This window comes from Pseudochrobactrum kiredjianiae (genome assembly GCF_030362795.1).
GTDB lineage: Bacteria > Pseudomonadota > Alphaproteobacteria > Rhizobiales > Rhizobiaceae > Pseudochrobactrum > Pseudochrobactrum kiredjianiae.
The window spans coordinates 1151961-1209631 of the sequence record NZ_JAUCBM010000001.1; the positions used below are offsets into that span (position 1 = coordinate 1151961).

General features: G+C 50.1%; 50 protein-coding genes and 1 tRNA gene (1 of these 51 only partly in view). 32 read left to right on the forward strand and 19 right to left on the reverse strand.

Annotated features, from left to right (window positions below; all coding sequences use genetic code 11):
- Both ppdK and QUF18_RS05065 read left to right on the forward strand, forming a co-directional pair.
- Positions 1 to 2: a 2-nt sliver of a pyruvate, phosphate dikinase gene (gene ppdK / locus QUF18_RS05060; RefSeq protein WP_289385816.1), read on the forward strand. Its footprint begins 2665 nt before the window's first position; just 2 of its 2667 coding nucleotides fall inside the window; its start codon lies beyond the left edge, outside the window; only part of the stop codon is in view: it crosses the left edge, with 2 bases visible at positions 1 to 2.
- A 97-nt stretch (positions 3 to 99) separates the two neighbouring features.
- Positions 100 to 978 (forward strand): polysaccharide deacetylase family protein, encoded by an 879-nt coding sequence (locus QUF18_RS05065; RefSeq protein ID WP_289385819.1) that lies wholly within the window; start codon positions 100 to 102, stop codon positions 976 to 978.
- A 22-nt stretch (positions 979 to 1000) separates the two neighbouring features.
- Here the strand turns inward: QUF18_RS05065 and QUF18_RS05070 are convergent, their stop codons facing one another.
- Positions 1001 to 1381: a hypothetical protein gene (locus QUF18_RS05070; protein ID WP_289385821.1), complete on the reverse strand. Its 381-nt coding sequence runs from the start codon at positions 1379 to 1381 to the stop codon at positions 1001 to 1003.
- A gap of 350 nt (positions 1382 to 1731) precedes the next feature.
- On the opposite strand from QUF18_RS05070, the gene QUF18_RS05075 reads away from it, so the two are divergent.
- Entirely contained in the window at positions 1732 to 2643 is a 912-nt protein-coding gene (locus QUF18_RS05075; RefSeq protein ID WP_289385823.1) for a DUF1499 domain-containing protein, read from the forward strand.
- A 3-nt stretch (positions 2644 to 2646) separates the two neighbouring features.
- Here QUF18_RS05075 and QUF18_RS05080 read toward each other — a convergent pair whose 3' ends face one another.
- Positions 2647 to 3552 (reverse strand): MBL fold metallo-hydrolase, encoded by a 906-nt coding sequence (locus QUF18_RS05080; protein ID WP_289385825.1) that lies wholly within the window; start codon positions 3550 to 3552, stop codon positions 2647 to 2649.
- 186 nt (positions 3553 to 3738) lie between these two features.
- Here QUF18_RS05080 and puuE point away from each other — a divergent pair, with 186 nt between their 5' ends.
- The 9 genes from puuE (at position 3739) to QUF18_RS05125 (ending at position 12307) form a co-directional block, all read left to right on the forward strand.
- Positions 3739 to 4656 carry an allantoinase PuuE gene (puuE, locus tag QUF18_RS05085; protein WP_289385827.1) on the forward strand — a complete coding sequence of 306 codons (918 nt, stop codon included), beginning with the start codon at positions 3739 to 3741 and terminating at the stop codon, positions 4654 to 4656.
- A 2-nt stretch (positions 4657 to 4658) separates the two neighbouring features.
- A complete protein-coding gene (locus QUF18_RS05090) occupies positions 4659 to 5165 on the forward strand; it encodes an ureidoglycolate lyase (protein ID WP_289385830.1) in 507 nt (168 codons plus the stop codon).
- Between the two features lie 148 nt (positions 5166 to 5313).
- On the forward strand, positions 5314 to 6795 hold the full coding sequence (gene xdhA / locus QUF18_RS05095) for a xanthine dehydrogenase small subunit (RefSeq protein ID WP_289385832.1): 1482 nt from the start codon (positions 5314 to 5316) through the stop codon (positions 6793 to 6795).
- Complete coding sequence (gene xdhB, locus QUF18_RS05100; RefSeq protein WP_289385834.1) at positions 6792 to 9161, forward strand: xanthine dehydrogenase molybdopterin binding subunit; 2370 nt, start codon at positions 6792 to 6794, stop codon at positions 9159 to 9161. The genes xdhA and xdhB overlap by 4 nt, the downstream gene beginning before the upstream one ends.
- A 6-nt stretch (positions 9162 to 9167) precedes the next feature.
- Positions 9168 to 9689 (forward strand): 2-oxo-4-hydroxy-4-carboxy-5-ureidoimidazoline decarboxylase, encoded by a 522-nt coding sequence (gene uraD, locus QUF18_RS05105; RefSeq protein WP_289385836.1) that lies wholly within the window; start codon positions 9168 to 9170, stop codon positions 9687 to 9689.
- Between the two features lie 27 nt (positions 9690 to 9716).
- Entirely contained in the window at positions 9717 to 10073 is a 357-nt protein-coding gene (gene uraH, locus QUF18_RS05110) for a hydroxyisourate hydrolase (protein WP_289385838.1), read from the forward strand.
- A gap of 83 nt (positions 10074 to 10156) precedes the next feature.
- Positions 10157 to 10978 (forward strand): DUF2793 domain-containing protein, encoded by an 822-nt coding sequence (locus tag QUF18_RS05115; RefSeq protein ID WP_289385840.1) that lies wholly within the window; start codon positions 10157 to 10159, stop codon positions 10976 to 10978.
- A 258-nt stretch (positions 10979 to 11236) separates the two neighbouring features.
- Positions 11237 to 11310: transfer RNA gene (locus QUF18_RS05120), tRNA-Gln, on the forward strand.
- Between the two features lie 235 nt (positions 11311 to 11545).
- Positions 11546 to 12307, forward strand: a complete 762-nt coding sequence (locus QUF18_RS05125; RefSeq protein ID WP_289385842.1) for a hypothetical protein — start codon at positions 11546 to 11548, stop codon at positions 12305 to 12307.
- Positions 12308 to 12380: 73 nt separating this feature from the next.
- On the opposite strand, the gene QUF18_RS05130 is transcribed toward QUF18_RS05125, so the two are convergent.
- Positions 12381 to 12929 carry a recombinase family protein gene (locus QUF18_RS05130; RefSeq protein ID WP_289385845.1) on the reverse strand — a complete coding sequence of 183 codons (549 nt, stop codon included), beginning with the start codon at positions 12927 to 12929 and terminating at the stop codon, positions 12381 to 12383.
- 201 nt (positions 12930 to 13130) lie between these two features.
- On the opposite strand from QUF18_RS05130, the gene QUF18_RS05135 reads away from it, so the two are divergent.
- Complete coding sequence (locus QUF18_RS05135; protein WP_289385848.1) at positions 13131 to 14177, forward strand: hypothetical protein; 1047 nt, start codon at positions 13131 to 13133, stop codon at positions 14175 to 14177.
- Positions 14178 to 14313: 136 nt separating this feature from the next.
- Here QUF18_RS05135 and QUF18_RS05140 read toward each other — a convergent pair whose 3' ends face one another.
- From QUF18_RS05140 to QUF18_RS05170, 7 genes are all read right to left on the reverse strand, one after another.
- Positions 14314 to 18165, reverse strand: a complete 3852-nt coding sequence (locus QUF18_RS05140) for a transglycosylase SLT domain-containing protein (protein ID WP_289385851.1) — start codon at positions 18163 to 18165, stop codon at positions 14314 to 14316.
- Positions 18166 to 18411: 246 nt separating this feature from the next.
- Positions 18412 to 19116: a hypothetical protein gene (locus QUF18_RS05145; protein ID WP_289385855.1), complete on the reverse strand. Its 705-nt coding sequence runs from the start codon at positions 19114 to 19116 to the stop codon at positions 18412 to 18414.
- 367 nt (positions 19117 to 19483) lie between these two features.
- On the reverse strand, positions 19484 to 19996 hold the full coding sequence (locus QUF18_RS05150; protein WP_289385857.1) for a Rha family transcriptional regulator: 513 nt from the start codon (positions 19994 to 19996) through the stop codon (positions 19484 to 19486).
- Positions 19996 to 20460 carry a BRO-N domain-containing protein gene (locus QUF18_RS05155; RefSeq protein ID WP_353074487.1) on the reverse strand — a complete coding sequence of 155 codons (465 nt, stop codon included), beginning with the start codon at positions 20458 to 20460 and terminating at the stop codon, positions 19996 to 19998. The genes QUF18_RS05150 and QUF18_RS05155 overlap by 1 nt, the downstream gene beginning before the upstream one ends.
- A gap of 171 nt (positions 20461 to 20631) precedes the next feature.
- Positions 20632 to 20910 (reverse strand): hypothetical protein, encoded by a 279-nt coding sequence (locus QUF18_RS05160; RefSeq protein WP_289385858.1) that lies wholly within the window; start codon positions 20908 to 20910, stop codon positions 20632 to 20634.
- A gap of 189 nt (positions 20911 to 21099) precedes the next feature.
- Positions 21100 to 21522: a BRO-N domain-containing protein gene (locus QUF18_RS05165; protein ID WP_353074488.1), complete on the reverse strand. Its 423-nt coding sequence runs from the start codon at positions 21520 to 21522 to the stop codon at positions 21100 to 21102.
- A gap of 262 nt (positions 21523 to 21784) precedes the next feature.
- Positions 21785 to 23332, reverse strand: coding sequence for a site-specific integrase (locus tag QUF18_RS05170; protein ID WP_289385860.1), 1548 nt, complete (start codon positions 23330 to 23332; stop codon positions 21785 to 21787).
- 441 nt (positions 23333 to 23773) lie between these two features.
- Between QUF18_RS05170 and QUF18_RS05175 the strand changes: the two genes are divergently transcribed.
- From QUF18_RS05175 to QUF18_RS05195, 5 genes are all read left to right on the forward strand, one after another.
- Positions 23774 to 24925 carry a GGDEF domain-containing protein gene (locus QUF18_RS05175; protein WP_289385862.1) on the forward strand — a complete coding sequence of 384 codons (1152 nt, stop codon included), beginning with the start codon at positions 23774 to 23776 and terminating at the stop codon, positions 24923 to 24925.
- 77 nt (positions 24926 to 25002) lie between these two features.
- Entirely contained in the window at positions 25003 to 26043 is a 1041-nt protein-coding gene (locus QUF18_RS05180; RefSeq protein WP_289385865.1) for a DUF2865 domain-containing protein, read from the forward strand.
- A gap of 470 nt (positions 26044 to 26513) precedes the next feature.
- Positions 26514 to 27521, forward strand: coding sequence for an ABC transporter substrate-binding protein (locus tag QUF18_RS05185; protein WP_289385867.1), 1008 nt, complete (start codon positions 26514 to 26516; stop codon positions 27519 to 27521).
- A 408-nt stretch (positions 27522 to 27929) separates the two neighbouring features.
- Entirely contained in the window at positions 27930 to 29015 is a 1086-nt protein-coding gene (locus QUF18_RS05190) for an ABC transporter ATP-binding protein (RefSeq protein WP_289385869.1), read from the forward strand.
- Positions 29012 to 30706 (forward strand): ABC transporter permease subunit, encoded by a 1695-nt coding sequence (locus QUF18_RS05195; RefSeq protein WP_289385872.1) that lies wholly within the window; start codon positions 29012 to 29014, stop codon positions 30704 to 30706. The genes QUF18_RS05190 and QUF18_RS05195 overlap by 4 nt, the downstream gene beginning before the upstream one ends.
- 65 nt (positions 30707 to 30771) lie before the next feature.
- Here QUF18_RS05195 and QUF18_RS05200 read toward each other — a convergent pair whose 3' ends face one another.
- Entirely contained in the window at positions 30772 to 31959 is a 1188-nt protein-coding gene (locus QUF18_RS05200) for a pyridoxal phosphate-dependent aminotransferase (RefSeq protein ID WP_289385874.1), read from the reverse strand.
- 341 nt (positions 31960 to 32300) lie between these two features.
- On the opposite strand from QUF18_RS05200, the gene QUF18_RS05205 reads away from it, so the two are divergent.
- The 8 genes from QUF18_RS05205 to ycaC all read left to right on the forward strand — a co-directional run bounded on the left by QUF18_RS05205 (position 32301) and on the right by ycaC (position 39502).
- Complete coding sequence (locus QUF18_RS05205; protein ID WP_289385876.1) at positions 32301 to 32543, forward strand: hypothetical protein; 243 nt, start codon at positions 32301 to 32303, stop codon at positions 32541 to 32543.
- Positions 32544 to 32590: 47 nt separating this feature from the next.
- Positions 32591 to 33193: a hypothetical protein gene (locus QUF18_RS05210; protein ID WP_289385879.1), complete on the forward strand. Its 603-nt coding sequence runs from the start codon at positions 32591 to 32593 to the stop codon at positions 33191 to 33193.
- 135 nt (positions 33194 to 33328) lie between these two features.
- Complete coding sequence (locus tag QUF18_RS05215; RefSeq protein ID WP_289385880.1) at positions 33329 to 34627, forward strand: extracellular solute-binding protein; 1299 nt, start codon at positions 33329 to 33331, stop codon at positions 34625 to 34627.
- Positions 34628 to 34778: 151 nt separating this feature from the next.
- The gene (locus QUF18_RS05220; protein ID WP_374806458.1) at positions 34779 to 35696 is read left to right on the forward strand and encodes an ABC transporter permease subunit; all 918 of its coding nucleotides are present in this window, start codon (positions 34779 to 34781) and stop codon (positions 35694 to 35696) included.
- Positions 35697 to 35708: 12 nt separating this feature from the next.
- Positions 35709 to 36551, forward strand: coding sequence for a sn-glycerol-3-phosphate ABC transporter permease UgpE (ugpE, locus tag QUF18_RS05225; RefSeq protein WP_289385884.1), 843 nt, complete (start codon positions 35709 to 35711; stop codon positions 36549 to 36551).
- A 19-nt stretch (positions 36552 to 36570) separates the two neighbouring features.
- Positions 36571 to 37674: a sn-glycerol-3-phosphate import ATP-binding protein UgpC gene (locus QUF18_RS05230; protein WP_289385886.1), complete on the forward strand. Its 1104-nt coding sequence runs from the start codon at positions 36571 to 36573 to the stop codon at positions 37672 to 37674.
- 15 nt (positions 37675 to 37689) lie between these two features.
- The gene (locus QUF18_RS05235; protein WP_353074482.1) at positions 37690 to 38715 is read left to right on the forward strand and encodes an endonuclease/exonuclease/phosphatase family protein; all 1026 of its coding nucleotides are present in this window, start codon (positions 37690 to 37692) and stop codon (positions 38713 to 38715) included.
- 160 nt (positions 38716 to 38875) lie between these two features.
- Positions 38876 to 39502, forward strand: coding sequence for an isochorismate family cysteine hydrolase YcaC (ycaC, locus tag QUF18_RS05240; RefSeq protein ID WP_113943171.1), 627 nt, complete (start codon positions 38876 to 38878; stop codon positions 39500 to 39502).
- Positions 39503 to 39553: 51 nt separating this feature from the next.
- Here ycaC and rpoN read toward each other — a convergent pair whose 3' ends face one another.
- Positions 39554 to 40864, reverse strand: a complete 1311-nt coding sequence (rpoN, locus tag QUF18_RS05245; RefSeq protein ID WP_289385891.1) for an RNA polymerase factor sigma-54 — start codon at positions 40862 to 40864, stop codon at positions 39554 to 39556.
- A gap of 237 nt (positions 40865 to 41101) precedes the next feature.
- Between rpoN and QUF18_RS05250 the strand changes: the two genes are divergently transcribed.
- Positions 41102 to 42772 (forward strand): FGGY-family carbohydrate kinase, encoded by a 1671-nt coding sequence (locus QUF18_RS05250; RefSeq protein ID WP_289385892.1) that lies wholly within the window; start codon positions 41102 to 41104, stop codon positions 42770 to 42772.
- 58 nt (positions 42773 to 42830) lie between these two features.
- A complete protein-coding gene (locus QUF18_RS05255) occupies positions 42831 to 45197 on the forward strand; it encodes a heavy metal translocating P-type ATPase (RefSeq protein ID WP_289385894.1) in 2367 nt (788 codons plus the stop codon).
- Between the two features lie 51 nt (positions 45198 to 45248).
- On the opposite strand, the gene betB is transcribed toward QUF18_RS05255, so the two are convergent.
- Genes betB through betI form a run of 3 tightly spaced genes read right to left on the reverse strand, consistent with a single transcriptional unit; the run spans position 45249 to position 49017 of the window.
- Positions 45249 to 46712, reverse strand: coding sequence for a betaine-aldehyde dehydrogenase (betB, locus tag QUF18_RS05260; protein WP_289385897.1), 1464 nt, complete (start codon positions 46710 to 46712; stop codon positions 45249 to 45251).
- A 36-nt stretch (positions 46713 to 46748) separates the two neighbouring features.
- Positions 46749 to 48398 (reverse strand): choline dehydrogenase, encoded by a 1650-nt coding sequence (gene betA / locus QUF18_RS05265; RefSeq protein WP_289385899.1) that lies wholly within the window; start codon positions 48396 to 48398, stop codon positions 46749 to 46751.
- Positions 48399 to 48408: 10 nt separating this feature from the next.
- Positions 48409 to 49017, reverse strand: coding sequence for a transcriptional regulator BetI (gene betI, locus QUF18_RS05270; RefSeq protein ID WP_289385901.1), 609 nt, complete (start codon positions 49015 to 49017; stop codon positions 48409 to 48411).
- Between the two features lie 203 nt (positions 49018 to 49220).
- On the opposite strand from betI, the gene QUF18_RS05275 reads away from it, so the two are divergent.
- Together QUF18_RS05275 and QUF18_RS05280 are read left to right on the forward strand one after the other, a co-directional pair.
- Positions 49221 to 50249, forward strand: coding sequence for an asparaginase (locus QUF18_RS05275; protein WP_289385903.1), 1029 nt, complete (start codon positions 49221 to 49223; stop codon positions 50247 to 50249).
- A 113-nt stretch (positions 50250 to 50362) separates the two neighbouring features.
- The gene (locus QUF18_RS05280; RefSeq protein ID WP_289385905.1) at positions 50363 to 50833 is read left to right on the forward strand and encodes a GreA/GreB family elongation factor; all 471 of its coding nucleotides are present in this window, start codon (positions 50363 to 50365) and stop codon (positions 50831 to 50833) included.
- A gap of 18 nt (positions 50834 to 50851) precedes the next feature.
- On the opposite strand, the gene corA is transcribed toward QUF18_RS05280, so the two are convergent.
- On the reverse strand, positions 50852 to 51865 hold the full coding sequence (gene corA / locus QUF18_RS05285) for a magnesium/cobalt transporter CorA (protein WP_289385906.1): 1014 nt from the start codon (positions 51863 to 51865) through the stop codon (positions 50852 to 50854).
- Between the two features lie 282 nt (positions 51866 to 52147).
- Between corA and QUF18_RS05290 the strand changes: the two genes are divergently transcribed.
- Positions 52148 to 53398, forward strand: coding sequence for a CynX/NimT family MFS transporter (locus QUF18_RS05290; protein WP_289386155.1), 1251 nt, complete (start codon positions 52148 to 52150; stop codon positions 53396 to 53398).
- 51 nt (positions 53399 to 53449) lie between these two features.
- Here the strand turns inward: QUF18_RS05290 and QUF18_RS05295 are convergent, their stop codons facing one another.
- On the reverse strand, positions 53450 to 53812 hold the full coding sequence (locus tag QUF18_RS05295) for a DUF2267 domain-containing protein (RefSeq protein ID WP_289386156.1): 363 nt from the start codon (positions 53810 to 53812) through the stop codon (positions 53450 to 53452).
- Positions 53813 to 54077: 265 nt separating this feature from the next.
- Here QUF18_RS05295 and QUF18_RS05300 point away from each other — a divergent pair, with 265 nt between their 5' ends.
- Positions 54078 to 55586 (forward strand): helicase HerA-like C-terminal domain-containing protein, encoded by a 1509-nt coding sequence (locus tag QUF18_RS05300; protein ID WP_289385907.1) that lies wholly within the window; start codon positions 54078 to 54080, stop codon positions 55584 to 55586.
- Positions 55587 to 55652: 66 nt separating this feature from the next.
- Here the strand turns inward: QUF18_RS05300 and QUF18_RS05305 are convergent, their stop codons facing one another.
- Positions 55653 to 56246 (reverse strand): class I SAM-dependent methyltransferase, encoded by a 594-nt coding sequence (locus QUF18_RS05305; RefSeq protein ID WP_289385909.1) that lies wholly within the window; start codon positions 56244 to 56246, stop codon positions 55653 to 55655.
- 255 nt (positions 56247 to 56501) lie between these two features.
- Positions 56502 to 57212, reverse strand: coding sequence for a L,D-transpeptidase (locus QUF18_RS05310; protein ID WP_289385910.1), 711 nt, complete (start codon positions 57210 to 57212; stop codon positions 56502 to 56504).
- Positions 57213 to 57671 lie beyond the last annotated feature (459 nt).

The following is a 57671-nucleotide window of genomic DNA, read 5'->3' on the forward strand; positions in this document are numbered from 1 at the left end:
AGCCATACTAAAATTCAAGAGAAATGCGCCGGATTCAATATCCGGCGCATTTGTGGTTTCTGCTGTTCAGATTATTCTTCAATTATGAGCCGGTGTACAATGCCTGTTTTGAAATCTTTGCTTCTGGGTCTGAGCCTGACTATTGGTGTAACTGCAGCTTTTGCCGCAGATGAGGCGTTGCTCTCGCCCAAAATTTCACAGCGGCATCTGATTATCGAGCCGCAGCTTAATCTGGCGGGACAATCAAATCCGATACAGGTGGCGCTGACGCTTGATGCCTGCTCCGGCGATATTGATCACCGCATTCTTGATGTGCTGGTGCAGGAGAAAATTCCGGCAACCTTATTTGTGACCGCACGCTGGTTGCGCCGTAATCAGGCGGCGATTGAAGTGCTCAAAGCGCATCCGGATTTGTTTGCGATTGAGAATCACGGGGCAGAACACGTGCCTGCCATTACAGTGCTCAAGACCATGTATGGTATTCCGACAGCCGGAACACCGGCTGCGATTGAGGCTGAAGTGAAAGGCGGCGCGGATAAGATCACTGAAACTTTCGGAACGCAGCCGCAATGGTATCGCGATGCAACAGCCCGTTATTCCACCGATGCGGTGCGTCAGATTGAAGGCATGGGCTATAAGATTGCCGGCTATTCGCTGAATGGTGATCGGGGCGCTTCATTGCCAGCGGCAACGGTTGCAAGGCGGATATCCTATGCCAAAGACGGTGATGTGATCATCTCTCACATTAACCAGCCGAAACGGGCCTCCGGTGCCGGTGTTGCTGAGGGCATTATCGCGCTGAAGAAAAAGGGTGTGCAGTTTCAATTGCTGAAAGACATGCCTGCCCGTGCTGCACCGAATGTTGTGAGCGAAACAATGCCACATCATGAATCTATATTGCAGAAAAGTAATAAAACGCCTTCAAAAATAAGCACAAAAGCAACTCAGCCTGAAACTGTAACAGCTCCAGCTGAGTGATGAATTTGTTTGTGCGGGGGACTCAGAAGTCGTTTTTGAGCTTGCCCATCACGGCTGCATAATTGCGGCCGAGACTCTCAAACAGCACATTATTGCCTGAGAGCGGTTCGTGCGACAGTGTCAGGCCATCATTGAGCAGTGTGACAAAAACCACCTGCTCCTGATTGCCTGAAGGCACAAGAATAGCTCCGATGCGCTGCGCATTGGTTGTATCAAGCGCTGGCATATTAAACAGGACTTCACCGCCGACAATGTCGGCAGCTTTCGCTAATGATAAGTCAAAACCGTCGGTCAGAACATCCTGCGCTCCCAGCGCAAATTCGACCTCAACAGCTTCCAGTGACGCACTCTCCTCAGATGCGGCTATCATATTATCTGACGGGGAAGAGGGCGTCTGCCTCATCTATGGGCTTCTCCGGTGTATAATTGTCGTAACGCTTAAGCCGATGATGCCAGCTTAAGAGCCCAATGCAATTTCATTTTGGTGGTTTGTGATAATATCATGATAAATAAAAATGTTTCCCTTTTATCTATCGTTAATCACAGGTCTTTAGCTATTCGTCTCCTGATAAACCTGACAGCTATGCTGTGTTCGCATAATTCCAGACCGGAAACGGGATGTGATTGCCTTTGAGGGTAATTCGCTATATTTTTCAATTAATACATAATCTATCTTAAAGCCCTTCACACGGAGCAGAATGCGCTCTAGGCTTTGCTAAATAGTTTTCGTAAATCAAAAAGCAAGTGCGGTTTTTGGCTAAAACGCAACCGGTAGAACAGCCCTTCATGCTTGATAATTATTACATCCGGCGCAAAACAAGCCGTCGTCATTCGCGCTCAGCCCGTTATGCACCGGCTTGCGCATTTATCGGTTTTTGCCTGCTGGTTGTCGGTGTTGCATTGCATCGGTTCAGTCTGATTCAACAGCCTGATCTGGTGTTTCTTGTGGCGCTGTCAGTGTTTTTTGCAGTGCTGGCTTTACTGCTCTCAGTCAAATCATTTTACAATCTGTGGCGCAGTGGCGATACCGGTGGCCGTCGCGCTTTACGCGCCAGTTTTCTTGCTATCCTGACATTGGTGCCGCCTGCACTTGTGTTGGTGCAAATCAGTGTAACACCACGTATTCATGATATTTCCACCGATCTCGAAAATTCTGTGCAGTTCAACACGGTGATGTCCAATGAACCGGATTTATTGCAGGGGCATGAACCGAATTTTCGTATCAGAATGCTGTCCTATTTGGGGCTGAATGATCTGATCGCAGAAAACAGCCTGACGAGCGATGCGGTGCCGGATATGTTGCAACAGATTTCGGCCTATCCGGAAGTGAGCGGCAGGCAATATGACAGTGCGCAGGATCATGTTCTGAAGGCTGTGCTGAAGGTGATGAAGGAACAGGGCATCACGGCCACCGGTAGCGCAGGCGTTGCCGGTGAGGACATTGATGTCAGCGTTGAAGGTGTGGCGAAGACTTTGATACTGGGCTTGCGCAGTGATCTGGCCGTGCGGCTGCGAGATGAGGCAGAACAGACAACGGTTGATATGCGCGCAGTGTCACGTTACGGGCGTTATGATTTAGGTTTCAATGCCGCATTGATTGAGAGTTTCTTCAATGCGCTTGATCTGGAAATGCGCAATGCCGTGCCGGATGCACCGGAAGAATAAAGGTTAGGCCGGACGATAGAGACTATCCGGCATCGGATCACCTTCGGTCAGTACTAATCCACGTGATACCAGATCCTCCAGATGGGCAAAGACCGAAAGCCCTGCGGCGCCATGCAGACGCGGATCGGTGTCGCGATAAATCGCAGCAACCATCTGTGCGATGGTTTCATCACCTTGCATCACACGCTCCAGTACTGCCCGTTCACGCATCTTGCGGTGTGTTTTTAACCCGCGCAGAAAACGATGCGGCGTGGCAATAGGCGCGCCATGCCCCGGAAAATACAGCACATCTTTGCGGTTAAGCAGCTTCTCCAGTGATTGCATATAGGCACTCATTGAGCCGTCCGGCGGCGCAACAATCGTAGTTGCCCATGCCATGACATGATCGGCAGAGAACAGGATGCCACGCTCCGGTAACGCAAAACAGGCATGATTGGCCATATGTCCTGGTGTGTGGATCACTTCCACAGACCAGTCAGTATTGCTGAAAATCTCGCCATCTTTGGCGCAAATATCCGGTGTAAAATCTGAGTCTACACTGGCATCCAGTGCGTTACTTTCACCGTCAAACAACGGGCGGGCAGACTGATGCGGGCCCTGTGCAACAATGGTCGCGCCGGTCTCGCGCTTCAGTCTTGCGGCAAGGGGGGAGTGATCGCGATGAGTGTGGCTGACAAAAATATGACTGACTGGCCTGCCGGCAATGGTACGCAGCAAAGTTTCAAAATGCGCTTCATCCTCAGGCCCCGGATCAATAATACCGAGCTGGTCTTTGCCGATAATATAGCTGTTGGTGCCAAAACCAGTAAAAGCATTGGCATTATTCACGGTAACGCGCAGAATATCCGGTGCGATCTCTACCGCTTCACCATAGGCCGGATCAAATTGCATATCGAACTTCAGAGACATCAAAGAGACTTTCCGGCAGGCATCACGATAATAACAGAGTGTCTATAAAGGCTTTTCGGTGACTTGTCCCGTTTATCCACTCGATATATTATAATTGACAATTATTGTTAAAATTGTCGACAATATTAGATTGACAAAAGAGCGGTAGTTTTATCAATTTGCGCAAAGAGAATTGGGGAGCAGAACATGCAAAAATGTGGTGATCGGGAATTTATCGGTTATGGCCGTCATACGCCGGATCCGCGCTGGCCGAACGGCGCGCAGATCGCGGTGCAATTTGTGGTCAATTATGAAGAGGGCGGGGAGAGCTGCATTCTCGACGGGGATGCCGGTTCTGAATGCCTGTTGTCTGAAATTGTCGGCGCGCAAAGCTGGGTACAGCAGCGCAACCAGAATATGGAATCGATCTACGAGTATGGAGCGCGCTCCGGTTTCTGGCGGTTGTGGCGCATGTTCACCAAGCGCAATATGGATGTGACGGTCTATGGCGTGACCAAAGCGATGGAGCGCAATCCGGAAGCCGTTGCAGCGATGAAAGAAGCGGGTTGGGAAATTGCCAGCCACGGTCTGCGTTGGCTGGAATATAAGGATTTCACGGAAGAAGAAGAACGCCGTCATATTCAGGAAGCTGTGCGTCTGCATACGGAACTGACCGGTGAGCGTCCTTACGGTATCTATCAGGGCAAACCTTCCGACAATACGCTGCGGCTGGTGATGGAAGAAGGCGGTTTTCTTTATTCCGCTGATTCCTATGCTGATGAACTGCCTTATTGGATTGAAGGGCCAAAAGAGCCGTTTTTGATCGTACCTTATACGCTCGATACCAATGATATGCGTTTTGCGACACCACAAGGTTTTAATGCGGGTGACCAGTTCTTCAATTATCTGAAAGACACCTTTGATGTGCTCTACCGCGAAGGCGCGGAAGGTGCGCCAAAGATGATGTCTGTTGGTCTGCACTGCCGCCTTGTCGGTCGTCCGGGTCGTGCCGCAGCTTTGGAGCGTTTTTTGGATTATGTGCAGTCCCATGAAAAAGTCTGGGTTGCCAAACGTATTAATATTGCCCGCCATTGGCATGAACATCACAAACCGGCAGGGCAATAATCATGGAACTGATAAATTTGCCGGTACGGGCTTTGACGCCGGAAGATTTTGCACCTTTCGGGGATATTATCGAGACAGGGTTAGGCGAGGTTAAACTCATTAACTGGGACATTACCGAGCGCCACCATGCTTTGGCAAAAGCCGATGTTATTGGCGAAGAGCCTCAGGTTTTGATCAATATCTTTCGTAGCAAGCCATGGGAGTTACCGCTGACCATTAAAATGGTTGAACGGCATCCGCTAGGCTCACAAGCTTTTATGCCGCTCAACGGGCGTGACTATCTGGTGGTGGTTGCAGAAGATAATAATGGTGTTCCGCATGCACCGGTCGCTTTTCTGGCAAAGGGCAATCAGGGCGTGAATTATCATCGCAATGTTTGGCATCATCCGTTGCTGGCTCTCGATGAGACTTCGGATTTTCTGGTGGTAGATCGTGGTGGTGCGGGCAATAATCTGGAGGAATATTACTTCCCGCAGCAAAATTTCACGATTTCCAACAGGAGTATTTGACCATCCGGTAAGATGAAGAAAACAGATATAGTTTAAAAGCGGCATGGAAAGTACGGAAATGTCGCTTTAAAACGCATCTCAAAGCTAATTTGCCGCATTCATCACAGCACATCTTGACGGCCATTCAGAGGCGTAACAATCTGGTCTCATGACACAGATGATCCGTTTCTTTCTGAATGGTCACCGGCAGGATGTTCAGATCCGGCCAGATACAACGGTTCTGGAGTGGTTGCGCGGGGAGGCGCGGCTCAAGGGAACGAAGGAGGGCTGTGCCGAGGGGGATTGCGGAGCGTGCTCCGTGTTAATCGGCACAGATATGGATGCGATTGCGCAGGCTGACACTGCGTCGGGTGCAACACAATCAAACAAAGATGACGGAGCGTTTCGCTACCGCGCAGTTAACAGCTGTATCCTCACAATGGGGCAGCTGGACGGCAAAGCTTTGGTCACGGTTGAGGGGCTGAAAACCACACAGCTTCATCCGGTGCAGGCTGCAATGGCCGAAAACGGTTCGTCCCAATGTGGTTTCTGCACACCAGGCATTGTGATGTCGTTGAGCGGACTGGCCGCAGATTGTGCCAGTACCGGCACCAAAGCTGACGATCAGCTGATCCATGATACACTGGCAGGTAATCTCTGCCGTTGCACGGGCTATCGCCCGATTGTTGAAGCGGCACGCAAGGTGATTGCCGAAGGCGGTGCGCCGGTCGCACAATTGCTTTCCGGTTCTTTGCAGGATATCCGTCCGCAAGCGGATTTCAGCCATAATGGCTCAACCTATCATCAGCCGCAGACACTTAAAGAATTGGTGGAGATGCGCGCGCAATATCCGCAGAGCCTGCTGCTTGCCGGTGGCACTGATCTCGGTGTGGCATTGGCCGACTATCACAGCGACTGGGATGAAGTGATCTCAACGGCGCATGTGCGCGAGTTGCGTGAGATTCGTGAGGATGCAACGTCCTTCCGGTTTGGTGCTGCGGTCACATGGGCGGAAGTACTGAAAGCGATCGGTAATCATTATCCTTCACTCACTGTTTTGCTGCGCCGTTTCGGCTCTGTGCAAATCCGCAATCAGGGCACAATCGGCGGCAATATTGGTACTGCCAGCCCGATCGGAGACGGGGCTCCCGCTTTGATCGGGCTTGGCGCTGAGATTGAGCTGGCTGGTTCAAATGGCAGTCGCGCATTGCCGCTGGAAGATTTCTTCCTTGATTACCGCAAAACAGAATTGCGAAGCGATGAGGTGATTGCCTCAGTCACGCTGCCGAAGCTGACCGTGATACAGAATTACCGCGTTTATAAAATTTCCAAACGCTACGATCAGGATATCTCCACTGTTTGCGGTGCATTCCGTGTGACGCGGGAAAACGGGATTATAACAGATGCCCGTATCGCCTTTGGTGGCATGGCAGCAATCCCGAAGCGGGTGAAAAGCACGGAACAGACTTTGATCGGCAAAGCGCTGGATGAAGCAACAGTTGCAGCATGTAAACAGGCCATTGCCACAGAACTTAACCCTTTAAGTGACTGGCGCGGCAGTGCCGAATACCGTTTGATAGTGGCGCAAAATCTTATTGAGCGATTCAGCCATGATCTGGCCGGTGAAGTGGTGGAGGTGATGGCATTATGATCGCACTTAATCAGCCTTTTCCAACGCCGGATAATATTGAAAAAGTCGAGCGCAGCATTATCGGTCATGGTGTTGCGCATGATTCCGCAAGCCGCCATGTGGTGGGCAGCGCGACCTATATTGATGATATGCCGGAATTGCCGGATACGCTTCATGCGGCTTTTATCTTGTCGCCGGTTGCTCATGGCAGGCTGAAAGGCATGGATGCCAGTGAAGCTTTGGCGCAGGCGGGTGTCGTTGGCATCTGGGGTGTGCATGATATTTCGGGCATCAATGATGTTTCGCCCGGATTACCCGGTGAGCCGCTTTTTGCTGAGGAACTGCTCGATCATCAGGGGCGGGCAATTGCGGTGATTGCCGCGATTAGTTTTGAAGCAGCCTATAAGGCTGCCAAACTGGTGAAGCTGGATATTGAAGAATTGCCGCCTGTACTGGATGTGGAAGAGGCGCACCGGCAAAAAAGCTATGTGATCCCGCAACAGGTGGTGCAACAGGGCGATGCCAAAACTGCTATTGCCAATGCGGAACATCAGTTTTCCGGTCGCCTTTCAATGGGCGGGCAGGATCATTTCTACCTCGAAACCCATATTGCCTATGCCATTCCGGGTGAGAACTGGCCGCATGAAAACGGCGATATGCTGGTGCATTCCTCAACACAGCATCCGAGCGAAGTGCAGCATCATGTGGCGCATGTGTTGGGACTCCACGCGCATGCGGTGGAATGTCAGGTGCGGCGTATGGGCGGTGGTTTCGGCGGTAAGGAAAGTCAGGCAACGATTATTGCCTGTGCCGCCGCGCTGGTTGCCGCCAAGACCGGACGTCCTTGCAAAATGCGTCTCAAGCGCCGCGATGATATGATCGCCACCGGCAAGCGCCATGATTTTGTGGTGCATTGGCAGGCAGGAACGGACAGTCGCGGGCGTATCAAAGGGCTGGATATTGAGTTTCTTGCCCGTGCCGGAAACTTGCCGGATCTCACCGGTCCGGTGATTGCCCGTGCGCTGACCCACGCGGATAATTCTTATTTTATTGAACATGCGCATTTCATCGGTCATGCCTGCAAAACCAACACCGTGTCCAATACGGCATTTCGCGGCTTTGGCGGGCCGCAGGGCATTATCGCGATTGAAGCGATTGTCGATACGATTGCCCGTGAGTTGAGGCTTGATCCCAATCAGCTACGTGCCATCAATTATTACGGCGATGAGACCGGTGATGAAACGCCCTATGGCCAGAAAGTTGAAGACAATCGGCTGGTACAGGTGACAGAAACACTGCTCAACAGCAGTGAATGGCAAAAACGACGTGTGGAAATCGATGCTTATAACGCGACTAATCCGCTGATCCGTCGTGGATTGGCGATGATGCCGGTGAAGTTCGGTATCTCATTCAATCTCACGGCACTCAATCAGGCCGGTGCGCTGGTGCATGTCTATCAGGATGGTTCAGTTTTCTTGAACCATGGTGGCACGGAGATGGGGCAGGGGCTGTTTGTTAAAGTCGCACAGGTTGTGGCTGAAGTCTTCCAGATTGATCTCGACATGGTGCGTATCTCAGCCACAGCGACCGGCAAAGTACCGAATACGTCTGCAACGGCTGCTTCAACCGGTTCTGATCTAAACGGTATGGCAGCATTTAAAGCGGCTACGGCGATTAAAACTCGCATGACGAAGGTCGCCGCAGAGCATTACAGCACAGAAGAGAGCGAGATCATCTTCCGTGGTAATCGTGTCTATGCGGGCAATGAATCCATGTCCTTTGGCGAACTCGCCAAGCTGACATGGTTTAAACGCGTGCAACTCTCGGAAGCTGCCCATTATGCGACGCCTAAAATCCATTGGGACGGCAAGACGATGCGCGGCCGTCCGTTCTTCTATTTCACCTATGGCGCAGCCGTTGCTGAAGTGGCGGTGGATACGCTGACCGGCGAAACACGCTGCCTGCGGGCGGATTTATTGCAGGATGTCGGCTTCCCGCTCAATCCGGCGATTGATCTCGGCCAGATTGAGGGTGCTTTTGTGCAGGGCATGGGCTGGGTCACCTGTGAAGAGCTATGGTGGGATAAGGCAGGGCGGTTATGCACGGCAGGTCCTTCGACCTATAAAATTCCGGGTTCGCGCGATGTGCCGGAAATTTTCAATGTACGGATATTGGAAAATGCACCGAACCGCGAGGAAACGGTATTCCGTTCCAAAGCCATTGGTGAGCCGCCGCTGATGCTCGGAATTTCCGTCTGGTTAGCAATTCGCGATGCGATTGCTTCGATTGCGGATCATCAGTTTTCGCCGGAACTGGATGCACCCGCCACACCGGAAACCGTGCTGAAATCGATCATGAAATTACGCCACCGGCAGAAGCAGGAATAGTCTGTTATGAATTTACAGGAATTGAATAGCTTGCCTGAGGCAGATTTTATCGCTGCGCTGGGCGGTATTTTCGAGCATTCCCCTTGGGTGGCAGAGGCTGTAGAGGGGCATAGACCGTTCGCTTCAGTTTCTGTTTTGCATCAGGCGATGGTGGAGGCGGTTGAAAAAGCTGGTGTGAACAAGCAATTGACGCTGATCCGTGCGCATCCTGATCTGGCCGGTAAGGCAGCACGTGCAGGAAACCTGACTGACGCCTCAACCAGTGAACAAAAAGGTGCGGGGCTCGACCGGTTGGATGATGCGGAATATGAGCGGTTTCATCGCCTGAATGATGCTTATAAGCAGCACTTTGACTTTCCCTTTATTCTCGCAGTGCGTGGTTTTGAGGGTAAAGGGCATGATAAATATTCGATCCTCTCCAATTTTGAAACGCGATTACAAAATACGCCGGAGCAGGAAATTTCTGAAGCAGTGCGGCAGATTGCGCGTATCGCTAAGCTGCGGCTGGGGGATATGCTCACCATATAAATATTATGCAGCAGAAAAGGTATAGTTATGGCAAAACTCTCAACCCATGTTCTGGACACCGCTCATGGCAAACCTGCTGCTGCAATGCGCCTTGAGTTTTATAAGGTCACAGGCAGCGGTGAACTGGAACTGCTGAAGCGCACAACCACCAATCTGGACGGACGCACGGACGAGCCGCTGCTTGGTGAGGCTGAAATGCGGGCCGGTATTTATGAAATTCAGTTTCATGTGGCGGAGTATTTCGACTCACAAGGCGCTTATTTGGCAAAGCTGCCGTTTCTCGATCTGATCCCGATCCGTTTTTCGATTGCCGATGAGAGTGCTAATTACCACGTGCCGCTGCTCGTCAGCCCGTGGGCTTATTCGACATATCGCGGCAGTTAAATTGTAAAACGGGGAGAATCTATCCCCGCCTTTGGCTCCGGTCATAGACTTTTCCTGTTTTTAAACAGCGGGAAAAGCACGATATGGAAACGACACCCAATCTGAAAATGCCGTATATTCTGCCCAGTCAGGCGCAGAAACACGTGACGCATAATGAGGCGCTGCGTTATCTTGATGCGCTTTTGCATCTCTCAGTGACCAGCAGACAATATACTTCGCCACCAGTGACTGCACAGGAAGGGGAGCGCTATCTGGTGCCGACAGGTGCCGCAGATTTGTGGCAGGCGCAGGATGGGAAGCTGGCGGCTTTCATGGATGCAGAATGGTTTTTCTTCACGCCTTTGCGTGGGTGGACAATGCATGTTGCTGATGAAAATGTGCTGCTGATTTTTAACGGCACGCAGTGGCAGTCATTGATTAACTCGCAGCCGATGATTGGCGTGAATACTGACGCTGACAGTTATAACCGTTTGGCCGTGTCATCCGATGCAGTTTTGCTAACCCATAGCGGGGCGGGGCATCAGCTAAAGATCAATAAAAATCTCAGCGACAATACTGCTTCCTTGCTGTTTCAAAGTGGCTGGACAGGCTATGCCGAAATGGGGCTGGCGGGTGAGAATAACTTTAGCATCAAAGTCGCAGATGATGCCGGACAATGGCGACAAGCACTGCGTATTGATCGTGCCAGCGGTAATGTCGCAATCGGATCAGTATGGCCGACAGCGCCTTTGCATGTGGATGGGGCGTTGCGCGTAGGAAGTTATGAGACTGCTACTTTACCTAATGCTGCTCAAAGCGGTGCAGGCGCAATTGTTTTCGTGAAATCAGGTCAAAGCGTTAAACCAGCTTTTAGTGACGGAACGCACTGGCGCTGGATTCAGGATAGCCAGCCTGTCGGAGCATAATTTTGTTATGCTTTATCTTTTTCACTGCAGGACTGTTGATAATACATCCTGCAGTGAAGAGAAACTGCAAGGCTGGTATGAAAATTCTGCCTGAAAAAGCGCTTTGATACGTGAAAATCAACGCTGCAAGGCGAAAATTCGCGATTGGGTCGCTTTGCTTTGATTTAAAATGTTAAAATCTGATTTCAGTGGATTGCACAATGAAATTCTTGAAGCTATAAGCCGATCACCGCCACGGAATCTCTCCGTGATTTGTTTTGGGGCGTAGCCAAGCGGTAAGGCACCGGTTTTTGGTACCGGCATCCCTGGTTCGAATCCAGGCGCCCCAGCCACTTCCAATTTTTCAAATAAAATCAATCACTTAAGGTGAAATTATTGCCTCTGGTAGTACACGTTGGTAGTACACGTAGAGGGTTCATAAAGTCGGTGACTGGGGCTTCGTTTTAAGTAAATGAAGTGGCGTAAGATTTTGATTCCTTGCAAAAAGACATAATCATTTATTGCTGAACATTTCTGATCATCTAGATTAAGTATCTCTATGATTGCCTTAGGGTGGGTGAGGGGTAAATGAGAAAATATTTCTGGCGATTTTTAGGGATGCTGGCAGCTACTTGCGTTTTGTTCTTAGTAGTCGCTGCTTTTATTTATGACCCATGTAGCGTATTGCCTGACAATGACACAGCGCAAGGTGTTTGTGCGCTTATCGGTTACCGTATTTATCATTTTCAAACCCTGATAACCGGTATCATTGCTATCTTCGTAGCGTGGGCTACCATTTATCAAATGAGGCAGAGCGATAAAGAACAAGCAGAACGTCACGCCGCTGTTCGAGAAATAGACATCAGAAAAGACGCACTCAAAATACAAAAGGTATATGACCCTTTTTGGGGGAGGCTTATCGAAAGTGAAGCAGCAATCAGTGCCCTTAATATTCAATTAGCAGCTTTGAAAGGGTCAGATGAAAAACTCCACATTCTCATGGACGACAATGGTATCAGTAGGGCTATTCAATCAATAATCAACTTTATAAACTCTGAACAACTAAATGACGTTAAGGAATTACTTTCGTCTAAAACGCTACTGGCTGTGCAACATATTGATGGTGTCATATCAATAGTTGATAGACGCTACGAATATATCATTCGCTACCACGAAGAAAGAAGGCAGGGTGCTGGCGATGAGGCTTTTGGGGATAGATATCAAGAGTATGAGCTTGATTGGGGAGATGACTTTGAGGCGTCTCTCCAATCGGTTCAGGCGAATATAAAAAATATAATTGAGGCATTATCCGGCTCACATAAAGTATATGGGCGTTATTGGAATAAATAGCTTATGTTATACTATTCAGCGAGCGGGGTGATCACCAAAACACATAATCACCCCATGAAAAAGATGAGCGCAATCATTGCAGCTTTTCACTCAATGCCCGATAGACGGCTGCTCGACTTACACCGGTGACCTTAATAATCTCAGGCACGGACTTGCCTTCTGCTTTGAGTGTCCGTATTGCGGCTTCATCTACAGTCTTAGGTCGACCGCCTGTGTCGCCTCTCTCTTTCGCTTTAGCAATACCTTCAAGCTGGCGCTCTTTGCGTAAAGCCGTTTCGAACTCTGCCATAGATGCCAGAATACCGAACATGAGCTTGCCGGTTCTGGTGGTTGTGTCTAAGGCTGCATCGTCCAGCACCTTGAAACCCACGCCTTTCTTGTCCAGCAATTCAAGTATCTGGTGAAGATGTGAGGCTGATCGAGCTAGTCGGTCGAGTTTCGTGATGATAAGCGTATCACCCTCACGCACAAAGTTAAGCGCCTCAGCGAGTTGCTCCCTGTCCTTGTCTAAGCCGGATTGCTTCTCACTAAATATCTTCTCAGCTCCTGCCGCCTGTAAGCGTTCAATCTGGCCGCTGTGGTCTTGTCCAAGGGAACTAACACGGGCATAGGCAACAATCATTTTCTGTCTCCAAACCTCTAAGGGTATTTGTAGACTTGCATTTAGAGACTGTTTTGAGACGGGTCAATAGCCTTGTCCCAAAAGTCTAGATTTGAGAATGCTGGGGATGATAAGATTGCCACCATAAACTAAAATTGCAAAGTGACGTGCCAGTATCAATATTCTCTCAGGAAATCTAATAATTGTGTATGAGGCACATTCATGAATGATGAAAAACAACCAGACGATAAAGACAAAAATACTCAACCTGAGATTTTATCATCTATGAATTTTAGAGATAATGGATTTAATCATGACTTATCCAAATATTTTATAAACAATAATTTTTCAGGAGCTCTAAAAGCTACCGAAAATTCTTTGCATGGGATGAAGTCGGCATTAAATTTCACACATCCTTTTACAGATATTATGAAGGCTGTAGAAGAGAATAATGCTCTATATAAGCCAATGAGTGCCCTCCATTTAAATGCTGGAGGGGCATTAGGTGAAGCAGTAAAAGGGATTAAAATATTAGAAAATTTTAAACCTGCTTTTAGCTCAGATTTTATGAAAACACCTAAAAACTTAAAATCATATACAAACAGTCTTGATAAGTTAACCGGCACATCACCTGAAACAAAATCTATAATAAGTAAAGCAAAAGAGCAAAAAGTACTTATTGACGGTATATCTGATGGTAGTGATTCTGAAAAATATTTAAATGACAAGGTACTAAAGAAAGAGCAACACTTATCTGCATCTCCACCTTATACAAACCACCCTGCGCATCAAACGAATGACAAGCTCGCTTCAATCGACCAGCGATTTGAAAAAATGCTTGAAGTGATGTTGAAAGCAGCAAGCATTGGTAATGATATACAAGCCAATGCAGCTTCATTCATTGATAAGTTTGAGGTAGCGTCACAGAAGACTGATACATCAGCGAGAACAGCAATCAGGATAGGGATTATTGCTGTAGTGATTGCCATCGCAACCCCCATTTTATCTAAAATTGTGGATGCTTATTCCAGCAATCCAGTCGTAGCAGCGGTCGAAGCGTTGAGTCGTGAAGTTGCTACATCACAGCAGACACAAAACGGTATGGTGGAGCGGTTTGTTACCGAGTTTCGTGATGGTGATGAAGCCATCGTAAAAGGCATTGCGGCAGAGTTGCATGCAAACCAAGAGGAGACTAACGACCTTTTGCGTAGCCTTTTAAAACAACTGGCAGAGAAGCCCAAAGAAAGCTTACCCCAACCACAGCCATGACACATTCGTTGCAAAGTACGATAGCATGACCTTCTGAATATTGAAGACTGGGGTGGCACGGGGGGATGTGTGGTTTCTATATATCTGATTTGGGGTCTCAGATTTTTCCACCAAACATTTCCCCCTACACCTATTCTTACGGCATTTCTCTACGTGGCAGCTCAGCAGTCAGGAAGTTGAACATCCACTGCATAGGCAGGATACGCTGCATCGGTAGAAGGTCGTAAACAGCCTTAGCGTCTGGACGTGAGTAGTCATCACCAAACAAAGCAGTGATAATACCGGACGTGGCATTTCCAGCAGTCCCGATAAGGTCGCCTGTTGGGTTGCTTGTCCAGAGACCTGTCAGGCCGCTTGAACGGTAATCAAGAACTGTCTCACCAGTCGTGAAATACGTTCCTGTGTCGATCATCATAGGTAGCAACGACGACTCAGAACTCCGCATAAAACCAGCCAGAGCGAGGTTGCCGAACTCAAGTCTCTGTGCCAGTTTACGTTCCCTGTCAGGGTCGCCAATGAGCTGCAAATGAGATTGAGCAGCATAGACCAGACTACCGACGATAGACCCCGTAAGAAGCTGCATAGCGGCAGGAAAGTCCCTCATGTTGATACCCTGCAAGAGACCACGAGTGTAAGCCCCAACGGCAAACGAGCGGAACTGCAAGATGACTTTTCCAACTGGGGTGGTCATTATCTTAGCAAATTGACCTGCGTCATTCTCCAAGATCATACCTTTAATACCCCTGTAAAGAGCATCCTCATAAGCACCACGAACCGCTGTAGGCCAGTTATCCTTACCAAGGGCGAGTAGTTTACCGTTCTCACTCTTACTGTGCTTGCGAATAGCATCATAAATGCCATTCACCTGATCATCATTCAGACCAGCCAAACGAAGGCGTTCCATTGAGATAGGATTACCACCATTAGCAGCCTGAAACATTTTCTGAGAGAATGTCCGTGCTGCGTGTTTCTGCAACAGGTTGTTGATTGGCACCATGCCAGACCATAACGCTACCGCCTGATTAATACGGTGCATCTTAGGTTCTGCCCAGTCCATCGCCTTACTATACTTTGAGCCGCTGTCAGTGAGGTGCATTGGAACACCGAAGTCGTCCGTATGAACCAGCTTCTTGGCAATCTCAAAGTCACGGCCAATGGCAACCATATCGTCAATCTCAGCCCCCAGATCGTCTGTGAACTTGCCAGTCCTGATAGTGTTCATCAGCTGTCGGAAGGACGGCAGAGCGTGGTAGCTGGTCTTAAAACCCATCTGCACCACTGCACGGGAACCCTCAGGTATCTGAGAGAAACCCACCTGCCCCATAAGACGACCGAAGTTGAAGTCTCTGAGCAGCCGTAAGAAGCGCGGGATGTTGCCTGTCTCGGAGTAGTTAGGAATACCAGCAACAGCATTGTAAGCGAACCTCAGGTTCTCAATATCTGCTTCTGTACTGAGAGTGGTATTGCCTGCCTTACGTTCCTCGTCGGCAACCGCCCGAACCTTTTCAATGAAAGTGTCAAAGTCACCGGACTTGCGGAAACCATCAACCAGTAATTCGTCGGTATCAGAGAGCGGGTTAGGTATCTTAATGTCGGCCAATGCCAGCTGACCGGACATTTGGTTGTTATACATCTTCATGAGCAGGTTGCTGTCGCGGATATAGAAGTCACTGACCTTGACCGCATACTCCTGACCGTTCGGGTCTCTCAGCTTCATCTCATGGTTTTCATCCATCATGATACGATGCTTCAATCGTGAACTACCGCCAGCATCCTTGTTAGGCTCAGAACGCTTCCGACTGACTGCTCCCATGATTTCCTCAATCTCAGCATCTGAGAGGAAGTCACCATTAGCCTTGGTCTCCGTGAGGAAGTGACGAAGGTCGTCCATATCTTCACCGGACAAGGCACGGGCTGCTGTGTACTCCTGACCATTGCTGAGCTTATACATGCGGTCAGCGATAGCGAAGCCCATCTTATCGGCCAGCTCAGGTTTAATCTCAGGCTGGTTCTTACGGATAGCCTCAGAGAACAGCTTTGTTACACCGCCATATTCCCCATCAACGCCCTTCTGATAACCGAACTTAGTCAGCAGGTCGATTGAAGCACTGCGATCAGGGACACGAGGGACGTAGTTCTGTGCGCCAATCTCAGAGCGGACGATACCGGCATCACTTGCCTTCTGCCACCACGACTGCATGATCTTGTTCCACTGCTGACCTGCCGCCTGCACTTCCTTAGGAAAAGCAGCCTTAGCCAGATCATCAGCACGAACGTAATCAGTGACCATATCGGAGAACTTAGAAAGCTCCTGATCGGTCTTTGTCCACGGCACTTTGTTGTTCTTTAAGAACGCCTGCCCCTGTTCGTTGAAGGTCATTGCCCAGCTAGCGTCTGCTACACGCTGATACCGGCGCTTACGTTCAGTCGCGGCAATAGCCGTAACTTCGCCCTTCATGGCATTACCGGTCGCGTCTTCAACAAAGTATTTACCGACACCGCGAACCATTGGATTACCGGACTTGCCCAGCTGAGCCGCAAGGTCGAAACGAGCCTGCCCGAAGGCCAGCTTGTAGGTCTTGTCGAACTCTTTCCATGCACGATGCTGTTCACGGGCATCGGTACGTAAGGTCGGTTCCACATAACCCACCTGCTTAGCACCGGCAGAAGAGCCGAGAGTGTCAGCCTGTGGCGCTGGGTCTTTGTGGAGATTACGCGCCATATCTTCAATCAGGGCGTTCTCATCGCTCAATACACGGCTTGCGTGGCGATACTGGTTAAAGACACCGCCCATGATAATGCCAGTACCAATGGAGTATTTGAGGTCTGACCATTCCTTTGTAGGGTTCGTGGCGATCAGCGGAATGTCCACAAGAGCGTTTGCAGCCGCACCCTCAGCAGCACTTAACGCTGCCGTACCGATACGACCGAAGCGAGCGCCCAGAGCTGCCGGAGCGCCCAGACCACCAGTACCGGCCATGATTGCTGCTGTTGCCGCCCATGCAGCTGGGTCAGTCACAGCAGCCGCGATATTAAGGGCAATGCCAGTACCGCCCATCATGGACAGCTGGCGGTTGTTTTCCAGCTGGTTCATCAGGCGACTACGAATAGCGTCTGCATGTTGCGCTGAAACTGCCCCTTCAAACTCCTTAAGGTACTCGGTTGGAACACCTTCACCGACCCGCTTCATTTCCTTTTCATCAAAGGTATAGTCGGGGTCATCAGGCATGTTACCGAGGAAGCGGAAGGGTGCCAGCAGAGACCATTCATTCTGGACAGCAATCTTTGCGCCTTGCCAGAGACTTGGGGCTTCCTGTTTGCGGCGTTCGTCTTCCTCAAGCTGTTTCTGACGGGCTGTGAACTGGTCATCTTGGCGGGTCGTATCAATGTCACCCATCGCTACTTGTGTGCGGTTAGGGTTGATACCGTCATGAGAACGAAAGTCACTGGTAGCGTCAATTGAGCCTGTTGTGGTGCCTCCTTTAACAAGCGGAGTACCACCGACCGCATTGAGCTTCTGCGTCCACAAGTCAGCGAACTGCTTGCCTGTCATGGTCATAGCTTCACCACGACGAGCGGTCGGGAGATTGCTTGCTACAGCCTTCTTACCGACCAGCTTATAGGCCAGCTCATCGCCACGTCGGAGAATTGCAGAAGCACCGCCAGCGCCCTGCTGATGTGCCATATAGATTTCACCGCCTGTCGGTTCACGACCAAGACGGTTAGTCAGGACTTTCTTGTTTGCCAAGAGAAGACGCATAGCTGCATCAGCATTGGCCTCAGGGTCAAATGGAGAAGCCCCATTGCCGTACTGCGACCATGTTGAAGGAATGAACTGAAACAGGCCGGAAGCCTTACTGCCCTTGTTAAAGGCGCGTGGGTCGAACGTCCCGCCTGTCTCAATATGCGCTATGCGCGTGGCTAGATCAGGGTCGATACCGTAGCGGGTAGCGGCAGACGTGATGATTTCCTTTGACGTTCTAGCCATAGGTTACTCCGTTATTTCTTTTGATTGGTTTTGATGACCACCACGAAGACAGCAAATATCGCTCTGACACTGGAAGGGTGCAAAGTGCCGAGGCATCAGAATTGGTCGTGGTGATGGGGGAGTTTCAGACCAGATTACCTATGAGGTCGGTTGTCATGAATGACTGCTGGTCGTGATTGTCAGTGATTGACGGTGTTCAAGTTTGTTTTACGGGTGGTTGTACTCTTGTGTATATACCCCGTACAACTAGGGTAAAAACATATTGGCTTTCATTTGTCTCAGTTCAGACAACTGCTTAGAACGCGTCTTAAGAAACTTGCTAACCACCTGCTGAGTTACATCAAGAACACCGGCAATCTTTTCCTGTGTTAGCTCAGGCAGTGTGTCAGTCAGCCAGCAGACCATCATTTGCACAGTCATATCACTACGATCACGATCAAATTGAAACCGTTGTAATGACTCTCTGGCTGCATCAATCTCTGCGGTGTAGGTCTTATCCTGATAGTCCTGAACAGCTTCTTCCCAACGCTCTATGAGCCAAAGAACAGCATCAGGGCTAACCACATCAAAGGGATACTGACTACCCTTGCAATGTAGACGTTTGCCCCAGCCTTTGGTCGTCACCCAGTCAGCCAGCCTGTGGCGGTTGTATCGACCATCATTCTCTAACTGTAAGAAATTCAACTCTTTGAGGATGACGGTCATCTTCCTGCGACCACAGGAAAGAAACTCAGCAAGCTCTGCTAAGGTCAGCCAATCACCAGAACTGACGGAGATTATCTCTCCTGTTTTGCGGTCTATAATCTCGTCTGTATATTTCATGTCCATTCTGCTGGTTGCACAACAACACGACAAAACACCCCACTGGTCATGATTGATCAGCAAGGTTCTGGTCGTGAATGTGATGATAATGAGTGATGAAAGACCATATCCCTGATTGTCGGGTGTCATGATTGACTGTGGTCTTGATGCTCTGTCGTGGTGGTAGTCACTCAGACAGGATTGTTAAGAGGATTATGAAGGTATCTTTAGGTTATCTATACAAAGAGGTTATGATTTATCATCACCACTACCACCTAAAGAAAATCAAAAGATAATCGTATTCTCATACTCCCTTTATGTCCTTTAGATATGATGGTCTCAGAAATCATGTGTGTGTATGTAAACGGGAGGGGGGAATTTTCTCCCCTTCCATATGGAGGGGGTAATTGATTTCAACATATAGCATAACTGACGAGATTTTTTATTTGTGAGAATATTCTATTCACTCAAGGCAAATAAACATTTGTCAGTTACGCTATATGATTGAACATCCCGCTCAATTATGAGGTGTATCCCGCACCTCTTCAAAGGCATCAAGAAATTCTTGTGCAATAGCGCGGGATTTACGTCCATATAAACCACTAATTCGCATAAGACTGTTGAAACCAGATTTTGTCATATTGAATGAAGTCACACGGAACACACCACTGGAAAGCGTATAGGATGCGGGTAGAAATTCATCTGCAAAACTGGCTTCGATGTAAATGAGCTCTTTGATTTTGCTCAGCACAGCCTTGTGTGACTTTCCGAACATGTCAGCTACATGGCGACTATTAGTTGTGGCTGGTGCATCAAAATGATCGTTTACGATTGGTGTATTTGTATCGTACATTTGAATAATCCTTCTTCGACTGAGCAGTGAAAGCCCCGTGTGTAAAAATGCATATGGAGGGGGTAATTGATTTGCTCGAGATGGCATGCCTGATGGTTGTTCTGTAAAACAAGCTAGAAGGGTGGCTAAAAATACAAAAAAGCACTCTGCGACCATTCTTGAGAATATTTTAAGCATCACCTCATTTCAGTGATGACCTGAGCTTGCTTCGCATTCTCCAGCTTGAGACGTTCAACCTTGCCCTGCAAGATCGTCATAGCTTTCAGAACGAACTCGTCTTCGTCCATCTCACCGGACACGACCTTCTCTTCGCCCATGATGTAAGCACCATCTTTGCGGATAGCTGGAATAACCACATCGGTAATCCAGTCTTGGAAAGGACGAGCCTCGGGTTTGTCTGAGCGCATAATAAGACGATTGAGACCGCCTTCGGAGATGCAGGTAGCACCGCGATTAGGAAAGCTAACGTGGGTCGAACCCACCATAGACTTCAACACTTGCTTATACTGGTCAGTATTAAGAGCATGCATGGCATATGTTGTCTGCTTAATATCCAGCACACGGCAAACGTCCTTCGCCACGAACCAAGGCTGGTCGTCAATGGTGACTACGCGAATTTCGTTGCTGTTGAAGTTGAAGATTGTTAGGGCGAGACCGTTGTTTTAATTGCACACCTTATTTATATAAGCAGAGCGGAACGGCCATTTTGACCGCTCCACCCTCTGCGCTTAGAGGAACCAATAAAGGGCTACAGTTATGCAGACTGTGGCCTTTTTCCTTTTAAAACGCAGAGGATTGTAATGTAATCGTACTTATAGAGTGCCTAGTAGTTTCTCTTTATTATGTAGTTGCTCGGCTTTCAGCGCATGGCGTTTTTTAAAAGACCACTGAGGTACGTCATAAGTTAAGCGCCAATGACCGATATACACCTTGAAAACAGTCAAATCTTCGGTATCCCAAAACACGCTAAATTCACGTTTCTCAAGCGCTGGTTCAACATTAGCAAATGCCTCTCCAAGCCATTTTGACCTGAAATAAAAACGGCGAAGGCTATAAAACTCAAATGTGCTTTGTTGTGTACGAATAACCATTCTAATTGCTCCTCTAGCGATTTGGATGAGGGCAATTGACACCACATTTAATGCTGCAGTCAATAAATTTTATATAATAAATTCAATGACTTATTCACTTATGAATAGGTTGATTTCAATGTAGATTTTACATCTGGAAGATTTTATTTCTTTTCAAACACTTAGTCGTCGATGTGACGCAAATCTGTGTCACGCTGATCTATTCACATCTGTATAGAGACTGTGGAAGAATGTCTCTGCACCACATGATGCAGGAGGTTGCGTACCTTCCTTACTGACAGAATAGGAACCTGTTTTGCGTATAGTTGGGAGGACTTCACGAGTTACCCAGTTCTGAAACCCACGGGCTTCGGGTTTGTCCGAACGCATGATGAGTTTGTAGAGGCCGCTTTCGGTAACGATATTCAGTGAACCTGCGCGACTGCCTAAGAATAGCTTAGGTAGTAGATCACGGCGCAATCGTTGCTTCTCGTCACTGTCTAGCCCCACAAGCCACGGGGTAGTTCCGGCTCTGCTGACCATGTTCAGCGTTTTACAGACATCCTTCGCCACAAACCAAGGCTGGCCATTAATGGTGACTACGCGAATTTTATTACTGTTGAAGTTGAAGATTGTGAGGGTGTTTCGTTATCGCCAGCTTGATTTATCGCTGTGAATATATAAATCGTACACTATCCCTGCCTTCTGCGCTGAGGGGAGGAAGAAAAGGGCACAGTGATCGAGACTGTGATTACTAAATTTAAAGGTCGCGGTGTTTAGGTGCTGCGACCTTTCCCTTAAAAGGAGGGCTAGTTTACCGCTGCGCCCAGCTGTTAATCGCTATTTTAGTCATTGAGTCTAACAAGGCAGAGAGCATCTAATACTCTCTTGTTTTTTATTGCAGTGTGGCTTCAAGCTCTGGGTAGCTAATTGCCTCTACCACTTCTTGCAGGGCTTTAATGTCTAGGCCGTCTGGGTTGTATGTGCCGTAAGTTATCCCGCCACGTTCATGGCCTACAACTTGAGCAACTTCCGTCTGTGGCAGGCGGGCGCGTTCTAGGGCTTTGATTGCAGTCCTGCGGAATGAATGAAAATCAACACGCTCTTTCCCTGTCCTGTCGTCAATTCTGGTAACGCCTAGCTTTCTTCTGTGTTCGGTAAATCGTTGGGTAATATACCACGACCGCTTTTTATCGGGGCCACCTGCTTTGAGATGTGGAAAGAGCCATTCATCTTTGTGGTGGTTTACGAAGTCCAGTAGGCCAGCTTTAATGAGAATAGAATGAACTGGCACACGTCTATCACCGGCCTCGGACTTTGCATTAGCCACGTCAAAATACCAGACACCATTCTCTTGCTTGAGGTCTGTGGTCTTGCGGTCGCACATTTCATTCAGTCGTAAACCGCTATATGCTGATATCAGGCAAAGCCACGCTAGGGTGTTCTTGGTGGTTTGTTTGCTGGGTGTAGCATCAGGGGAGCTGACCAATAATTTAAGCTCTTCTGTGGTGTAGGGGTATTTTGTTGTTTTTCTCTTCTCACCGATTTTACGGTGTTGGTCATCAAACGGGTTTTCACCTTTAAGGGCGCTTCGACGTTTCGCCCACTGCCAGACCAATGACAGAGCGGTAGCATAGCGATTGATTGTGCGGTTGCTTAAGCCCGTCTCATGGTTGCCGTATAGCTCGTATATGGCGTTGAAGTCTCGTTGTTTGGTTTGCGGGCTACGACCCCAATGAGGGTCAAGAGTGGCAACCTTATCCAGAAAAGCAGCAACTTGTTCGCGTTCAATGTCTGCAAGCTGAGGGTCTTTAGCCCACTGAGTAAAGAGCCGGTAAACAGCCTCGTACTGACCCCGTGTTTGTTCTGTAAGTTTTGAAGCGGTATCGCGCTGTGTCTCTTCAATGTATCGTTCAGCAGCGTTCGAGAAAGCCAATCCCGTTGACTTCTTAGGTTTGGTGACTGGTTGCAGTGTAACAAGGTCAATAGCATTGCGCCCAAAGACTGTAGGGGCAGTGAAAGATTTGCCGCTCAGTGCCGCCCTCCGTCCTACAGCCGCCTGTATGCGGGCTACGGTCAAGGCGCGTTCTCTTTCAGGTAGCTGCTTGTTTGCTAGCTTGTCCCCTTCAAGCTCAGCGAAAAGTGCTGTGGTGTCGTCGTCATGACTATGCTCTTCCATCATTTCGAGCGTCTGATGAAATTCACGTTGTGCGTGTTGTTCGATTTCTGCTGCTGACCACGACCTTGACCCACTGGCAACCTCAAATCTTGCAGACCAATCTGCGACAAGAGGCCAGCGAAGTTTCTGAGCTTCCGTTAAATCGCGTGTTTGCAGAGATTGGGTAATGTCAGACTTGCCGATTGTGGCTTTAGCATTGGAGGGAACTTTGATGCAGAAATACCATGTCTGACGGCGTTTCTTAAGGTAGCGGGTATCGGCCATATTGCTCACTGGTAGTACACGTTGGTGGTACACGTTTGGAGTGCATGCATACCAGATAAGGTAATAAATTCAATGATTTCTATGGGGTTATACAGAAAAGAGTGGGAGTCCAGGCGCCCCAGCCATCTCCTTTTAGTAATATTTTTCATTTTTCTATTAGTCAGAGAAAAACTGTATTTAAGCGCATTGGCACTTAGCTGGTGTTTATATTTTTTATCTGGCTTAGATTCAAAATGTCGCTTTTTATATAAAGCTGTGGTACATCATCTCTGCTTTTATAATGCTATGCGGCATTACGATGGATATTAAAAGATCTGCTTATATGAAATGTAACTGATTGGTGGATCCTAATTAAGGTTCTTCTTTTCAGTAGAAGATACTCAGGGATATTGTCTATCCTAAAAGGGAATTTAGTTTGTCGACAAAAGGGTTTTATCGTCGATGATCATTCAGTACATTACGAATATTGATCCAAACTCGTTATTTATTGTTAATGCAATTTCTCTTGCAGCATTTTCGATCGCGTTTTTTTGTATCTGGCTGAAGCAGCGGGACAGAATTTATTGGCTGTATTGGGTTGCCGCTAATTTTATATTAGCGCTTGGATTTACCGCATTTGTCATTATTGACCGTACGCAGATGCTGCAATTGATTATTGTCAACGGTTTCATGGTTATAGGTATTGCGCTGCGCTGGCAGGCTCTGAGAAGTTTCTTTTACCGCAAAAACTACATTGAAGTTAATATTGTCATCTTGCTGGTTTTATTGGTTCCATATTCAGTTTCTTCCTATGTGAGCAATAAATTTATTTTCGGGTTTGTTAATCTTCTGTTTTTGGCAGAAATTGTGCTGATTATACGTGAGTTGGTCCGGCCGAACGGAGAGGTTTTGCCCTCCCGATGGGGCTTGGTTATCGCCTATAGTATTGTTGGTGTCGGATTTGTTGCGCGTGTCGTGCAGGGAATTATCGGTCCGCAAAATATGACATTGCTGCCCAATGACGGCTTGCTGACAGTGTTGCTGCTGGCAATTTCCGTGCATATCGTGGCGAGTGGGGCATTCGCGATTTCACTCGCCTATGAGCGCGGAATTTCTGAATTAAAACAAATGACACTGCTCGATCCGTTGACAGAGCTGTATAATCGTCGTGCGTTTGAGCTCGCTTTAGCCGGACAAAGACCTGATTTAGGCTCGCTGACTTTAATTCTGCTCGATATTGATCATTTTAAACGGGTGAATGATGATTATGGGCATGAGGCGGGCGATGTCGCATTGAGGCGTTGTGCGAATATTCTGACGACGATCTTCCGGAAAAAAGATGTGGTTGCGCGTATTGGTGGTGAAGAATTCGCTGTGATCCTTCCGGATACGACTCTCAGGGAAGCTTATGAATTTGCTGAACGTGCCCGTAAAGCTGTAGAAAATGATGCTTTTGAGCACGGCGGCAATATAGTGCGCCTGACAATTAGTGCGGGTGTATGCCAGACTGTGGCTGGCGTAACATCCTTGTCAGATATTACAAAGAAAGCTGATGTCAGTCTGTATATGGCTAAAAATAAGGGCCGCAACAGAGTGGAAATATTTGCTGTATAAGTATGATTATTATGTGAGATATTATATATTTTCCTTTGCTTTTAATTTTTTCTCTCTAAATTAGCTTAAGTAAAATTGTGGAGGAAGAAGTGCGTAAAGGTGTGGTAGTGGAGTACAGACAAATCTATTTCCTGCGCAGAAACCTGCGGGAAATGATACCTGTTTCTGTTAAATGGTTGTCTCTGCCATTCCTTTTTGTGGTCGCATTTTTAGCGACATCTCCGGCTTTGGCAGCTCTTTGCTCTGACAGTTCACTGATCTCTCAAGATTCTGCTTTAAAACGGCAATTAGCTGCGGTGAAAAATCTGGAACGCAGCCGGAAGTGCACTGCAGAAAACGCGCAAGGCGGTTTTTTTAATGCCTGTCGGGATCTGGCTCAGCGCCGCGGCGATATCCAGTCAAAATTACAGTCAAATTCTGCAGCGCTTGCTAGATGCAGCGGAACGAATACTGTTTCAACAACAGTGACACCAAAGCGCACAGCAAAAACACCGCCAGTAGTCAATGTGAAGAAAGCAGAGATTGTTGCGGGCGCACCCAGTCAGTTCTTGGGCAAGTATTCAGGCACGCCGCTGCTGTTCTGTGTGCGTCTTTCCGACGGTTATTATTTTCCGGCACCGCATTCACAATATGCGAGAAGCGACCAGATTAAAGAGACGCTCGCACAATGTAGTTTTATCTGTGAAACGTCAGATGTGAATCTTTATGTGCTGAATGATCCGGCGGCAGAAACGTCAGGTATGCTGTCGGTGGATAGGCGTGAAACTTACGGCAGCCTGCCTGCGGCTTACCGGTACCAGACGGATCGTAACTTCAGCAAATGCAATTGGGACAGGTATAATTCTTATATTCAGCAGGTAAAATTCAGTCGCGAAAAACCTAAGAAAACCAAGGGGATTGCAGTATCAAAAACAGCATCTGTTCAAGCCGGGTCTGTTGATGATGAAAGCTTAGCTGATGCTGCTCCGGAAAGAGATTTGACGGAGGAACTGGCTGACCGGAATGTGCGCATTATCGGCCCTGAATTTTTGCAGCAGGATAATGATAAGCTGATAAATTTTGAAACAGAGAAACTGCATACTGATGCGGGATTGCGGACCGATAAAAGTATAGAATAATATACGGATATAATGATTTCATGCATCGGCAGGTTATGCTCAGGTAATGACCGCCGATGCTTTTTTATGAATGTAAGTTTTATTACATTTTAGCTAATTACGCTATTTTTTGCCGCAAACGGACATGCGCCTGATAAAATCCACAGGCAAGATTTTCAAACTATGTTGATGAAGGCGGCTTTTGATCCGTCTCTGTTTTTACATTTTATATCTGCGTATTTTCGGGAGGCTTGTCTTTCAGCCACCCTGATAATGCGGGGAATTAAAGAAATTAGAGCGCTCTGCCTGCTTTAATCAGCTGTGCAGATTCCGCGATATTATGACAGCAATACCGGTGCAGAAATTGCTTTCTGCGGCTGCGGGTTCTGACATGCTTTCAAAAATTCGCATTGATATCTGCTGTTATTTCATCATTATGTGTGGGAACTTTATAAAAACTCAAACAAAATTCACAGGATGGGGGCTTACATATGCGCAAAACTTATCTGAAGACTCTGGGTGCACTGGCTGCAACTTTGATGGCCGGTTCAGCTTTGGCCGAAACGATTACCGTTTATACTGTTTATGAGGAAGATGAGGCGGCGGCGTTTCTGGCAGAAGCGAAGAAAGCGCTGCCGGATCTCGATATTAATATGTTGCGCCTATCCAATGGTGATCTTGTTGCACGTATTATCGCTGAACAAGCGAACCCGCAGCACGATGTGCTTTGGGGCGTTGCAGTAACATCCCTGTTCAATCCGGATATTCTTAAAACACTGGAAGCTTACAAGCCTGCCAATATTGACGCTGTGCCTGCACAGTTCCGTGACAAGGAAGACCGTTGGTTTGCCGTCACCGGCTATATGGCAGCTTTCTGCGTGAATAACGAGCGCCTGAAAGCCAAAGGTCTGACCATGCCTAAGTCATGGGCTGATCTGACTGATCCTGCATTTAAGGGCGAAGTGGTTATGCCGAACCCTGCCTCTTCCGGCACCGGCTATATCCAGATCGACTCGCTGATCCAGCAGATGGGCAATGAAAAAGGCTGGGCTTTCCTCGATAGTCTCGACAAAAACGTCGCGCAATATATCAAATCCGGTTCCAAACCGTGTAACGTCGCTTCTATGGGCGAATACACTGTCGGCGCATCTTTTGAACTGCGTGCCATCAAGAATATCGCTGAAGGTTATCCGATCACTATGGTGATCCCGTCAGAAGGCGCCGGTAACGAGCTGGAAGCCAATGCGCTGGTTTCATCATCCAAGCACAAAGATGCTGCAAAGCGTTTTCTTGATTGGACTGTAAGCAAGCCTGCTGCAGACGAATATTACAAGTGGAAAGCTATTGTAACAATTCCGGGCGGTGAAATGCCGGAGAAGTTTAAAGCGGCTGGCCTGCCAGAGGATGTTTCCAAGGTTATGTATCCGCTTGATTTCAAAGCGGCTGCCGATGAGCGTTCAACGATCATCGACACATGGCAGAAGAAATACGAGCGTTAAAATGAATGAGACCGGATTGCTGAGAAGCCGATCCGGTCTCGCTTTATGTGCTTAAATTTATCGCAGTCTGAAGAACGGACTGCCAATAATGAATAATATAGCATTTCCAGCAAAAGTGCGAAGCGGTTTTGCGTCGGATAATGCGTAAAAACAAACAGTTACAGCGGTTCCAGCGATTCAATCTGAACTGGAACCGTTGTAACAGGGAACGCACAGTGTTTTGACACCGTGCAAAAACAGCAGTCGGGGCAAGACGATAACCATTCTGCGAGCGTTTCGCAGGCGATCTTTTGTTGTCGTCCGGTTTGCACAAAACTGCATGAAATCAAAGAAGTGAGAGTAACCGGCCTGCGTCATGCAGGAGGGAATCTAGTCTCATCAAAACAAAATACCAAAGGATGTATACCAATGGATTTGAATATTCAGAACGTCATCAAGCAATATGGCTCCGTCAAAGCTCTCGATAATGTCTCTCTGAATATTCCGCATGGTTCTCTGGTGTGTTTTTTAGGGCCTTCCGGCTGCGGAAAAACAACCTTGCTGCGTGCCGTTGCAGGGCTTGAGGATATCGATTCCGGCAAGATTATGCTGGGTGATGCTGATCTGTCGCATACGCCTGCGCGTTCACGTAATTTCGGCGTTGTATTTCAGTCTTACTCGCTGTTTCCGCATATGACGGCTGCGCGTAATATCGCCTATGGGCTGGAATGCCGGAGCTGGACAAAAGCGCAGATTGCGACACGCGTGCGTGAAATGCTGGATTTGGTACATCTGGACAGTCAGGCAGAAAAATTACCCGCCCAAATGTCCGGTGGTCAGCAGCAGCGTATTGCGATTGCCCGCGCATTGGCTCCTAATCCTTCACTCCTTTTGCTGGATGAGCCGCTCTCTGCGCTGGATGCGAAAGTGCGTGAGGAGCTTCGTAATGAAATCCGTGCGCTGCAAAAGCGCGTCGGCATTACCACAATCATGGTGACACACGATCAGGAAGAAGCATTGGCAATGGCCGATGTGATTGTGGTGATGAAGGATGGTCATATTGAACAGACCGGCACACCACAGATGCTGTACCAGCAACCGCAGACCAGCTTTGTGGCCGACTTTATCGGTCGTATGAATATTTTAACTCTGGATAAAGCAACGGAGGATAAGGCAACAGGCAATGATCTGCATTTTGCTGATAAAATCCTGAAACTGGATCATAGCAATAGTGGTCATACAGCGCCGGTCAGCAAGGTCGGAATACGGCCGGAATCCATCAATCTGTTGCCAGCAGCGCAAGCCGTTGCAGATGATAATCATTTTCCGGCGATAATCCGCAGTCAGATTTATCTGGGGCACATATCGCGGCTGGAAGTGGTGCCGGATAAGAGACCGGATATTAAAATCAGTGTGGAAATGCATGGAGCCGCAAATAAAACTGGTGTGTTGCCGCAGACTGGCGATGCGGTAACCGTGCATCTGCCTGCTGATGCCTTGCGGGTGCTGTCATGAGTAGCGCCGAGTTATCCGTTTCTACGACCACCGGCGCCGGTCTGAAGCGCGGCTTATTCAGCGATAATTTCATTTCATGGGCAGTAACGCTTGGTGTTACTGCGCTGATCCTGATCTTTCTGGTTATGCCGCTTTGGGCTATTCTGGTGCTTGGCTTCAGCACGCCGGCTGGTTTTGGCCTCGGCAACTTTATCAGCACATTCACGGCAGCCCGTTTTTGGACGCTGGTGCTGAACAGTTTAGGTATGGCACTGACCTGTACGATCCTTGTGACCAGTATGGCTTATGCCTATGCCTATACGCTGCAACGGGCGCATGTGCCGTTCAAATCCATGCTGCGCATGGCAGCGCTGATACCGCTTTTCGCGCCGTCACTGGTGCAGGCGCAGGGGCTGGTTTTGCTGCTCGGGCGCAATGGTATCCTCAATCGCTGGATGAGGATGGATATTGATATTTATGGCTTCTGGGGTGTGGTGATTGCCAATGCGCTTTATGCTTTCCCTTATGCCTTTCTGATCCTTTCGGCAGCTCTAGCGGTAAGTGATGCGCGTCTGCATGAGAGTGCGGAAGTGCTGGGGGCGGGGCCTTGGCGTATTTTCCGCACCCAGACATTGCCTGCCACACGCTATGGTCTGGCGGCAGCCTGTTTCGTGGTGTTCAATTTGGTGCTGACAGATTTCGGTAATCCGATGGTCATTGGCGGCGACTTCAACGTATTGGCGACTGAGGTTTACAATCAGGTTATCGGGCAGGCACAGTTTGGCCTTGGTGCGGTGATCGGGATCGTGTTGCTGCTACCGGCAATCTTTGCCAAGATCGTCGAGAAACGCCTGACCAAGCAGCAACAGGCATTGCTCACTTCGCAGGCGCGGCCGATGGTTGTGCGGCCATCGCGCAAGCGCGATCTGCTTTTGAGCATCTATGCCTATGTTATTATGGCATTGATCCTGAGTGTTATTCTGGTTGTGGTTCTGGCAAGTTTCGTTAAGCTCTGGCCTTATAATATGAGCTTTACGCTACAGCATTATCATTTTGATGTGCAGAACGGCACCGCGCCTTTATGGAATAGTGTGAAGATCAGTCTGGCAACGGCCGTGCTGGGTGTGGCGATTGCTGGTATGACAGCAATTGCGGTACAGAAATTCAAAAATCCGCTGACCGGCCCTCTGGCATTTCTCGCTATTCTGCCTTCCGCAGTGCCGGGCATGGTGTTGGGGCTTGGCTATGTACTGGCCTTCAATAATCCGTCCAATCCGCTGCATTTTCTCTATGGCAGCTTTGCGCTGATTATCATTCTCAGTGTCTATTATAATCATGCGCATGCGTTTTTGATTTCCTCGACCAGTCTGAAACAGATCAGCGGTTCTTTTGATGAGGCATCAACCATGCTGGGCGGCAGTGTGCTAACCACATTGCGCAAAGTGACCTTGCCTTTGCTCTGGCCGACATTACTGGGCGTAGGCGTGTTGTTCTTCATGCGCACTATGGTATCGCTGTCGGCAGTGATCTTTCTCACCACGCCGTCAACGCAGGTTGCTTCGATCTCGGTGCTGCAATTATCTGATCGCGGTGCAGTTAATCAGGCGGCAGCATTCTCCGTGTGTATTATGCTGATTGTGATCGCAGCTCTTGTGATCGTGCGCGGTATTCTCTGGGCATTCGGTGCCAAACACGTGACGCTGATCCGTTAAAGCAAGAGATAGTAAAAAGCCCGCCTCAGTGATGAGGCGGGCTTTTTTTAATTCAGTGCAACCAATCAGGCCGCTTTTTCTAAAGTTATGCGCTGGGCAAGCCGCACCATACCGGCGCAGGCATCATCAATCTGATGATCTGCAACGCTGAGGCTGAGACGCAGGAAGCCGACGAGATTGCTGCCAAAGGAATCTCCGGGCATCGTGGCGATTTTTTCTTCTTCCAGCAGGCGCATGGCGAAGTCTGCACCGGTCAGACCAGTGGCACGAATATCAACCAGAATGAACATACCTGCTTGCGGGATTTTGCAGGCAATTCCAGTCTGACCATCCAGCCGCTCGGATATCATTTGCGCACGGCGATAGAAGTTCTCAAGCATCTGCTTGGCGGCCGTTGCAGGACGGTTCAGCGCATAGGCTGTCATATCAGCGATAAATGGCTGCACACCAAACAACAGATGCTCTGACAAAGGCAGCAGCCGCTCGGTAAATTCTTCCGGTCCGATGCACCAGCCACTGCGGAAACCCGGAGCCGAATGGGATTTGGAGATAGAGGCAACCACAACAGTACGGTCACGCAGTTCGCTTAAGTCGAGCGGGGAGGAGAACTCGCCGTTGAACACCAGCAGCTCATAGACCTCATCGGAAATAATCCAGAGATTATGCTTGATGCAGACCTCGCCGATGGCCGCGATTTCTTCACGGCTCAGCATGGCACCGGTCGGATTATGCGGGCTGTTGAGGAGCAACACACGCGAGCGTGGTGTAATTGCTTTTTCCAGATCGGCAGCCTGAAGGCGGAAGCCGTTTTTCTCATGAACCGGCACATAGACCGGTGTGGCGCCGGTTGCTTTAATCACGCCTTCATAAGTGGCATAGCAAGGATTTGTGGTGATAACTTCATCGCCTTCCTCAGCCAAGCCGAACATGGCAATGGCCAGCGCACTCTGGGTGCCGGGGAAGCAAAGAATCTGCTTCTGGCTGATCGCGCGGCCGGTGCGCTTGGAATACTTGTCAGACAATGCGGCAAGGATTGAAGGCTCACCGCGACCGCCGGTGTAGCGGGTGCGGCCGGCGCGCATAGAGCGTGCGGCTTCATCAATCATATCTGCCGGGGTCGGAATATCCGGCTCGCCGATGGTCAGCTCGATAATTTCTTCGCCAGCGGCTTTCATTTCGCGGGCGCGCATATGGACAGCCCATTTATGTGAACCTTGACTGCTCAGACGCTCGGTAATTCGTGCGTAACGCATCTTGAGCGCTCCTCCGTATTTTTTATTCATGCTTGCTGCATCTTGTAGAGCATAATTTCTTAAACTTGGACTGGTTAAGTGAAATTATGCTCTAATTTTAAAGTGTTAGAGCGACCTTTATGTGCCAAGTCCGGCACACGGCGCTCTAGTAATTCATGCGTTGTATCGCATGAACCGAAGATAAGACCAGTGTTGTTTCTGCATAATGTCAGAAAATTTTACAAATAATGGAGAGGAATAACGTCTTACATTATAGCATGTTGAGATGTTCAGGCTTGTCATTGGCGGACAGAGTTTATAACCATCCATAATAATTCTTTGATCTGTTCCGTGAGGCTTTTATGACCAATACAAATTTGACGCTTTTTATCTGTGATCTGCTCAGTGCCGCGGGTTCAGTCACGGTGCTGATCGGCTTGCTGATTGTGCTGTTTTCGACATCGCTGGAAAGCAATAGCGAACAGAGCTCAGGTAAAAATTATATTGTCAAAGCGACAAAACATTTCAGAACCGGTCTGGTTCTTGCCATTCTCGGCTTTTTGCTGCTGTCGATGTCGTCTTCCTTCGAGCTGATGATTTACTAAGCCGTTTCTGCGATTGAGATGCGCATACTGATAAAGGGAGGATTGTGATGGCCGTTGATAGTCTTGTTAGCCAGACCGATATGTTCTCTCACATGCGCATCATCAATGGCATGGGCATTAGCCTGTGCCTGTCGCGGCTGTTGATTTTTGTTTCCAGATTTATTCAGCATCCGTCAAAGAACAAAATATCCTATATCCACTCCGGCTGGATGCTCATTGTATTTTTATGGATTATCCAGTTCTGGTGGGATTATCTGTTCGAGAGCAGTGGCAAAACCTACGATATCTATCTTTATGTGTTAGAGCTTTTCTACGTTTTTGGCCTGTTTTTCATCTGTGTTACCTTAACGCCGGATGATGTTAAGGAATACGGAGACTATGAGAGCTATTTCTTTTCGAGGAAGAAATGGCTGTTCTCACTTTTCATTTTTATTAATTTTGTACAGAGCATAGAGGGGATCAGAGAAGCTTATCTGAAGAGCGATTTCAGCGATATGAAACTTGAGCTCTGGCTGTTGCTTTCATCAACCATTGTTATTCTGGTTGCTATGAATATTAAACGCAAACGGTTTCAATATTATATGATTGGCTTACTGATCCTTTTAATCCTGCTGGATTTTTTTGTTCTGACATATCTGATGCCAGACTGACTGCGTGATGCTACACGCTGATATCGTCGGATAGTCTGGTTTTTGTGTGTTTCATAAATTTGATTCACAAGCGTTAAGTCATTGTCATGTCCACCCTCTATTGCGGAACCAGTTTTTCAACAAACAGGATCTGCAATGTTCAGAAAAATTTCAATTGCTGCTTTGACACTGACTGTCTCTGCTACATCGTCTATGGCTGCGACCAATATCAGCTGGTGGCATGGTATGGGCGGCGCGAATGCTGAGGTCATCAACGAGCTTTCAAAGCGCTTTAATGCTTCACAGCAGTCCTGTGCGCTGACACCGGTTTCCAAAGGCTCTTACGAAGAAGCGCTGGCTTCCGGTATTGCTGCATTCCGCTCCGGTGAACAGCCGAATATTCTTCAGGTTTTTGATGCCGGTGCGGCCACCATCATCAATGCCAAGGGCGCAACCGTGCCTGCCGAAGACCTGATCAATAATGCCGGTTATAAATTCGACCGTGAAGCCTTCATTGAAGGTGTGCGCTATTTCTATGCAGCACCGGATGGCAAGTTTGTTGGTATGCCGTTCAACTCTTCCGCGCCGATCATGTATATCAATACGGAAGCGCTGAAAAAGGCCGGTGTTGAAGCACCGAAAACCTGGGAAGAGTTTGAAGCGATTGCGCCGAAGCTCAAGGAAGCCGGTTATATCCCGCTCACCGCTTCACAGCTGACATGGCAGTTTACCGAGAATTTCTTCTCCCGCCAGAACATTCAGTTTGCAACCAATAATAATGGTTATGACAGCGTTCAGGACACGAAGCTGAATGTCACCGATCCGAACCTCATCATGATGTTCGACAAGCTGAAAAACTGGGCTGATAATGGCTATTTCGGCTTCTACGGTGCGGGTTGGGCAGACAATCAGAAACCTTTCGATGAAGGTAAAGTCGCGTTGTGGATCGGTTCTTCCGGTTCTTTCGGTGGTCTGCAGAAAACTGCAAAGATGGAATTTTCCGCCGACTTCCTGCCTTATTGGAAAGCCGTTGACGGAGCAGGCACCAATACATTTATCGGTGGTGCGGCGCTGTTCGCTATGGCCGGTAAGCCGGACGCAGAAAACAAATGCGTGGCTGACTTCTTCCAGTTCCTGACTTCGCCGGAAGTGCAGAAATATTACCATCAGGCAACTGGCTATGTGGCAATTACCAAAGCTGCCTATGAACTGGCTAAATCTGAAGGCTACTACGAAAAAACACCGGTTGCCGAAGTCGGCATCAAGCAGCTGATGCTGCCATCGGGTGAATGGTCGAAGGGCTACCGCCTTGGTTTCTACCCGCAGATCCGTACCATTATGGAACGCGAATATAACCGTATTTTCTCCGGCGAAACCACAGTCAAACAGGCTTTCGAAACCATCGAAAAAGAAGGCAACGACCTGCTGACCCGTTTCGCAAAGACCGCGAACTAACAACTGAGAGACGTCTCTCAATGTGATAACGGGGTCGGAGCAAACCATGCCTGACCCCGTTTTAATAGATCCTTCTCAAAAGACGGGGATTTGCCGCGTGGCATATATCCAGACTTCCAAACCATCAAAACGCGCTGCGTTTGTCGCAAAGCTGCCGCTGCTCGGTAATGCAAAACAGGCTGAACCGGCCAAGCGCGTGCAGTTTAACGCACGCCTGCTGCCTTATCTGCTATTGGCGCCGCAGCTGGCGGTTGTTTTGATTTTCTTTTACTGGCCGTCCGTTCAGGCCATTCAGTCATCCTTCTATATCGAAGACCCGTTCGGCTTCGGCTCAACTTTTGTCGGGCTGGAAAATTATACAGATGTGCTGGTCAGCCCTGAATATCGCGGTATTGCCGGTTTTACGGCGATCTTTACGATTATCGTGACGGCCTTGTCACTGGGCATCGGCATGTTGCTGGCGGTGAAAGCCGATGCGGTGATCCGCGGCAATGCTACTTACAAAACCGTGCTGATCTCAGTCTATGCTATTGCGCCGCCGGTTGCCGGGCTCATTGGAATGATGATGTTCGATCAGCATATCGGGCCGTTTGTGAAAATGGCTGCATGGTTTGGCTGGGATATGAAAGTCGGGCTGAACTATTTCGATACTGCTTTTGCGATGATTATTGTCTCAGTCTGGAAGCAGATCCCTTATAATTTCATTTTCATTTTGTCTGGTTTGCAGGCGGTTCCGGCCTCGGTGCGTGAGGCTGCGGTGATGGATTGCCGCTCCGGCGCCCGCCGTTTCCGCACAGTCATTTTGCCTTTGCTGGCGCCGACCGTGTTCTTCCTGCTGATTATCAATATCACCTATGCGCTGTTCGATACCTTTGGTGTGATCGACGTAATGGTGAAGGATAAGGCCGCCAATAACCCGATCACGTTGGTCTATAAAGTGTTCATGGATGGCTTCCGTGGCAATGATATCGGCAGCTCTTCGGCACAATCCGTCATTTTGATGCTGGTCGTGTTTACCCTGACCATCGTGCAGTTCCGCTTTGTCGAGCGGCGCATCCACTATAACTAAGCAGGTGACGAGATGCATAAAGTTAAAATTACTGATCATCTGATACTGCTTGCCGGAGCGCTGTTTCTTATTATGCCGGTGGTGGTGGCTTTCACCACCTCCAGTCATACGGCAGCGGATATTCACTCTAATGGCCTGTCTTTAAGCTGGGGTGATAATTTCACGGAAACCTATGAAAAGGTGCTGACCCGTGAAGGTGGTTTTACGGGTCAGATCACCGGGTCGCGGATGCTGATGAACTCGCTGATCCTTGGTCTCGGTTTCGCAATCGGCAAAATCGTGCTGTCGATGCTGGCGGCCTATGCGATCGTCTATTTCCGTTTCCGCTTTGCCACGCTGGCATTCTGGCTGATTTTCACCACGCTGCTACTGCCGCTGGAAGTACGTATCGTGCCTTCCTATCAGGTGGTATCGTCCTTCGGTATGCTCAACAGCTATTCAGGACTGATTGTGCCGCTGCTGGCTTCGGCCACAGGGACTTTCTATTTCCGGCAGTTCTTTAAATCTGTGCCGGATGAATTACTGGAAGCGTCTCGTATTGACGGTGCGGGGCCGGTGAAGTTTTTCATCGATATATTACTGCCACTGTCGCGCACCATGATCGCCGCGATGTTTATCATCATGTTTGTCTATGGCTGGAACCAATATCTCTGGCCAATGCTGGTGACGACTGATGAGAGTTTCTTCACGCTGATGCGTGGCATCAAGCAGATTTTGCAGGTGTGGGTCGGGGCGCAAATTCCGGATTATAACGAGGCTTTTGCTCTTGCCGTGCTGGCCATGGTGCCACCGGTGCTGATCGTCGTTGTGTTCCAGCGCTGGTTCATCAAAGGTCTGACCGAGAGCGACAAATAAGAGATTTTAGGAGCCATTCATGGCACAGGTTAAAATTGAAAATGTATCGAAAATCTATGCAGGCGGCACTAAAGCTGTCAGCGCGGTGAATATCGATATTAAAGACGGTGAATTTATTGTTCTGGTCGGGCCTTCCGGCTGCGGAAAGTCTACGCTGCTGCGCATGGTGGCAGGACTGGAGAGCATCTCGGAAGGTGAGGTGGCAATCGGCAACCGCACCGTGAATGAGGTGGAACCGGCAGATCGTGACATCGCCATGGTGTTTCAGAACTATGCGCTTTATCCGCATATGTCGGTCTATGATAATATGGCCTATGGTTTGCGTAATCGTAAAACGCCAAAGGCCGAGATTGAGGCGCGTGTGGCAGAGGCTGCGCGGATGCTGGAGCTGGAACACTATCTGCAACGCAAGCCGCGTGCGCTTTCCGGCGGTCAGCGCCAGCGCGTGGCTATGGGACGTGCAATTGTACGTAAGCCTGCCGTATTTCTGTTCGACGAGCCGCTGTCCAATCTTGATGCCAAATTGCGCGTTTCCATGCGCGGGGAAATCCGCCAGTTACAGCGCCGTCTTGGTACCACTTCGATCTATGTCACTCATGATCAGCTGGAAGCGATGACGCTGGCTGATCGTCTGGTGGTTTTGAATGGCGGTGAGATAGAGCAGATCGGCGCACCGCTGGAGATTTATCACAAGCCTGCATCGACCTTTGTCGCCAGCTTTATCGGTTCTCCGGCGATGAACTTGGCTGACGGCACTGTGCATCAGACACAAGTAATGCTGGGCGAGGATATTCTGAAATTGGACACTCTGCCATCTGTGCAGGGCGAGCTGACAATCGGTATTCGTGCGGAAGATTTGCATATTGCTGATGCTCATGAGCAGGCGATACAGTTCCGCACCGAATATGTGGAAGAACTGGGCGCACAACGTATCGTGCATGGCTATGCGGGCAATCAGAAACTGGTCGCCGCACTGCCCCCAAAAGCTGAAATCCGCGACCAGATGCGACTGGCGATAGCGAGTGAAAAGCTGCACTTTTTCGATAAACAGAGCGGTAAGCGCATTGAACCGTCGCAAGCTGTCGCAACTGCTGTAAAAGCAACCCAAGCTGTTTCTGCCTGAAATCTGAGAAATAATATGACTGAAGTAATGACTATTGAAACCATGATCCGTGCCCGTGTTGCTGCGCTGGATGTGCCATCCCATGAAGAGCGCCAGAGCATCACCCAACTGGAGAAAACCATGGCTGCCCATGATGCCAAGCTTGTTGCGATGGAGTGTATGACCCATGTGGAATCCGGTGGTCAGGCTGCTTCAACTGCTGCACTGACTTTCCCGTTCAATGTCACTGCATGGAATCTGGAGCGTTGTCTGTTCCCTGAGGAAAGCGCTGCGAAAATGCTGGCAGAAAAACCTGCCGTGGCGCTGCTGACCGAGATGGACAATGGCATGGCGCGCACCGCGCAGAAGAATATGACAGCGGAAGTCGCTCGTCATATGTCTATGGAATATGCCTATGGCGTGGAGTTTATCGAGCTTGGTCTTGGCTCTGAAATCGAGCATTCATTCTGTAAAGATGATTTCAACGAAAAGGGTTTCCACGGCAATGCGCTGATGTCTTCTGTGCCGATGCAGCGTATTTTTGTGCAGCGTCTGGCCGGTGAGCGCCTGTGGTTCTTCAATGGCGGCGATCAGCCACGTCTGGGAGAACGCAATGCGATTGGTGCGGTGATTGAAACCATTGATGGGCCGTTTCTGGCGGTGTCTGTGCATCTGGAAAGCGCGTCTCCTGCCGCCTATCGTGAAAAGCAGGTGGCACAGCTGATTGATGCGCTGGAAACAGAATTTGGTTGCATGCCAATGCTGATCGGCGGCGATCTCAATACCGGCAATCATGCGGAAGGGGATTTTGAGGCGGAAGGTCTGTTCCGTGTTGCTGCCGAGCGCGGCTTCACCCGTCACAGCGGTGCGCTGGATCAGATGACCACCCGTCCTAGTCTGATTACCCGCTGGCCTGATCGCGCTATGAAACTGGACTGGTTTCTGAGCCGTGGGCTGGACATCACCGAGAGCCGCATCATCTCATCGCTGGATGATAATCAGCGCCCGCTTTCCGATCATGATCTGATTGTTTGCCGTGTTGATGGTTTCAGCGCTGCATAAATCGTGTCGATATGCCGGAGGGAAGCCTGTCTTCCTTCCGGTTTTGTAAAGAGTCTGATTGTCTCTTTATTGGGACGTTGTGGTTCCAAATCACTATCTTTTGGAGTTTTCGTCTTACGGGTAGGTTCATTTCATCAACTTGAAACCATGGAGTTTTGAAATGTCCAAGCCTTATAACCGCCTCGATAAAGACAATGCAGCCGTTCTTCTCGTAGACCATCAGACAGGTCTGCTGTCGCTGGTTCGTGACATTGATCCTGATAAATTCAAAAACAATGTGCTGGCACTTGCTGATCTGGCAAAGTATTTCAACCTGCCGACTATTCTTACTACATCTTTCGAAGATGGTCCGAACGGCCCGCTGGTGCCTGAGCTGAAAGAGCTTTTCCCTGATGCGCCTTATATTGCGCGTCCTGGCCAGATCAACGCCTGGGATAACGAAGACTTCGTGAAAGCCGTTAAGGCAACCGGCAAGAAGCAGCTGATTATCGCTGGTGTGGTGACTGAAGTTTGTGTGGCTTTCCCTGCGCTGTCGGCTCTGGCTGAAGATTTCGAAGTGTTCGTGGTGACCGATGCGTCCGGCACATTCAACGAAATCACCCGTCATTCCGCATGGGATCGTATGAGTGCTAATGGTGCACAGCTGATGACATGGTTCGGTCTTGCCTGTGAGTTGCACCGCGACTGGCGTAACGATGTGGAAGGTCTGGGTACTCTGTTCGCAAACCACATTCCTGATTACCGCAACCTGATTAATAGCTACAACACTGTTAAAGCATCAAAATAATCTTCTGAGCCTATAACAGAAGGAAGAGGCCGTGTGTTTGATCACGCGGCCTTATCTTTTTTGAGCGTGTAGTTTCATTTCCCGCCGTCGTTTTGCGGAGGAGGGAATGCCTAATTCTTCGCGATATTTGGCGACTGTCCGGCGGGCGATCACAATACCTTCCGCATCAAGCTTTTGCACAATGGACTCATCAGACAAAACGCTGTCGATGATTTCCTGCGTAATCAGCGTGCGGATTTTGATGCGCACAGCTTCAGAGGCAATGTCATCGCCGGTTTTGCCCCTGATCGCCGAATTGAAAAAATAGCGGTACTCAAACAGACCTTGCGGGGTCATCATATATTTCTGATTTGCAACACGACTGATGGTGCTTTCATGCATCTCAATCGCATCGGCCACTATCTGCATTGTCAGTGGTTTGAGCGCAACGGCACCGCTTTCCAGAAAAGCCTGTTGGTGGGTGATAATTTGCTCACCGACGTTGAGAACAGTTTGCGCACGCTGGTCGAGAATACGGGTCAGCCAATTTGCCTTCTGTTTGCAGACACGCAGAAATTGTTTTTCTTGCTTTGAGAGGCTGTTGTCACTGAGTTTGCGGCTATAATCTTCATTCATCAGCACACGGGGCAGAGCCTGTGGATTGAGCGTGATACTCCATTCACCGCTTGGCATCTTGGTAACCAGCAAATCAGGAATAATGGTCAGCGCAGGTGCGCTGTCAAAAATCAGACCGGGTTTTGGGTTCAGGCCGCGAAGTTCGCCGAGCATTTCGCTCAGTTCTTCATCATCCGCATCGCAGAGTTTTTTAAGTGCAGTGAAATCACGTTTTGCGACCAGATCAAGATGTTTGAGCAGTGTGGCCATTTCTGCAGTCAAGCGATCATCGGCAATGAGTTGCAGGCGCAGACATTCCGCCAGATTGCGGGCGAAAAGCCCGGCCGGTTCAAAAGCCTGACATTGGTGCAGAACACGCATAACCTGTTCCGGTGCTACATTCAGGCGTTTGGCGATTTGCGCTAAGTCCGCATGGAGATAACCGGATTCATCCAATGTCTCGGCAAGTAGCTCGGCAATATGCCGCTCGGACTTATCTCTGATGCTGAGATTGATCTGCTCGGCCACATGATCTTGCAGGGAGTGCTGCACGGTGCCGAAATCTTCAACGGAATAATCCGAAGAGCCGGTAGAGGGCAGCGCACCGCTTGGCGCTCTTTGCAACAGCGGATTGGCTTCCACTTCGCGCTGCACAAAATCTTCCAGCTCAGCACGGCTCATTTGCAGCACTTTGAGCGATTGCTGCATTTGCGGTGTCATGGTCAGTGATTGGGTCTGCCGCAGAACGGGCTTGGAAGAGAGAACCATTGATCTGTTTATAGCACCACTTTCAATCTTAGAGCGGTTCAATTTAAAAAAATGTTGGAACCGCTCTATGTCTTTGCTTGTCGCATTGTCTTACGTATCGAAGCGGGTAAAGAAATCAGTCCGGCGAACTGATTTCCCCGCGAAGGCGCTGCGCACTTTTACAGGAAATGCTCTATTGATACGTCATAAAATTATTGTAAGCACGGAATCAGAATTTTCTTCCGTGCATGAGGATTGATGATGCGCCACTATATTGGAATTGATGTCGGAACCGGCAGCGCCAGAGCAGGGATTTTTGACAGCAAGGGCCAGCTACTGGGCACTGCAGCCTGTGCCATTGAAACTTTTCGCCCGCAGGCGGATTTTGCCCAACAAAGCTCGGCGCATATCTGGGCATCGATCTGCACGGCTGTTAAAAACGCTATGACTGAAGCCGCAATTGCGGCAGACAGCGTTGCCGGTATCGGCTTTGATGCGACCTGTTCGCTGGTTGTTGCGGATGCAGAAGGCAAACCGGTGACTGTCAGCCCGAAGGGTGAGCCGGATCAGGATGTGATCCTGTGGATGGATCACCGCGCGATTAATGATGCCGAAGAGATCACCGAAATTGGCGGCAAAGTGCTGAACCATGTCGGCGGTCGTATGTCGCCGGAAATGGAACTGCCGAAAATTCGCTGGTTCAAGCGTGAACTGCCGCAAAGCTGGACGCAGACCGCGGCTTTCTGGGATTTGCCGGACTGGCTGGTGCATCGTGCTACCGGCGCCGATATGCGCTCGCTTTGTTCGCCGGTTTGTAAATGGACTTATCTCGGCGATCGGGGTAACGCCGGAGAAGGCTGGGACAGCGCGTTCCTAGAGAATATCGGCCTTGAAGAACTGGGCGATGATAATTTCGCAGCCATTGGTAATCGCTTCGGTGCGGCTGGTGAACTGGCCGGAAAATTGTCGGAACAGGCCGCAACGGAGCTTGGTCTTAAAGCTGGTATTGCGGTTTCCACCGGTCTGATTGATGCTTATTCCGGTGCGCTCGGCACGCTGGCCGTTGAGGACAATGCCGGTGTGAGTGCAACAGAACAGCGTCTGGCGCTGATCGCTGGTACCTCAACCTGCCATATTGCTCTGAGCAAAGAGCCGGTATTTGTTTCCGGTGTTTGGGGGCCTTATTATTCTGCGCTGCTGCCTGATCTCTGGGCAAATGAAGGTGGCCAATCGGCAGCAGGTGCTTTGATTGATGCGGTGATTGCGCGTCATGCGGTGTCTGTGAAACTTGCAGCAGAAAATCCGGGTAAGCGTATCGCCGATTTGCTGGATGCACATCTGGCCAAAATGGCTGAAGAAACGGCAACTCTGACCCGTTATCGTCATGTGCAGCCGGATTTCCACGGCAACCGCTCACCACTGGCGGAAAGCTGGCGCAAGGGCGCGATTGTCGGTCTGACACTGGATCACGAACTGGATGATCTGGCACTGGATTATCTCGCCACCATTCAGGCGCTGGCCTATGGCACAAGGCATATTCTTGAAGAAATGCGCCATGAAGGCATGGAAATTGACACGCTGGTGGTCTCCGGTGGTTTAGCTCGTAATCAGCTATACTTACGCGAACATGCGGACGCTACCGGTTGTCGCGTTCTGGTGCCGGAACAGGCCGAGCCGGTGCTGCTGGGTTCTGCCATGCTTGGTGCTGTTGCCAGCGGTGATTTTGCAAACCTGCCGGAAGCAATGGCAGCGATGAGCGGCAAGGGCGAAGTGCTGGAGCCACGTGGTGGTGAAATCGCTGGCTATCACGATGCGAAATATCTGGTCTATCGCCGTATGCAGATGGATTATGCCGATTACGCAGAACTGATGGATGAAAATCCGGTTGCTGATGATGAAGATGAAACTGAGTCTGATTTAACCGCTTGACCTTGCCACTATAGGAACCTTTATCCTGCTTATCAGTTGATAAACAGGAGAGGTTTTTATGGCACAGACTGCATCGCATACAGCCCATGCGCATGATGCACATCACGAGCATCATCATGGCGGAAATGAAAGCGGTAATTGGGTTAAAGACCCTGTTTGCGGGATGATGGTTGATCCGGCTGCAGGCAAGCCGCACATGACCTATAAGGGGCATGAGTATCATTTCTGCTCGGATAGTTGTCATAGCAAATTCAAAGCCGACCCTGAGAAATATCTCACTGCACAATCTGCTGCTGCACCTGCAATCAAAGGGGCGCAATATACCTGTCCGATGCATCCGGAAGTTATCCGAGATGAACCGGGATCATGCCCGATTTGCGGTATGGCGCTGGAGCCGGTTATGCCGTCGCTTGATGACGGGCCTAATCCTGAATTAGTGGATTTTACGCGTCGCTTCTGGGTGAGCGCGATCTGTTCCGTTCCCTTGTTGATTATCACTATGGGGCCGATGGTCGGTCTTTCTGTGCGTGAGTGGATTGGCGAGCAAACGGCTTTATGGCTGGAGTTTTTGCTGGCGACGCCGGTGGTGCTCTGGGCAGCGTTGCCGTTTTTCAAACGCGGGGTCGACTCGTTTAAAAACCGCAGCCCGAATATGTGGACACTGATTATGATCGGTGTCGGTGCAGCCTATCTTTACAGTGTGATTGCTGTGCTGTTTCCGGAAATGTTCCCGCATTCCTTCCGTGGGCATGGCGGTTCAGTTCCGGTTTATTTTGAGGCCGCTGCCGTTATTGTCACGCTGGTCTTTCTCGGTCAGGTGCTGGAACTACGCGCCCGCGAGCGTACCGGCTCGGCTATCCGCGCTCTGCTTGATCTGGCGCCGAAAACTGCACGCCGTATTGCCGCTGATGGCAGCGAAGCTGATGTGCCGCTGGATGAAGTACAGGCAGGCGATAAACTTCGTATCCGCCCCGGTGACAGTGTGCCGGTGGATGGTATCGTGGTGGAAGGCCGCTCCTCCGTTGATGAGGCGATGATTACCGGTGAACCGGTGCCGGTTGAAAAGACTGAGGGCGATAAAGTCATCGGTGGCACCGTGAATAAAAATGGTTCTCTGGTCATGCAGGCAGAGAAAATCGGCGCAGAAACCATGCTGTCGCAGATTGTTGATATGGTGGCCAAAGCCCAGCGTTCCCGTGCGCCCATTCAGGGGCTGGCTGACCGGATTTCATTCTATTTTGTGCCGATGGTTATTGTCGTTGCACTCTTGTCCTTTATCGGCTGGGCGCTGTGGGGGCCGGAGCCAAGCATGATCTATGCCATTGTGGCTGCGGTTTCGGTGTTGATTATCGCTTGTCCCTGTGCGCTGGGACTGGCAACGCCGATGTCGATCATGACAGCAACAGGACGAGGCGCGCAGGCAGGTGTGCTTATCAAGGATGCCGAGGCGCTGGAGCTTATGGAGAAGGTTGATACGCTGATCGTTGATAAAACGGGTACACTTACAGAAGGTCGACCAAAACTGACGGATGTGGTGGCAGTTTCCGGTATTGACGACGACACGCTGTTACAACTGGCTGCGAGCCTTGAGAAAGGCTCGGAACATCCGTTGGCTGATGCCATTGTTGCCGGTGCCGAAGCAAAAGGGCTGAAGACCGATAATGTTGATGCCTTTGAAGCGATTACCGGTAAAGGTGTTGCCGGTACTGTAAAAGGGCGGGCAGTTGCGCTTGGTAATCCTGCAATGATGCAGGATATGGGGCTGGATATTGCCGCCATTCAGGCGCAGGCCGATACATTGCGGGCAGAAGGTAAGACCGCGATGTTTGTTGCCGTAGATAACAAGCTGGCAGGTCTGGTCGCTGTGGCCGATCCGATTAAGGAGACAGCGGCAGAAGCCATCCGCACACTCCATGCACGCGGCTTGAAGATCATTATGGCCACCGGTGATAATGAACGCACAGCGCGAGCTGTGGCGGCAAAACTCGGTCTTGATGATGTGCGTGCTGATGTGCTGCCGGAAGATAAAAAAGCGCTGGTTGATGAGTTGCACAAACAGGGCAAAAAAGTCGCGATGGCGGGGGATGGTGTGAATGATGCACCGGCACTGGCTGCTGCTGATGTGGGTATTGCTATGGGCACCGGTGCTGATGTGGCTGTGGAAAGTGCGGGGATCACACTGCTCAAAGGTGATCTCACCGGCATTACCCGTGCGCATCATCTGGCAGAGGCGACAATCCGCAATATCAAGGAAAACCTGTTCTTTGCCTTTGTCTATAATGCGCTTGGTATTCCGGTGGCAGCGGGACTGCTCTATCCGTTCACCGGCACTTTATTGTCGCCGATGATTGCAGCGGCGGCAATGAGCCTGTCTTCGGTCTCGGTGATTGCCAACTCATTGCGGCTGAGAGCATTGAAACTTTAAACAAAAAGAAAGCGGGCATTTTGCCCGCTTTTTATTTGGCTTGAAACAGTCTCAGTAAGGGCTGTCGACCTTACCGGTTTCTACATAGACTGTCTTGATCTGGCTGTAATGGGAGAGAGCGGCGAGGCCGTTTTCGCGACCGATACCGGAGTTTTTATAGCCGCCGAAAGGTACTTCCACCGGTGTCAGATTATAGGCATTGATCCAGCATGTACCGGCCTTGAGTGCTGCAATCACACGATGGCCGCGTGCGCTGTCTGCGGTGAACACACCTGCAGCAAGGCCGAATTCTGTATTATTGGCGCGGGCAATGACCTCATCTTCATCGCTGAAGGTCAGAATGCTCATGACAGGGCCGAAGATTTCTTCCCGTGCAATGGTCATATCATCGCTGACATTGGTGAAAATTGTCGGCTCGATATAGAAACCGTTTTCCAGTCCCTGCAAGGCAGGCACGCCGCCGCCGCAAGCGAGAGTTGCGCCTTCAGCTTTGCCCTTCTCAATATAGGACAAAACCTTGTCGCGCTGGGCAAGGCTCACCATTGGCCCCATCTGTGTGTTAGGATCAAGCGGATCGCCGATCTGAATAGCGCGGGTGCGCTCGACCAGACGGCTCACAAAACGCTCAGCAACGGCCTCATGCACGAAAACGCGGGTGCCGTTGGAGCAGACCTGACCGGTGGAATAGAAATTGCCGAGCATCGCGCCGCCAATGGCATTTTCCAGATCGGCATCATCAAACACGATCAGCGGGGATTTGCCGCCGAGTTCCATGGTGACCTGTTTCATCTCGCTACCGGCCTGCGCCATGATTTTCTTGCCGGTCGGCACGGAGCCGGTGAGCGAAACTTTGGCAACCTTAGGGTGGCTGATCAGTGCGCTACCGGCATCGCCAAAGCCCTGAACCACGTTGAAAAGCCCGTCCGGCAGACCGGCATCCTTGTAAAGCTGTGCGAGTGCCAGAGCTGACAGCGGCGTGTTCTCGGATGGTTTGAACACCACTGCATTGCCCATGGCCAGAGCAGGGGCAGATTTCCACGAGGCGATCTGGATCGGGTAATTCCATGCGCCGATACCGACGCAAACGCCCAGTGCCTCACGGCGAGTATAAGCAAAAGGTCCGCCAAGTTCGACAAACTCGCCATTGAAACCGGAGATCACACTGCCGAAATATTCCATCGCATCGGCACCGGAGGCCGCATCGGCCACCAAAGTTTCCTGAATAGCCTTACCGGTATCCAGTGTTTCCAGCTCCGACAGTTCCTGATTGCGCTCGCGCATCAGGTCTGCGGCACGGCGCAGGATGCGGCCACGCTCAACAGGCTTGAGTTTTGCCCATTCAACCTGCGCTTTGGCTGCGGCTTCAACGGCCTGATCGACAATGGCCTGTGTCGCACCATGCAGGCGGGCAATGACTTCGCCAGTGGCAGGATAGATCACATCAAAAGCACGTCCTGCCGTGTCTTCAACAAACTGACCATTGATAAAATGTGAGGCTTGCGGCTGTGCGCGCATGGGAAATTCCTTCAAATTCTTAGAACTGATTATGACTTAACGATCAGAGACTTGCCAGCGCGGACTGATCCAAGGTTCCTGATTGGAGCGCGGCAGCGGTGTTTTGCCAAGAATATGATCTGAAGCCTTCTCGCCGGTCATGATCGACGGGCCGTTGAGATTGCCGTAAGGCACGCGCGGGAAAATTGAACTGTCAGCCACGCGCAGGCCTTCAACACCAATCACGCGACATTCCGGATCAACCACGGCCATAGGGTCATTGACTGAACCCATTTTACAGGTGCCGCATGGATGGAATGCACTCTCTGCATGGTCGCGAATGAAGTTGTCCAACTGCTCATCTGTGACCTGATCGTCACCCGGCTGAATTTCCCGTCCGCGATAGGCATCAAAAGCCTGCTGGTCAAAGATCTCGCGGGTCAGACGGATGCAATGGCGGAAATCGCGCCAGTCATCCGGATGCGACATATAATTGAACAGGATTTTCGGTTTCTCTTTCGGATCATTGGAGCGCAGTGTGACGGAACCGCGTGACTTGGAACGCATTGGTCCCACATGCGCCTGAAAGCCGTGGCCGCCTGCTGCTGCTTTACCGTCATAGCGGATCGCAACGGGCAGGAAGTGGAACTGAATATCTGGATATTCCATACCGGCAGCCGAGCGCACAAAAGCAGCACCTTCAAAATGGTTGGTCGCGCCGAGACCGGATTTGAAGAACAGCCATTCCGCACCAATACGGGCTTTGGAAAACAGGTTGAGGCTGGAATAGAGCGTAATCGGCTGCAGGCATTCCTGCTGCACATAGACTTCCATATGATCCTGCAAATTCGCGCCGACACCGGCACGGTCTGCCACGACCTCAATACCATGCTCACGCAGATGTTCCGCAGGGCCAATGCCGGAAAGCATCAGCAGCTTAGGGGAATTGATGCTGGAAGCGGCGATAATCACTTCGCGCTTGGCTTTGATAACGCTGATCGTGCCGGATTTTTCAATTTCAACGCCGATAGCGCGGCCATTTTCAATCACCACTTTGCGGGCGAAAGCATTGACCAAGGTCACATTGCGACGTTTGAGGGCAGGGCGCAGATAGGCATTGGCGGTTGACCAGCGGCGACCATGATGGATGGTCTGTTCCATCGGGCCGAAACCTTCTTGTTTCGAGCCGTTATAATCATCTGTGGTTTCAAAACCGGCCTGTTTTCCAGCGTCGTTGAAAGCTTTGAACAGCGGGTTGCTGCGCTTGCCGCGCTGCACATGCATCGGGCCATTGGTGCCGCGCCAGCTTTCCTCACCACCATGAGAATGTTCCATGCGCTTGAAGTAAGGCAGCACATCCGCATAAGACCAGCCGCTGGCACCGCTCTCAGCCCAATGATCAAAATCCTTGGCGTGTCCGCGCACATAGACCATGCCATTAACGGAGGAAGAACCGCCAATAACCTTGCCGCGTGGCGTAACCAGACGGCGACCATTGAGATGCGGTTCCGGTTCGGTGTTAAAACCCCAGTCATAGGTAGACATATTCATCGGGAAAGACAGAGCCGCAGGCATCTGGATCAGCGGGCCGATATCGGTGCCGCCATATTCGATGACGATAACAGAATGCTTGCCGTCTTCCGACAGGCGGTAGGCCATGGCAGAACCGGCAGAACCGGAACCGATAATAACGAAATCTGCTTCCATATTGGGTTCCTTAATTCCGGTTGCGAGGCGGGATTGTTGGCGCATGTGCCAGTTGGACGGTGATATAATCCTCAACCAGAGCAATGGCTTTTGGCGCTTCCGGTGCATCGGCACCGAGCGCATGGCGGATATAAAGGCCGTCGATCAGAGCGCCGGTACCTTCAGCAATATGTTGCGCGGTCTGTTTGTCTGTGAGCTGCTCCAGTGCAAAGCACAGGTTGGAATGCAGGCGGCGGGCATAAATCCGCAACAGACGGCGCATCTCTAATGATTGCTGGGCATGAGCATAAAAGGTGAGCCATGCGGCAATCGTTTCATGGGCAAACTGTGAGGCAGAAAAATTCACGCTGATAATTGCAGAAAGCTTTGCACGCGGGCTGTCTGCTGCCTGTAAGGCGAGGCGCAGATCAGAGCCGAGTTCGCTCAGCAAATGGCGCATAGTGGCTAAAAGGAGCTGATCCTTACCGCCGAAATAGTGATGCGCCAGCGCTGCCGACACACCGGCTTTGCGGGCAATCTGCGCAACAGTCACATCAAGCGAACCGCGCTCGCCGATTGTCTGAATGGCGGCCGAGATCAGGTCTTTCCGGCGCAATTCTTCCATTCCTATCTTAGGCATGTCTGTCTCACAAAATTGTTTGGATTGGGCTGATTATCGTTTTTATTGATTGATCAGTCAATCAAGAGTTTATTATTCTATTATTTCAATACTATGACGTGATTTTAAAATGAGAAAATCCGCTGTCTGCTGAGACAGGTACGTTTTGACGGCCTACGACTATTTTGCTAGAGCAGCGGCAGTGAATGATGCGGAGTTTTAAAATGGCAAATCCGGTTTTGGTTGAAGTTGTGCGCGGTAAAGTGGTGGAAAGCCGCCACAGCGGTGCGCTGGCGCTATTCGATGGTGACGGTAAGACCGTTCTGAACATCGGCGATGTGACGCGCCCGACCTATCCACGTTCGGCAATCAAGGCTATTCAGGCGCTGCCATTTGTGGAAAGCGGGGCGGCTGATGCCTATGGTTTCGGCAATGAAGAGCTGGCCATGGCCTGCGCTTCCCATTCCGGTGAGCCGGAACATGTGGCGCGCGCCGCTTCGATGCTGGCGAAGGCCGGTTTGTCCTGCGAGGATCTGGAATGCGGTGCCCATTGGCCGTCTGACCAGAAAGTGCTGATTGAAGTCGCCCGTAGCGGCAAGGAGCCGACAGCGCTCAATAATAACTGCTCCGGTAAACATGCCGGTTTTCTCTGCACCTGTGCGCATATGGGCCTGAAGGTAAAAGGTTATGTGCAGGCAAACTCACAGATCCAGACCATCGTGCGTGAAACCATGCAGGAAGTGACCGGCGCGGTGCATAATGCTAATGAATATGGCACTGATGGTTGCTCTATCCCGACCTATGCCATTGGACTTGATGCTATGGCACGTGGTTTTGCCCGTATGGCAACTGGCACAGGCTTAGCGCCTGTTCGAGCGCAAGCTGCCAAGCGCCTGATTGAAGCCTGCATGGCTGCGCCGTTTTATGTGGCTGGCAGCCGTCGTGCCTGCACTGAACTGATGGAACTGGCACCTGGTCGTATTTTCGTTAAAACCGGTGCGGAAGGTGTGTTCTGCGGTGCAGTGCCGGAACTTGGCGTCGGCTTTGCCATGAAATGTGATGACGGCGCTACCCGTGCGGCAGAAGTTATGGTGACACGTTTGCTGGCGCAGCTTTTTGCCAAAGATGCCGAGTTGTCCGGCAAGCTGGAAGCACGCGCAACACGCCGTATGAGTAACTGGAATGGTATTGATTTCGGCTATATTGCACCATCAGCTGCTTTGGTTGATGAATTGAAAGCTGTTTCTTTCTGAGAATAAAAATACTATAAGTATTTGATAATTAAGCCGCGCATTATAAAGATGTGCGGCTTAATTGTTTTGTCGCATGGCTTGCTTTTATTTCGGTTCCTTCCTAGGCTCTGTGAATGAGTAGAGCTTTTACAAAAGAACAGGACGATGTTCCTGCCGGTCTGGTGGAGCGTCCGGTCAGTCCCCACCGTAATCTTGTCACTCAAAACGGTCTCAGACTGATTGAGGCTGAACTGGCACGTCTGCAGACGGAGCTGGGGCAGGCAACTGCCAGCGGGGATAAGGCCTCAATTGCTCATGTCTCACGGGATTTGCGTTATTGGACAGCGCGACGTGAGACCGCAGAACTCAATCTGGCCGACAAAGACGGCGATGTAATCCGCTTTGGTATGCAAGTCACTGTTGAGAATGAAGACGGTCGTCAGCAGAGCTGGATGATTGTCGGCGAGGATGAGGCGGAGCCGTCCAAAGGCACGATTTCCCACATCTCACCGCTTGCTGTTGCCCTGTTTGGCAAGAGCAAGGGGGATTTGGTGGCTGTGAATGGCCGCGAGCTGGAAATTATCAGCTTTAAAGCTATGAATTAGGTGAATTGCCGGCTCTGTTCAGAGCCAGCCTTTTTTGCGGAAGAAATAAAGCGGGATCAGTGCAGAGATAACCATCAGGCCGAGCGCTGCGGGATAGCCCCATTGCTCGGTCAGCTCTGGCATGAAACTGAAATTCATTCCGTAAATCGAAGCGATGAGTGTCGGCGGCATGAAGCCGACGGCGGCCACTGAGAAAATTTTGATAATCGCATTTTGCTCAACCGAAATCAGGCCGACAATTGTGTCGAGCAGGAAGTTGATTTTGTTGTTGAGAAAGTCGACGTAATTTTCCAGCGATTGCGCATCGCGCTCCAGCGTTTTCAGCGATGAACGGGTGTCTTTGGCCTGTGTTTTCGGCGAGCTGTTAGCGGTGATATACACCAGCAGACGGCGGATGCCTGCAAGGCTTTCACGCATTCTCGACAGAAAAGTACCATGCGCACCGATCTCATTGAGAATCTCACGAAAATCATGGGTCGACATTGGCCGTGTATTATTCGGGCGGCGATAAACCCGGTGCAAAGCCGTGTCGATTTTTTCACTGACGCCTTCAATAAAATCAGCCAGCCGGCTGGTATTGGCTTCGATAATACCAAGCAGGATACACAGGCTATTACTGCGGCTATTGATCAGACCATTGCCGCTTTTGGCCGTGCGGCTGGCATAAATGGCAAAAGACTTAGGCTCGGCATAACGCACGCTGATGAGCAGCTTATCTGTCATAATAAAGGTGACAGGGCTGACAATGCGGTGGTCATCAGTGGTGAGATGCAGAAAAGGTGCAGTCAGATATTGCGCGCCGTTCTCGCTGTAAAACCGGTTGGATTCTTCAATCTCGCCCATATCTTCACGCGTCGGAATCGGGATGCTTGCCCATTGTTCGACCTGAGCTTCCTCTTCCGATGTCGGGTTTAGAAGATCAATCCATAAAGCATTTTGCGACAAGTCTGCCGGAACAGTTAAAGCCGGATCAGTGTGAGCGCGGTCATAGGGCGTAAGAGTGTCACCATTACGGTAATATACAGTCAGCATCTTTGGGTATAACCCCTGTCATGAAAGCATTTGCTCCTCTGTGTGAGGGCAGATATGCATAAAACAAAAATAATTAGGCGCAACTGGCCGGAACTATAACTATGGCGTCATTATAAATATAGAAGTGTAAACAGCGCATGTCATTGTTTGCAGGGTCATCATGGTTGTGTATTTACGCTGTAGAGCATGATTATGCTCGATAGACAGGATTGCCGGATATAGATATATCACTGCGGATTGAATGATCCGCGCAGAAACAGAAGGTTTGATTTTATGTCTGTAATGAATGAGCCATTGCGGGCAGAGGGGCATAGTAATGTTGAGGCGCAAGCCGCTACATCACCTGTAAAGTCAGGAATGAGCCCTGCCTATCGCCTTCTGGCAGGCGTTTCTCTGGTGCTGATTGCGCTGAACCTGCGTCCGATATTCTCCAGTTTTGCGGCTTTGCTGCCGGAGATTGTTGGCTCAACCGGCATCAGTTCTTTAACCGCGGGATTGCTGACGACTTTGCCGGTTTTCTGTCTGGGCTTTTTTGCACCATTAGCACCGAAATTCGGCGAGCGTATTGGCATTGAACGCACATTGCTGATCGCGGCTCTGTTGCTGGCTTTGGGAACGTTTTTACGCGGTGTCGGCCCTGTGAGTATGATGTTTGCCGGTACAATGCTTGCCGGTGCCTGTATTGCGGTGTGTAATGTGTTGTTGCCGGGGATCGTGAAGCGGGACTTTCCTGATAAAGCCGCTTTGCTGACCGGATTTTACACCATGGCGCTGAGCGGTGGCGCGGCATTGGCTGCCGCTTTTACCGTGCCGCTTTACAAGGCACTTGATAACTCATGGCAGCAGGCATTGGCTCTCTGGGCACTTCCGGCACTCATTGCCGCTTTGCTCTGGGGCAGGCTGACATGGCGTATCAAACATCATCCGGCAGCAACCAAGGGTAAAGTAACAGGCCTGTGGCGGGACAAGATCGCATGGCAGCTGACATTCTTTATGGGGCTGCAATCATCGCTGGCTTATACGGTTTTCGGCTGGCTGTCGCCGATCCTGCGCGAGCGCGGGCTGGATGGTCATACCGCCGGTGTGGTGGTTTCTGTTGCAATCGGGATGCAGCTGTTTGCCTGTCTGATCGTGCCGACAATCGCAGTGCGTTCCCGTAATCAGAGCCTGCTCAATGCTGTGCTGATTGCCTGTGCCTCTGTTTCCATGCTGGCGATGTTGTTTATGCCGCTTTGGTCGGTTTGGTATTGGGCGGTTCTGCAGGGCATCGGCCTAGGCGGGTTGATTGCAGCCGCCATGACCGAGATTGTGCTGCGTTCGCCTAACCCGCGTGTGGCGGCACATTTGTCCGGCATGGTGCAGTTTGTCGGTTATATGATTGCATCCATCGTGCCGTTGCTGATTGGCATTATCCGTGACTGGACGGGCTCTTATGATGCGACCGCATTCTTGTTTGTGTTTATCGGTATTGTTGCGGCATGGAATGGTTGGGGTGCAGGCCGTGCCATCTATGTCAAAGCGAAGAGTGAATAAACAAAAAGCCCCGTAAAATGCGGGGCTTTTTTTATGCGAAAGATGAGGGGATCAGATGAACTGACCGAGACCCGGAATCGAGTTCACGACATCATCAACGGTCTGCGCACCGGCTTTTTCTTTTGCAAAAGCAATGGTTTCTTTGGCAACGCCGGAAATTTCACCCATGCCGAGGCCTGCGCCCATCAGCTTGGAGCCGAGACCCATAACACCGCCCATCATATTGGAGAGGAAGCCACCCTTATCGGCAGACGCAATCAGCTCCTGCGCACCCGGAATACCGGCGATCAATGCGCCGACTTTATCCTGCGGACCTTCTTTGGCGAGAAAGGCAAGGATCAGGCCAACAGCTTTTTCTGCAGTTGCGCTATCAACACCGACATTATTGGCAATACGTGTAATCAGCTCTTCCATCATAGTCTCCCAAAAATTGACGTTTACGTAATAAGCATTATGGAATGATGAAATCAAGTCCTGCTTTATCCGTTTCTGTAACATAAATTACCTTAGAGCGGTTTACATTCATGTTGGATCTCAGTGCTCGCTCTAACGTTTTAAAATTATGCTCAAGGCAGAGGCTAAAATATTGTCCCGTTGCGGTCTGATGGCTATAAACTTAAAATAGCTGTGCCGTTTGGTGTATATTCGGCGTGAAGATGAACGGATGAGGAGTGACTCTATGCCCGCAGATGGAAGCATCTTTCTTGGTGCCAGCCGCAAACCGGATGACAGCTATCAGCAACCGGAAGAACTGGCGCTGAAATATGCCAACCGGCACGGGCTGGTGACCGGTGCGACCGGTACGGGTAAAACCGTCAGCCTGCAGGTGATGGCTGAGGCCTTTTCTGCTGCCGGTGTGCCGGTATTTTGCGCTGATGTGAAAGGCGATCTTTCCGGAATTGCCGCAATCGGCGAGAAGAATGATTTCTCGGTGAAGCGCGCGCAGGAAATTCATCTTGAACCTTATGATATGCACGCGACGCCGGTGATCTTTTGGGATATTTTCGGCCAGCAGGGGCATCCGATCCGCGCAACAATCTCCGAAATGGGGCCTTTGCTGTTGGCGCGGCTGATGAACCTGACGGAAGCGCAGGAAGGCGTGTTGAATATCGCATTCCGTGTGGCCGATGAAGAGGGGCTGCTGCTTCTCGACATGAAAGATCTGCAATCTATGCTTAGCCATGTTGCCGAGCGGTCTTCAGAACTTTCTGCCCAATATGGCAATGTCAGTAAGGCATCTGTGGGTGCTATTCAGCGTTCGCTGCTGGTATTGGAACAGCAGGGGGGCTCTTTCTTCTTTGGCGAGCCTGCGCTGAATATTTCTGATTTGATGCGTACCACCACTGACGGGCGCGGGATTGTCAGTGTTCTGGCCGCCGATAAGCTGATGATGAACCCACGGCTTTATTCCACATTTCTGCTCTGGCTGATGTCGGAACTGTTTGAACAATTGCCGGAAATCGGTGATCCGGAAAAGCCGCGTCTGGTGTTTTTCTTTGACGAGGCGCATCTGCTGTTTGATGAGGCGCCGAAAGCGCTGCTGGATCGTATTCAGCAGGTTGTCCGCCTGATCCGCTCAAAAGGTGTTGGCGTTTATTTCGTCACACAGAACCCGCTGGATGTGCCGGAAACTGTTCTGGCGCAGCTTGGTAACCGTGTGCAGCATGCCTTGCGTGCCTATACACCGCGTGAAACAACAGCAGTGAAAACCGCTGCGGGCACATTCCGGCCTAATCCGGATTTTGATACATTCAAAGCGATCACCATGCTGTCAACAGGGGAAACGCTGGTTTCAACCTTGCAGGCTAAGGGTATCCCGTCGATGGTGCAGCGTACTTTGATGCGTCCGCCTGCATCACGCATCGGCCCGTTGACGGCAGATGAACGTGCAAAGCTGGTCGCAACCAGCCCTGTTTCCGGTCAGTATGATCGTGTGATTGATCGTGAATCTGCTTTTGAGATTTTGCAAAAACGCGCTGAGGAAAAAGTCGCCTCGGTTGAGCAGCAGCAAGATGCAGAGCAGGGCGGTAGTTGGACAGATTATCTGACATCAACACTTGGCGGCGGTGGCAAGCGCGCCGGCCGTCAGACAGTTGCAGAGACAGCTGTTAAAAGTGTTGTGCGCACTGTGAGTAACTCGCTTGGTCGTGCCATCGTACGCGGTATTCTGGGCGGCTTTAAACGCTGATTGTAACTTTTGCAGATCAATAAAAATGCGCCCTGTCTGTCAGACAGGGCGCATTTTTATGCCTGCTTACTTGGTGGCAGTCACATGGAGCCAGTTGGTTGGCTCATTGTCATATCCGCTGCCGGTCAGTTCGGTAATTTCAATTTTGCCCCAGCCGAACTGCGCATAGAGCTCGCGCAGCCATTGTTCTGAAGGGTAGTTGTAGAACCGATCGAAGCGATCACGGCCTTCCGCTTCACCCGCTTTATAACTGGCATAGAAGGTGCCGGATGGCTTTAAGGCGGTGTGAATCTTGCCGATAATGGCAGGTAAAGCCGCACGCGGAACATGCAGCAGGCAGGCATTGGCGAAAATGCCGTGATATTGCCCCTGCGCGTCAATATCTTCAAATAATAGCACGCCGACCAGATGGTTGAGGCGTTTTGCTGCTTCTGCGGCGAGTTCCGGTGTGCCGTCTGTCGGATGTACATCATAACCGCGATCCAGCATATAGCGGCTGTCCTGACCACCGCCGCAACCCAGTTCCAGAATGGAGGCGCCGGCAGGCAGATGTGCAAGAAACTGATCAAGCTGAATGACCGCCGGTTCACGTCCGCGCGACGCATAGGCCTCAGCTTCGCGGGCATAAAAACCAATAGTATCCGTATCTTTGGCGGTCATATGCAATCCTTCAACCTTTTGACTGTTTATTCGAACTTTTAAGCTCTTTCACGGACTTGTAAATCTGTGCGCCTAGAGCATTTCACAGTCAAGTTGGATCAACTTGGACAGTCCGGGATAATGCGACAAAATAAAGAAACTAGAGCGAGCGCCATGATTCAATCTGAACGTAAACCGCTCTAGGGGGCGAATGGTGCCAATAAAAAAGCCGGACTGCTGAACAATCCGGCTTTTATAAATTTTTGATAGCGCAGATCACATGACCAGAACAGGTGTTTTATTCGGAACGCGGTCGTACAGATCCATCACGTCCTGATTAACCATGCGTACGCAGCCGGACGAGACGGCTTTACCAATTGACCACCATTCAGGATTACCGTGAATACGGTAGAGCGTATCAACACCGTCTTTGAAAATATACAAGGCGCGCGCGCCGAGCGGATTGTTCAGACCAGGAGCCATGCCGCCATTGCGGGCGCTGTATTTTTCCAGTTCAGGCTGACGACCGACCATTTCATCCGGCGGTGTCCAGCGTGGCCATTTACGCTTCCACTGGATAACCGCACGTCCTGACCATGAGAAGCCTGCACGGCCAATACCCACGCCATAGCGCAGAGCCTGACCATCCTGCATCACCAGATAGAGAAAGCGGTTAGCGGTGTCGACTACGACAGTGCCCGGCATTTCACCAGTCGGATCCTGAACCAGCTGACGGTAATATTTCGGATCAATTTTCTGAAACGGTACCGCAGGAATCGAATAGCCTTCATCTTCGACAGCTGCATACATGCTGGCATAAGGCCCCATAGCCGCGCCATTATTGGAAGGTGGAGCGACAGGAGCAGGACCGCCGGTCATGTCGATTACCGGAATATTACGGCTGATCTGCGTACAGCCTGCCAGACCGGCGGCTGCCGTGACCGACAGTGCCGACATGAAAGAGCGGCGGGAGAAAGAATTTTCCATATTTAAACCAGTCTTTTCAGAGCGTTTTTAAATGATGAGTATAATACCTGACAGACAAATACCGGCGGGGGTAAGCCGCAGATAATGCGTGCTCAGGCACGACCCGACAGAGCCGCTCAATCTGCCTCTGTGGAAGATACAGACAAAACGGTAGTGTGGCCGGATGGCCGGAATTATGGATCTGCCGGAATGATGCGCTGTTGTGAGTCCAGACAGAAAGCTTGTATAAAAGTGATGAAAAACTGCCATAATATGGCTAACAACTTATGAATTTTTAAGAATAGATAATTGCTTATATGTCTGTTGCAGCATGGCAACATTTCGCACCGTGGTGCTCTTGCCTGATTGTCACTGAGCAGACAGGTGCTGACTGCTGCACAATATCGCGGATTGTGACGGTGAAAATGGAAATACTCATAGTTCCATTGGATAAAGTTCTAAAATTTCCGTGATTTTTCA

Coding starts and splice junctions, on each gene's coding strand:
- QUF18_RS05065 (WP_289385819.1), top strand. CDS start 100: ATGCCTGTTTTGAAATCTTTGCTTCTGGGTCTGAGCCTGACTATTGGT.
- QUF18_RS05070 (WP_289385821.1), bottom strand. CDS start 1,381: ATGAGGCAGACGCCCTCTTCCCCGTCAGATAATATGATAGCCGCATCT.
- QUF18_RS05080 (WP_289385825.1), bottom strand. CDS start 3,552: ATGTCTCTGAAGTTCGATATGCAATTTGATCCGGCCTATGGTGAAGCG.
- puuE (WP_289385827.1), top strand. CDS start 3,739: ATGCAAAAATGTGGTGATCGGGAATTTATCGGTTATGGCCGTCATACG.
- QUF18_RS05090 (WP_289385830.1), top strand. CDS start 4,659: ATGGAACTGATAAATTTGCCGGTACGGGCTTTGACGCCGGAAGATTTT.
- xdhA (WP_289385832.1), top strand. CDS start 5,314: ATGACACAGATGATCCGTTTCTTTCTGAATGGTCACCGGCAGGATGTT.
- xdhB (WP_289385834.1), top strand. CDS start 6,792: ATGATCGCACTTAATCAGCCTTTTCCAACGCCGGATAATATTGAAAAA.
- uraD (WP_289385836.1), top strand. CDS start 9,168: ATGAATTTACAGGAATTGAATAGCTTGCCTGAGGCAGATTTTATCGCT.
- uraH (WP_289385838.1), top strand. CDS start 9,717: ATGGCAAAACTCTCAACCCATGTTCTGGACACCGCTCATGGCAAACCT.
- QUF18_RS05115 (WP_289385840.1), top strand. CDS start 10,157: ATGGAAACGACACCCAATCTGAAAATGCCGTATATTCTGCCCAGTCAG.
- QUF18_RS05125 (WP_289385842.1), top strand. CDS start 11,546: ATGAGAAAATATTTCTGGCGATTTTTAGGGATGCTGGCAGCTACTTGC.
- QUF18_RS05130 (WP_289385845.1), bottom strand. CDS start 12,929: ATGATTGTTGCCTATGCCCGTGTTAGTTCCCTTGGACAAGACCACAGC.
- QUF18_RS05135 (WP_289385848.1), top strand. CDS start 13,131: ATGAATGATGAAAAACAACCAGACGATAAAGACAAAAATACTCAACCT.
- QUF18_RS05140 (WP_289385851.1), bottom strand. CDS start 18,165: ATGGCTAGAACGTCAAAGGAAATCATCACGTCTGCCGCTACCCGCTAC.
- QUF18_RS05145 (WP_289385855.1), bottom strand. CDS start 19,116: ATGACACCCGACAATCAGGGATATGGTCTTTCATCACTCATTATCATC.
- QUF18_RS05150 (WP_289385857.1), bottom strand. CDS start 19,996: ATGCTTAAAATATTCTCAAGAATGGTCGCAGAGTGCTTTTTTGTATTT.
- QUF18_RS05160 (WP_289385858.1), bottom strand. CDS start 20,910: ATGGTTATTCGTACACAACAAAGCACATTTGAGTTTTATAGCCTTCGC.
- QUF18_RS05170 (WP_289385860.1), bottom strand. CDS start 23,332: ATGGCCGATACCCGCTACCTTAAGAAACGCCGTCAGACATGGTATTTC.
- QUF18_RS05175 (WP_289385862.1), top strand. CDS start 23,774: ATGATCATTCAGTACATTACGAATATTGATCCAAACTCGTTATTTATT.
- QUF18_RS05185 (WP_289385867.1), top strand. CDS start 26,514: ATGCGCAAAACTTATCTGAAGACTCTGGGTGCACTGGCTGCAACTTTG.
- QUF18_RS05190 (WP_289385869.1), top strand. CDS start 27,930: ATGGATTTGAATATTCAGAACGTCATCAAGCAATATGGCTCCGTCAAA.
- QUF18_RS05195 (WP_289385872.1), top strand. CDS start 29,012: ATGAGTAGCGCCGAGTTATCCGTTTCTACGACCACCGGCGCCGGTCTG.
- QUF18_RS05200 (WP_289385874.1), bottom strand. CDS start 31,959: ATGCGTTACGCACGAATTACCGAGCGTCTGAGCAGTCAAGGTTCACAT.
- QUF18_RS05205 (WP_289385876.1), top strand. CDS start 32,301: ATGACCAATACAAATTTGACGCTTTTTATCTGTGATCTGCTCAGTGCC.
- QUF18_RS05210 (WP_289385879.1), top strand. CDS start 32,591: ATGGCCGTTGATAGTCTTGTTAGCCAGACCGATATGTTCTCTCACATG.
- QUF18_RS05215 (WP_289385880.1), top strand. CDS start 33,329: ATGTTCAGAAAAATTTCAATTGCTGCTTTGACACTGACTGTCTCTGCT.
- ugpE (WP_289385884.1), top strand. CDS start 35,709: ATGCATAAAGTTAAAATTACTGATCATCTGATACTGCTTGCCGGAGCG.
- QUF18_RS05230 (WP_289385886.1), top strand. CDS start 36,571: ATGGCACAGGTTAAAATTGAAAATGTATCGAAAATCTATGCAGGCGGC.
- QUF18_RS05235 (WP_353074482.1), top strand. CDS start 37,690: ATGACTGAAGTAATGACTATTGAAACCATGATCCGTGCCCGTGTTGCT.
- ycaC (WP_113943171.1), top strand. CDS start 38,876: ATGTCCAAGCCTTATAACCGCCTCGATAAAGACAATGCAGCCGTTCTT.
- rpoN (WP_289385891.1), bottom strand. CDS start 40,864: ATGGTTCTCTCTTCCAAGCCCGTTCTGCGGCAGACCCAATCACTGACC.
- QUF18_RS05250 (WP_289385892.1), top strand. CDS start 41,102: ATGATGCGCCACTATATTGGAATTGATGTCGGAACCGGCAGCGCCAGA.
- QUF18_RS05255 (WP_289385894.1), top strand. CDS start 42,831: ATGGCACAGACTGCATCGCATACAGCCCATGCGCATGATGCACATCAC.
- betB (WP_289385897.1), bottom strand. CDS start 46,712: ATGCGCGCACAGCCGCAAGCCTCACATTTTATCAATGGTCAGTTTGTT.
- betA (WP_289385899.1), bottom strand. CDS start 48,398: ATGGAAGCAGATTTCGTTATTATCGGTTCCGGTTCTGCCGGTTCTGCC.
- betI (WP_289385901.1), bottom strand. CDS start 49,017: ATGCCTAAGATAGGAATGGAAGAATTGCGCCGGAAAGACCTGATCTCG.
- QUF18_RS05275 (WP_289385903.1), top strand. CDS start 49,221: ATGGCAAATCCGGTTTTGGTTGAAGTTGTGCGCGGTAAAGTGGTGGAA.
- QUF18_RS05280 (WP_289385905.1), top strand. CDS start 50,363: ATGAGTAGAGCTTTTACAAAAGAACAGGACGATGTTCCTGCCGGTCTG.
- corA (WP_289385906.1), bottom strand. CDS start 51,865: ATGCTGACTGTATATTACCGTAATGGTGACACTCTTACGCCCTATGAC.
- QUF18_RS05290 (WP_289386155.1), top strand. CDS start 52,148: ATGAATGAGCCATTGCGGGCAGAGGGGCATAGTAATGTTGAGGCGCAA.
- QUF18_RS05295 (WP_289386156.1), bottom strand. CDS start 53,812: ATGGAAGAGCTGATTACACGTATTGCCAATAATGTCGGTGTTGATAGC.
- QUF18_RS05300 (WP_289385907.1), top strand. CDS start 54,078: ATGCCCGCAGATGGAAGCATCTTTCTTGGTGCCAGCCGCAAACCGGAT.
- QUF18_RS05305 (WP_289385909.1), bottom strand. CDS start 56,246: ATGACCGCCAAAGATACGGATACTATTGGTTTTTATGCCCGCGAAGCT.
- QUF18_RS05310 (WP_289385910.1), bottom strand. CDS start 57,212: ATGGAAAATTCTTTCTCCCGCCGCTCTTTCATGTCGGCACTGTCGGTC.